We start from the raw sequence: 54,911 nt of genomic DNA on the forward strand, positions 1-54,911 counted from the left end.
GGATTCAAAGCTTGTTTCAGCAAAAGCAGCCTTCCATCGGTTATATTCCATCCAGTTCTGATCCTCAGCGAATCTATGTTGAACATACTCGGCGCTATTATCGTCAGCTCGGTATTGAAGATGTGCAGTATTATGACTTTGATGCCGAGTATGAGGAAGGCAGGATCAATTCTCTTTTCCAATGTGATGCGATTCATTTGTCGGGTGGCAATACGTTTTATTTTCTAAGTTTGCTACAGAAAAGAAATATGCTTGAGCGGCTGCGTTCCTATGTGAACAGCGGTGGCATTCTAATCGGGGTTAGCGCGGGCAGCATTCTGATGACACCATCGATCCGTTTGGCGGGATATGGTGAGGATGCAGATGAGAATTATATCGATTTAACGGATTTACGCGCTCTCGGGCTAGTAAATTTCGAGTTTGCACCACACTGGGACCGTTCGGAAGTCATGCTTCAATCATTCCAAGAATACATACAATTACATCAAACAAAGGTTTACGCTTGTCCGGATGGCGGTGCTGTCATTGTAGAAAATGAATCATTGGAGTTATTCGGCGGTGCGGTTCCGGCTCAATAAAGAGGAGATGATGAACGAATGCGAACTATTCAAGTGTCCCACATTGAAGCTTTTTCTAGCATTCCAGGCAAAGGCAACCCGGCTGGGGTTATTCTGGAGGCGGATCATCTGAGTGAGGCTACGATGCAGCAGATTGCTTATGCCGTTGGTTTTAATGAGACGGTTTTTGTATTGAAGACGAATTTGGCAGATGTGCGGTTACGTTATTTCACACCAGGTCATGAGATTAAACTGTGCGGACATGCGACAATGGCGGCGTTGTATGGGCTGAAGATGAGGGGGCTATTCGAAGGGAAAGACTCCATCACGATTGAAACAAACGTAGGTATACTTCCTGTTCAGTTTGAACAGCATGGCAGTGCATGGTTTATGGAGATGAAGCAGGATCAGCCGCAATTTATACCCTTTCAAGGTGATGTGGAGAAGCTTGCTAAAGCTATAGATTTGACATTGGAGGATTTGGATCTGACCATACCTGTAGTGTATGGAAGTACAGGCACCTGGACCTTGTTAATTCCTGTTCGCCGTTTGAGTGCTTTTGCCAAAATGAAACCGCATTCTTCTCAGTTCCCTAGTATTCTAGCGGAAAATCCCAAGTCATCATTACATCCCTTCTGTCTGGAAACGCGCGATTCAGATGCCATGATGCATGCAAGACATTTCTCTTCACCGTATTCGGGGACAACGGAAGATCCCGTGACAGGCACTGCATCAGGTGTGATGGGAGCCTACTATTTAACTTATGTGAATCGAGAGATTCAAGAAGCTGATTTTGTAGTGGAGCAGGGGCATGAGGTGGGTAGAGATGGAAAGGTTCAGGTAAGTGTTCGCAGAGAGCAACAAGGAATGGATGTTCGAATCCGTGGAACGGCTGTGTATGTTCAGGAGATGTCTGTAGAAATAGACAGTTAAGGGGATGACAGAAGGAGAGACCTATCGTAGAATAGCTGATCAACTACTGCTTCATGAAGCTATGCAAAACTAAGGAGAAATCAATGATGAAAGAGTCAAAGCGAATGAAATGGGAGAAACAGCTTGAAAAAGGAAGGGCGTATCATATTTGGATGCGGGGAGTGCTTGGCTGGGGCTTGCCTCTAGCTTTTCTGTACACTTTGGTCATGACGTCCTGGAGCGGCCAAAACCTCACAATGGATCGTGAGTTTTACGGAAACTTGTTAACTGCCCTGATGCTGTTTCCGGCTGGCGGGATTTGGTATGGAGCCTGGACGTGGAAAATTCTAAAAATGAAAGTAGAGCAAGATAGAAGATAAATCCCTATGCGAACGGAGTGGTACTTATGATAGAGACTCTTCAGGCAGCGCAGGAGCTGGCGGAAAGGGTTGCACGGAAAGCCGGGGACGTAGCCAGAATGAATTTTGACCGAGCTGCCAATGTAATTGAAAAGGATATTTATGGTGATATGGTTACCGATGTTGACCATGAGGCAGAACGAATTATATGTGAGGCAATCTCGGAGGTTTTCCCGAATCATGAGATTCATAGTGAAGAGAGAGGTCATAACGGGAAGAAAAGTGACTGGCTGTGGATGATTGATCCGCTGGACGGGACCAATAATTACGGAATTGGCCTTCCGATATTCTCGGTTTCTATCACACTGATATATCGTTCAGAACCTGTGCTGGGTGTAATTTATGAACCGATGGTAGACCGTCTCTTCGTAGCTTCTCAAGCAAAAGGAGCTAGCTGCAATCTGATTCCAATGCATGTGAAAAGCAAAAAGCAGATACAAAAAGGCACAATTGGCTGGATACAAGGGCATCAAGTCCAAAATGAAGAGAACGCGGTGCATTTGCGGCAGCATCTGGATGTTCATTTTAAAAGAGTAATGAGACTCTGGGCTCCCACATTGCAGTGGTGCATGCTTGCCAAGGGGGACATTGATGGTATCGTGCTGTATAACTCCGAAGGAGACGATTTGTATTCAGGCATACTGATGGTAAAGGAGGCGGGTGCTATTGTGATTGATTTTGAAGGCAATGAATTTAGCGGTATGTGCTCGGAACCTTATCTGATTGCTTGTCATCCTGACCATCGGGAGTATTTCTTAAATGTCGTGCGAGAAGGGCTGAGTCGATGATTACCGAGCTTAGTTTGTCTCAATTCTATCAAGTAAAACATTTAACGGATGCCTATCGAAATATCGAGGTTAAAGCGGTTGTCTCAGGCATGAACCCGGGGCGAATCTATGTGGATGATGCTGATAACATCCAAGCAGCGCTCATATGGGTTCATGGGCAAACCGGTTACCAGCTTGTTGGTGATGCAGAAAGTAAACCCTTTCGAAGTGAATTGCGGACATATATGCAGACACATATCCTGCCCGAGTTGGTGGCATTAAAGATGACCGAGGTAGAGATCGGTGTTGCTGATGATCGCTGGCGAAATGTGCTTGAGCATATGGCTGGTCCGAGTGAGCTTAACTATGACACACAGCATGTGTTCATGCTACATGGAATGGATGACAGAACAGATAGTGATACGTGCTATACCCCTTCTGGAGTGCCGATACTTCCAGCGGAGGGAACCCTGGTTTTGCCCATAGATAAAGGTCTGCTGCAGCAGAGCGGTCTGAACAATCTTTCTTTTGTCACAGATAAGATCAGGCATTTCTGGGGGAAGGCCGATGCTTTTTTAGAGCATGGTTTAGGATATGTTGTCGTTCATGAGGATGAAATAGTGAGCATATGCTTCTCTGCTTTTGTTGAAGGGATCACACATGCCATTGATATTGAGACGCTGGAAGGTCATCGTCAACGCAATTATGCAGCGCTCGCAGCGCAAGCGTACATGAAGCAATGTCATCGCGTGGGTATTCGCCCATATTGGGACTGCATGCCTGATAACACAGGTTCGATCCGTCTGGCACAAAGCGTAGGTTTGTCTCTGGATTTTGATTACTTGGTTTATTGGTACACCATTCTTTAATTGAATTTACAGGAGGATCAACATGGGGTACATTCTGGAATTGCGAAAACTGGTGGGTACAAGGCCCTTGATTATGGCAGGTTCATGTGTGTTGGTGTTTAATGAGCAAGGTCACTTGCTGCTTCAAAGACGAACAGACAGCCTGGATTGGGGCACGCTTGGCGGTTCGCTTGAACCGGGGGAGTCGCTGGAAGAAGCTGCTGCACGTGAACTCTATGAAGAGGCCGGACTGCGGGCAGAGGCCTATAAACTGATCACCGTTTTCTCGGGTCAGGATATGTATTATCGGTATCCGCATGGAGACGAGGTTTATAATGTAATGGCTATTTATGAAGCGGCCGGAATTACAGGCAGTCCAACCGTAATGGACGATGAAGGGTTGGAGCTTCGATACTTTGACTTGACTCAGCCGATTCCTGAACTTAATCCGTTCACAAGGTATGTGCTGACCAAAGCAGGATATATTCAAGGTTAGTGATTTAACAAACGTAAGCAGGCAGATGAACATCAAGTTAATAGATTAAACAGTCGGAGACAAGGAACTTTATATTTTTATACGTAACGTAAGAATATACTGGGAGGAATGAATCATATGTCAAGCATCGGTTATGGTTTCGGGCTTACTTCGCTCTTTTCGATTATTGCAGTTCTGGTGAATTTATTAGTCTATGGACTCGGTGTATATGCATTATTTCTATTTATCAAGCTGGCGAAACGAGGCATTCAGGCGTTAGATATTTATTTACATGAGAAACGCGGGGGGCGTTATTAACCTCTTGTTCCTTCTCCTCTTTAAGTCTCGCACAACATTATCATTTTTCTCTCAGTGATTTACGGATGCTGATTTAGTATGATAATGGTATCATTTTGCAAAGAGAGAGGGTTAGACATGCATACATTTTTGCAGCAGATTAATGAGTTAAACGAGCTTCAGAGAGAGTTGGTCAGCCTGCATCCTTTTTTTGCAGAGCATCACCCTGTTGTTGTAGCGGACGAAGCGTTGTTACATATCTATGATTATTCTTCCAAGACCGGGCAATATGAATGGGCGAAGACTGTACCGGATGATCTGTACATTCCTGATGATTGTCTCGCCGCGATGCCTGTGCATCATCTGAATGACCGGATGTGTGCGATTGTGACAGCTTCGGCGTTCAAAGACCTTGAGCAGAAGGTTTTTCTGTTCCATGAATATGTACACTGTTCTGTGTATGGGAAATATGAGGAGCGGATTGTGGACCGTCTGCAAATTAAACATAAAATGACTCAATTAAAGCGTGTAACCTGGGAGATTGATTACGAATTCCCGTATGAGGATGAGAACATCGCTGAGCGGATTCATTCGCTGCTTTCAGCGTTAAAAAGTGAGGATATTCAGCAAATTCAGGCTGCGCGCACAGCGCTGTTTGAGTCTCTTACTGAAGAGCAGGCCGAATATTGGAGCTGGCTGGAGTGGAATGAGGGTTACGCGCGGTATGTCGAGAATCTGATTCGGGCGAAATATAACCTGAAACTCAATCATTACGGGGATACAGCACCGTATAACCGTCTCGTATTTTACGAGTGCGGCTCGGAATATATTCGTTTGTTAGTCAAAGAGCAGCCAGCGTATCATACAGACCTGGAGCAGTTGTTTGACCGGATGCAGATGGAGAGATTGGCAGGTTTCGTTAGCTAGTGAGAGATGCATGCTTAACCCATTTCTTCGATTGAAAAAAAGGAGATCTGACTATGCCGCTGCCTATGGTACATCTCAGGATAGCTCAACAGCTTGCGGATGCTCTGCCTGAATCGCTGGAACGGGGAGCATTCTATCTTGGCAATATCGCACCCGATGCGATTCACATGCGTGAAGGCACGACAAGGGAGGACAAGCAGCACACCCATTTCGATCCTGAAAAAGAAAACCATTATACCGATCGTCTTCAGAAGTTATACCATGGTTATATTGATGAGCGTACGGACGAAGGGTGGACGTCCTTTGTGAAGGGATACTTCATGCATGTAATGACCGATTATTACTGGTTCCGCAGTGTGCATCCCGAATTCGTGGAACAAGTGCGAGAATACGACAAACGCGAGGGTATCACACGCACCAAGGAAGAGCTATCCCGTCTATATTATCAGGAGACGGGCCAGGTTGACCTTCACCTGTTTCGAACGGCAAGCTGGAGCGCAGACACCTGGTCTATACTGAACGCTGCCTCAGGTTATGACATGAGAGATCGTTTAACGGCAGAGGAGATCAGCCGCTGGAGGGATCACACGTATTCTTTTTTTCATGGTCAGGAGCCGGGCATTATTCCATTGTTTTTGACAGAAGAGATTGTACAAGCCTTTGCTGCTGCAACAGTGCCGCGTTTATTCGAGTTGTTAACTGTCTGGGAGGCGGTTTAAATGAGGCATTTCGGGAAATTGATGATACTCATCCTCGCAGTATTCATGACAGGGTGTGGCGCAAGCGATTCGAATCGTTTGAACGGGAAAGAGGCTCAGCGGCTGGAGCAGGAAGAAGGGGTTCCGTCGTTAATCACGTTATCCTGTAATCGAAAATTGGATTCAAGACCGTGCCGGGATGTGGCGTTTGACCGCTCAGATGAGATTCGGATTGTGACAGAGGCTATACTCAAGGCAGAGCGCATGCAGGGCATACTGGATTATGCGGCTGAATACACAATGAGTATTACCAATGCAGATGGCTCAGTAACCGTGTATGATCTGTCACTGGGCTCAGACCCGAAGATGCAAGGACTGCTTGTAAACCAGAAGGATACCACCATAGGGTATACTATTCCTCTTGTGGAAGCGAATCGACTACGGCAAATCATTCAGCGGCGTATAGATTAATGACGGATGGATGGGCAGGCATAGCTAATGAATGGAGATGTGGAGATATTGGTGAGCATTACACCACTGACAGCAGCAGATGTCGAAGGTGCTTACGGATTGTTTGAGACAACAATTCCGTATGCCTTCAGTCAGGAGGGACTCTGCTCTCTTTTGGAGGACATTCAGCATGAGATCACACATAAGAAATCCAGGGTACAAGCCTTTTTACAGCATGACTTTGATTCCGAAGCAGCAAATGCTCCAATGGTTCTCGTTGCAAGAATCGAGGGCAAGGTGGTGGGCACGATCTCCTATGGACCCTGCGGTGAGGCGATTCGAGACTGCACCAATCATCGTTTGGATCAGATTGGAGAGCTGGGCACACTGTACGTTTTGCCTGAACTGCACGGTCAAGGGATTGCTTCGGCATTGATTACCGCTTTGGTCACCGAGCTTCAGCGGCGAGGGATTACGCAATTTTGTCTGGACAGTGGGTACCGAATTGCTCAGCAGAAGTGGCGGCGGAAGTTCGGAGAGCCGTATGTCGTCGTGAACAATTACTGGGGCGAAGGCGCCGATCATATGGTATGGTTATGTGAAGTGCAGGATTTTGCTGTGAAATAAAACGTTCTGAAAGATGACCCCCTGCACCGGGAACAGGAGTCATCTTTTTTATTGTTATGGCAACGCATCTGGATAAGAAAGGACGAATGATAGGGTGACAGAAACGATGGAAACTGCGGCATCCGAGGAATGGAGCTTACCGCAGCAGAAGCTTTCCCCTCATGCTGTAAGTTTGTGGAGAGTCAGTGCGATCATTTACAACGTTATCGGTTTTGTGGTGTTGGCGATCCTGCTTGTGCTGGACTCCGTCTATGACTGGAGACCGTGGATCGGCTGGATGCTGTGGGGAGTTTCGGTGTTATTTCTTGGTTACGCAGTGTGGGATATTTTTTTGCAGCCAGTATGGCTGTATCGACATTGGTATTATGGCGTGAGTGCAGAGTTTTTGCAGTTGAAGCATGGTGCTCTGAACAAAGTACATCAGGTGATTCCAATGGCGAAGGTACAATCCGTGACGACAAATCAGGGGCCGCTCATGCGAAAATACGGTTTATATTCCGTGTCCGTCGGTACGATGGGTTCTTCGCATGTCATACCGGCTTTGCCAGAAGAAGTGGCGTTTGCGCTGCGGAACCAGATTGCGTCTTATGCCCGGATTAACGAGGTGGATGAATGACGGAGTTAAGACGACATCATGTATTAAGTTTGTTATGGAGTCTCGGTAATCTGATCAAAAGCTCGTTTGCTTTTATTCTGTTTTTGTTCGTGTTTCGAACGGGCACGGTATCGACATGGGTATTCTATGCCAGAATTATTTTTTATATCGGTATCGCTATCTCGCTTGTGTCGATCATCTGGAAGTGGATTACAACACGTTATTCCGCGGATGAGCAGGCTTTCCACATCTACACTGGAGCACTTAGCCGGACCCGCAGAACGATTCCATATACGAAAGTGCAAAATGTGAGCCGGCATACGAGCTTTTTTCATCGCTTGTTCGGAGTGACTTCCATTCGTTTCGAAACGGGAATCAAGGGTGAGGAAGCGACGTTCCAGCTACAGGTCGTTTCGCTCGTTGAAGCAGAACAGCTTGAGAAGCTTGTTGTCGGTTATCAATCGGAAGTACAGGCGCAGGCCGTAATGGAGGGGCATGTCAAACAAGTAGAGCAGCAAGCTGGAGACGATTACAGCGCAAGTGCAGAGCGTATGGGTATGGGAACAGAAAGCAATGGAATTAAAGGTTCAAATGCAGCTAATGCAGCTGTGAGTGAAACTTCAAAAACAGTAACCGAAGCTCTAATTGAAGCTGAAGCACTCAATACAGGTGACCACGAAGATGTAAGCAGTACTCCTGTACCTGCCGCGAAAGCAGCCCGGATCGTGCACTATCGCTCGACTCGCAAAGACGTGCTCAAGGCTTCCTTTACCTCACTCAGCTTTCTGGTGCTGATCCCGATTCTGGGCTCCCTGTATTCAACGGTGAAGGATTTCTTTCCAGATGAAACGGTAACGGAAAGCCTGGTACTATCCTGGCTTCAGTCATGGTGGGTAACAAGTCTTATCATTCTGATGCTCATGTTCTTGTCCATCGGACTGGGCATTGTGTGGACCTTTGTGAAATATGGAGATTTCCAGATCACGTCAGATGAGAAGCGAATATATATTGCCAAGGGCATGCTGGAGAAGACCGTGTTCTCCATTCAAAAAGATCGTGTGCAGGCCGTGAAAGTTACACAGTCACCGATGAAACGGATGCTTGGTCTGGCCGAAGTGGAACTTACTACTGCAGGCAGCCCGGGTGAGTCTGGTCAGGAGATGAATTCACTCTATCCTTTTCTGCCTGTAAGAGAAGCTTACCGGATCATTGAAGAGATTCTGCCTTCTTATCAGGTGTGTGAAGAGATGGAAAAGCTGCCCCATGCAGCATTGTGGCTGCGTCTGCTCAAGCCCAGCTGGGTCTGGATCATAGCCACCAGTGCGCTGCTCTATTTCAAGCCAGTCCTTTTTGGATTTTCACAGGCTTGGTGGATGCTCTCACTGCTGCTTTTGGCAGGCATTGCCGCCGGACGGGTAATCGATTTTTTTCACACAAGATATGTATTGAACGACCAATTCATCCAGCTTCGCTCAGGTGCGCTCACGTCTACACTCTTTGTCTCCAAACGGGAGAAAATGATTGAAATAAAAATAACCCGTCACCCCTTGCAGCGCAGACTAGGCTTGGCTTCTATTCATACGGTGAATCGTGCCAAACCGGTTATGCATCACCATGTTCACGATCTGCCGAATGAAGCGGCAACTGAATTCCAGATGTGGTATATGGGGCGTTCGAGAGAGGTGCAGACCCGATGAGATTGAATACATTATCAGTAGAGGAGGAACCGTTTTGATCAAAGCTGTATTTTTGGATGTGGATGGAACGTTGCTCTCTGAAACAGATCGAAGTCTCTCTCATCGTACGGAAGAGTCGATCCATAAACTGGCTCAAAAAGGGATTCATATCGTGTTAGTTACAGGCAGGCCCTATACCTTATGTGATGAGTTCAGGCATCTCGACATTGGAACGGTTATTTCGGCTAACGGGGCCTTGATTACTTGTAAGGGTGAAATCATTCATAGGTCTATTCTTTCCTCAGTAATGGTCCAGGATTTCAGCGGTTTTGCTGCAAATCAGGGGCATGCAGTCTCCTATTTTACCGAGTCATTTGGCATGAATGGACTGTGTAGAGCAGATTCCCGTGTAACAGAGGCCCTTCGGGAGACCCTTGGGTTAATTGAATACCCTGAGCAAATCATTACGCCGGATGAGGATATGTACTGCATGTGTTTATATGCGGATGAAGAGGAAACGGAGCAGTACCGGGAGCGGTTTCCCGCCTTGCGTTTTGTAAGATTTCATCCATATGTATGCAATGTGCTTGAAACAGCTGAAGTGAGTAAATCTGCAGCGGCACAGATTGTTTTGACATTCCTCAGAATATGTAGAGAAGAAACAATAGCTTTTGGTGATGGAGAGAACGATATTGATTTATTAACATATGCAGGTGTTGGAGTTGCAATGGGAAACGGGGGAGAGCGGATCAAGCAAAGTGCCGACTACGTTACGCTGAAGGCAAGTGATGATGGCATAACTCACGCATTAAAACACTTCAGACTCATCTAAAGGGATGTAAAACTGAAAACAAAGGATATCCAGATTGTGGATTTTTATGTAAAATGAGATGTGATGAACAAAGCCCTAAAGCATAGGGCGTAAATGAAGGGTGCAGGGTTGATGAAAAAAGGTGTAATTATTATGTTATCTCTGATTCTGCTGGTGGGCGTTTCTTCTTCGGCGTATGCACATCCGGGTCGTCTGGACAAAAAGGGCGGACACAATTGTTCTGCGAAATCCATTAAAAAAGGTCTATGCACAGGTTACCACTATCATAAAAAGAAAAAGTGAAGATGTGGCTTCGAACATTTTGGACGCAATAGGAGGACTAGCAGCATGGAGCATATTAAAGCCGTCATCTTTGACTTGGACAACACCATATTAAACCGGACTCTTACGTTTGAAGGCTTCACTCGAAGTATGATTGATACGTACTTTGGTCATTTGGAGTCTACCGGACATATACAGCAGCGAATTATCGAGCTTGATCTGGATGGGTACAAGGATAAAACACTGCTGTTCAACGAATTATTGCAGGAGCTGCCTTGGGAGGAAAAGCCGCCGCATGAAGAGCTCATGGCGTTCTATAGTAAGGAATATGTGCGTAATTCAGTGCTTATGGACGAGGCGCGGGAAGTCGTACAGTATCTGAGAGGCAAGTATTCCGTCGGTTTGATAACCAATGGTCAGACACATATTCAGCATGGAAAAATAGATCAGCTTGGCATTCGGGAGGACTACGATCACATTATTGTATCGGAAGAAGCGGGTGTGAAAAAGCCTGATTCACGTATTTTTCAAATGGCTCTAGATCATTTTGGACTGAAGCCTGAGCAGTGCCTCTACATTGGTGATCATCCGGTAAACGATATACAGGGAGCAGCGAAGGCAGGCATGAGTACGATCTGGATCAAGGTGAATCAGCCTTGGCGTGAGGGGATCGAGGCAGCACCGATACATACGATCCATCAGCTCCACGAATTGAGAAGCCTGTTGTAGATGATCTCTTCCTTTTCGAGCCAGCAGACAGGTTTACAGATCAGCATGCAGCGCTTCAGCTTGTACCACATATTTCTGATGATGGAAGGAAGTGTAGGCTTGGATCAAGCTATATAAGTTGAATTATTCTTTTACACATGAACGGAGAAGACAGAAAAAACCTGAAAAAGCGGAGCGGTCGCCTTTATCACCGGATTTTCTCCTTTGGAAAAGGGAATCAAAAAAATCTGGGGATAACAGCGATTGGAAGGTTATTCTGTCATCGGAGTGGACTGTGTAAAATCTTTAGTTCAACATAGAGATAGACCTATACAGGAGGGCATATGTAATGAACAAGCTACAGAAAGAACTGGCGGAGCTGCTGCCGCTTGCACAACTTGAAGAGATGTCAGGTGAAGAAATCGTAGGTGGCATAGCGATGGATATGTATCGGGCTGAATTTTCAGGGATTCGCGAACGACTCTCTGAGCTGCCGGAAGTGGCGAGGGATATCCTGCTGATCATTGATCTGGACACCGAGCTTTCGATGAATGGCTTAACAGGTTACCTGGAGAATGCGAGTGGGCAGTATTTGGGTCAAACGATTGAAGCATTGGTGCGAATAGGTGATGAGACAGACGCGGCGATTTTGCAAAAGGTACAGCAGCTCCTGTCGAAACATCATGTCACCGTAGACCAGTTAAGAGCCAATGTCGAGAGTCTGTCAGAGCACGATATTACAACAAGCTTGCAGACGCATGGAGCACATATCCATGAGGTGCTGCAGAAAGTGCAGCAGGAAGCGGATTCGCTAAGTTTTCAAACGGATAATGAAGAAAGCTTTGATCTGCTGTATCAGTATGTTGATGAACATAAGGATCGGTTGAGACAGCAGCTGGAACAGTTTCTCACATGAAAAAAGGAGCTGAATGAAAAGCGCATGAACAAACGTTTGGGGATCGAAACGACTGTAGTTACTTTCGTATGGATACTTGTCCTGGTTGGTTGGAATGTAGTACAAGGTATGCTGGCCACATTCAAGCACGAGCCTAAGATAACACAATTGCACCCATCGGGTGCGATATCGCGAGTAGAGTTCGGCAGTGTCACAACTCCCGATGTACTCATGATTACTTTGGGGGCAGTCAGTGCCTTGCTGTTTGCTGTAATCTATTACGCAGCTCGCAGCTGGCAATCGAACAAAAGGAAACACACATTCTGATTCGGTTGGTTGTATTTATCCCGTTAACAAGCTGCTGACCAAAGCAGTTCTTTCCTGAACAGGCTGAGAAAGAACTGCTTGGATCGGGAGTTATTTTACAACCAGGAAGTATTACAGATGTTTGGAGATGACCTCTTCCAGACCTTGTGCGACGGAATGTGCCCCTCGCTCCAGATGACGTTCATACAGGTGCAGTCGCACATACGTTTCATCGGTGCCCATAGCTTCCGATAACATGCCGCTAAGTCCACGAGCACGGCGGTCGATCTGTAACAACAACTCCAGTGAATCGCCCATGGGATAAAAAAGCACTTCCAGTTCGTCCAGATACCCACGGAACTTGCTGGTAGGCACATATTCGAACTCCTGCACAAATGGCAGATTGCCGCCAAGCTTGGGCGCATAGTCGTTGGTCACTTCACGCAGCTTGAATCCGAGCAGATCAATGGCATCCAGAACGATCTGCATCTCACGGGATGGTACCACATGTAATCGGTCCCGATCTGAAGGGTCTACTGCGCTGGAGATATCCAGCCCCGTTTCCACCCATACGTCTGCACGGTGGAGGGTAATTGGCAGATTCTGTGGCAGATCGAATTGAAAGCTCTTCTCGAGCTTGTCACCAGGCTGCAGCGTGAATCCATCTGTAAGCAGATATTTTGCAACGACAGCCGTCTCCTGTATTTTGCGATCGTTGCTTTCCCGAATGTAGTGCGTTTTGATGGACAGATAGATTCGATCCACCTGCTGATCCACGTCCCCGCCTTCAATGTACACAACCCCGGACAGAATACCTCCCGGCATGACCTCTGTTGTATGTAATTCTGTATTTACCTTTGCTGCACCTACACCAACACTAGCCAACATTTTTTTGAAAAATGACATGATAGCAACCTCCAGATTCCATGGTTTTTGAGAGGGAAAGATAGACTTCGAGCTTAATACGGCTGCCAGAATAGATACGTTTCAATTTTTGATAAAACAGGGGAAACGGCATTTTTCTGTCGAATACTGGATAGAACAGAATTGTTAAAATACGTAAAATGGAAACAAAAGAATGGAGGATGGCATGCGGAAAACGATGATATTCGGAGTAATCGGAGTAGTGTTGTTAGTCCTCGTGAGTGTATGGATTTACCGTAATGCTGCACCGAGTCTGACTGCACAGGACGTTACAATGACCGGCACAATAAGGCAGCTGGATTCGGAAACCGTTGAAGTCGAGATGGCGGTTACACGAACCAAGGAGGATCATGAACCACATTTTATCTTCCCTTTAGTTCCTGGTTGGGGAGGGCTTTCGTTCACAGAAGAACAACAGAAAGGGTTGTTCAGGCCTTCGTCCGTAGGAACTTCCTATCATGATCAGGTTATCCTGGAACAGACGGTGAAAACACAGGATCACAACGATAATCAGATCACAAAGCAGGTATTTTCACAAGATCTGACAGGCTTTTCTGTACCTGATGAGGCGGGAACATATAAGATGCGTTTTACGCTTAAATCACTGGATGAAACCGTTCAGCCGCTTCAGAATCCGATGGTATATTATGTTCATAATGAACGGTGGTTGGGTAAAAACCTGAGCTGGGCAGCTGGTCAGAAGCTGGATATCGTGAAGGAGGAGGCGGAATGAACTGCGTATATCAAGCGGGTGAAATCACGGTTCGGTTGCTGGAGACAAGGGATGAGCAAACGCTTGTAAAATGGTTGTCCGACCCGGAGGTGCTGCAATATTACGAGGGCCGGGATCAACCGCATGATCTGGAGCGGGTAAGAACACATTTTTACAACCAGGAGGATGGAGCTAGCCGTTGTATCGTGGAACATAGCGGCCGGCCGATCGGATATATTCAGTTCTATGAAATAGAGGCAGAGGAACGTATGGCATATGGTTATGGTGAGAAGGATGGATTGATCTACGGGACAGACCAGTTTATCGGTGAACCGGATTGCTGGAATAAAGGGCTTGGTACACAATTAGTACAGTCTATGACGTCGTATCTGGTCCACGAGAAACGGGCTCGAAAAGTCGTGATGGACCCGCAAGCTTGGAATAAACGGGCATTGTCCTGTTATGAGAAGTGTGGCTTCAGACGGGTAAAACACCTTCCGCAGCATGAGTGGCATGAAGGACAGAAGAGAGACTGCTGGCTGATGGAATATACCCCTTAGCGTACAGTGCAGACCGTGTTAAGATGAATATTAGATTATTGAAGGGAGATATGAAATGGACTTCAGATATCCAATTGGGAAGTTTGCACATACAGGTGAGGTTACACAGGCTCAAAGGAAGCAGTGGATTCAGGATATTGCCGAACTGCCGCAACAAGCAAGAGAAGCGGTGAAAGGCCTTAGTGAAGAGCGGTTATGTATGCCATACCGGGAAGGCGGCTGGATGCTGAAACAGGTTATTCACCACATGGCAGACAGTCATATGAACAGTGTGATTCGTTTCAAGCTTGCTCTGACAGAAGACACCCCTGCGATTCGGCCTTACGATGAAACACGCTGGGCAGAGCTGAGCGACTCCAGAGAGCTGGATATCGAGGTTTCCTTACAGCTGCTGGAGTCCTTGCATCAACGATGGACGGCATTGCTGAACACCTTGTCTGATGAGGATTATGCCAAACAGTTCTATCATCCTGCGTCGAAGGAAACGATGCGACTCGACTATTGCGTGGGATTGTATGCGTGGCATGGCAAACATCATGTGGCACACATCACTTCGCTTCGAAATCGAAAGGGAATATAAATACGCAGCAAACTTTGGTTGCTGTACAATTGTTTATGAATATGAGGAACAAAAGAACACCAGGAGGATAACAGCGTGAACAGTATACATATTCGTCTTCTGGATAGACAGGACCCTCCGGTTATTGCACAGGCATTTCAGGAGCAGGGATGGTATAAACCTTCGGAATTATATGAGCGTTATTGGGAAGAACAACAGAACGGGGAACGTGTGACGCTGATCGCTGAACTGGACGGGCAATTTGCCGGTTACGTCAATGTGATCTGGACATCGGATTACCCTTCGTTTCTGGAGCAGGGCATTCCGGAGATCAGTGACTTCAATGTGTTGATTAAACACCAACGTAAGGGCATTGGTTCCGCTCTGATGGACCGGGCCGAGCAGGTGGTGAAGGAACGTTCGAATGTGGCTGGTCTTGGTGTGGGAGTCTATGCCGATTATGGCAAAGCCCAGGTATTATATGCCCATCGTGGATATATTCCAGATGGCCGGGGGCTTTACAGGTACGATCATTACCTTCAACCAGGTGAAGAGACGGTTATCGACGACGATGTTGTTCTGTATTTAACCAAAAAGCTGGTTTAACATGTTATACTCAACTGGAATCTGTAGCAAACTGAAGCAGAAGCATATGGAGATGACTTGACTAGAGGAGTGGTGCAGGCATGTTTAGCAAAGTAGGCCAGATTATGCTGTACGTAAATAACCAGGATGAAGCATTGGCATTCTGGACGGAGGTTGCCAGATTCCATATTGTGGACGAGGTTACCCTTGATGGAGGAATGCGCTGGATCGAGATCGCACCGACAAAAGATTCCCAGACAAGCATTATATTGCATGACAAAGAGGTCGTGGCACGGATGTCGGAGGGGGTCAATCTCGGCACACCTTCATTGATGTTTTTCACAGATGATCTGGATCGGTTATATGCGGATTTGTCTGCCAAACATGTAACGGTTGGAGAGATCGTTGAGATGCCAACAGGACGTGTGTTCAATTTTGCTGATAATGAGAAAAATTATTTTGCCGTCATGGAGCGGAAGGGTTAAAAATAGCTGTATAACGGCTAGTTCATCATTATGGTTTCAAGCGGGCGACATGTACTGTCGGCCGCTTTTTCCATGTGGAAAAACAGAGGAAATATCTTGTTAAATATACAAGAAAAATAGAGAATGAATGGTTGAAAATGTTATAATAGAGTGTAGATTGTTATGCTGAATGTATTGATAAATTGTGGTGAAAAACATGGATGTTAAGTGATGAAACGAAAGGGGTTTGGACTTGGAAAAAACGATTAAACGTGTGCAGGATCTCTATGACATGCTCGATGCAGATTTCAGATCGGCAAAGCAATTTTGGGAGCCGTTCTATGAGAATCGGGACAGACCGATTCCTTTTTTTCCAAACAAACCGGATGAAAATTTAGTTGCGAGTGTAGATGCAGGCCTGCTGAGCGGGGGCAAGGCACTCGAACTGGGCTGCGGGCCAGGTCGGAATGCGTTGTATCTGACTCGCCAGGGTTATCAGGTCGATGCGTATGATCTGTCTGAGACTGCGATTGCCTGGGCAAAGGAACGGGCGGCTGAAGAGCAGCTGGATGTACATTTTGAATGTCGTTCAGTGTTTGAACTGGCACCACAGGAGGAATACGATCTTGTCTACGACTCGGGTTGTCTTCATCATCTGCTGCCGCATCAGCGTATTCCTTACATCGAGATGATTCAGCATGCGCTGAAGCCGGGAGCCTATTTTGGCATGACCTGTTTTGCACCGGGATTCGGTGGTCAGGGCGGGCCGGAGCATGTGATGGATGATTGGGATGTATATCGCGAGAAATCGATGCGGGGCGGGCTTGCTTTTACAGAGGAGAAGCTTCGTTATTTACTGGAGGATACGTTCGAGTGTGTAGAGCTGCGCCCCATGAAGGCCATGGGTCAGGAAGAGGCTTATTTTGGCCTGCCTATTCTGTGGGCGACGTTGTGGAGAAAGAAGCAGTAGAAAGGTGGAGAGATGATGGGAAGCAGATACTTGATCATCACAGGTACATCGAGAGGAATTGGCAGACAGCTTGCAGAGCTTTGTTTGGAAAAAGGTGATGTGGTCTATGGTATAGCACGCGGCACATCCGACTTGGGGGATACGTACGAGCGGTATACTCACGTGCAGTTTGATATTGAAGACATCCACAGCATCGATGATCTGATCTCGGGCATATTGGAGCAGATTCCGCTTCCTGATGTGGAATGCATCGGACTAATAAACAATGCAGCTATGCTTGAGCCGTTGAAACCGATCGACCAGTGTCTTGCGGATGAGATTAGCGTTCAGCTGAATATCAGCTTGGTTGCACCGATGATTTTGACATCATCATTTATCCATTATACGAATCATATGACAGCACAGCGCAAAATCATCAATGTAAGTTCTGGATCGGGCAGTTATCCCGCGCCTTCCATGGCAGCCTACTGCACGTCGAAAGCCGGAATCGACATGTTTACAAAGTGTGTAGCCATGGAACAAACCTCGCAGCCCAATCCGGTACATATTATCGCCTTTGATCCGGGCATGGTTGACACGGAATTGCAGGCTGTGGCAAGAGAGAAGGATGCAGAGGAATTTGTCCTCTCCAGTGTATTCCAGGAGGCATACGAGTCAGGTCAGCTGAGATCCCCGCATGATGTGGCGCAGGACATCTTGAGGCTGCTGGAGGAAAGCGGTTATCCGTCCATAAGCAACTAAACAGGAGGAGGAGAAGGAACAGTGAATCTGGCGAATCGGATTACATTGGCAAGAATCGCATTAATTCCGCTGTTTATGCTATGCTTTCTCCATCAGCAGGGTTGGATGATGGCGATGATCATTTTTGCAATAGCTGCAGGTACAGATAAACTGGATGGGTATATCGCGAGAAAGTACAATCAAGTAACCAGGCTGGGTAAACTACTTGATCCACTTGCAGACAAACTTTTGATCTCTGTGGCACTTATTATGATGGTGCAGGAGAATATGATTAGTTCGTGGCCTGTTGTTGTTATTATTGCACGTGAAATTGTGATAACAGCCTTACGAATGGTAGCTGCCGAGCAGGGGATTGCCCTTGCGGCTGACCAATATGGAAAAGTCAAAATGGTTCTTCAAGTCGCTGCCATCCTTGCAGTTTTACTTCATCATGTGTTGTTTCATTCGTTTACAGACATCCGATTGGATATGATATTGTTATGGCTGGCTACAGGTGTTACTCTATTATCCGGTTTGAATTATATCATCGTAAATTATAAGTGGTTGAGATAAAGTACAAATATTTCCTTGTTGGCCCTGCATTTACATGTGCAGGGTTGTTTGTTTTTTTGCAAAAATCGGGTGCGGCAGAGGTGGTCTCCCCTGTATACTTGGAATAGATAAATGTACTTACAACGATTTCTAAAATGTGCACTTCAGTACGGGTTCAGGAGGATTACATGCAGCAAGAAGAAACGGCTGGTTTCCAGGGCGACTGGCTTCAATTTATGATTATGACCAACAAACTGGAACTGCCTCCGCTGCCAGCGGATACGATGGATCGTCCGAGGCTTAGTTCACAATACGCCGAAGTTATTCAGTCCAAACTGACCTTGTTGACTGCCCCCGCCGGCTCAGGGAAATCAACATTATTGGGGAGTTGGCTGAAAAGTGCGGCAGGACATGCCGCCTGTGTCTGCCTGGATGAGAAGGATCAGGATCCCCTTCAGTATTGGCTTTATATCATTCATGCCCTGGAACGCGTGAGGCAGGGATTATGTAGAGATGTTCTGCCTTCGTTTTTGCAGCGATATGCAATTGATCCGAGATCAGCATTAATATTGTTGTTAAATCGTGCTGCTCAGAGCAGTCAGCATGCGTTGCTTATTTTGGATGATTACCATGCCATAACGCGGCCGGAAATTCATGCGCAGATGCAGGAGTTTATCGAACACCTCCCTTTGTCTATTCATCTGGTCATATCAAGTCGCACGTATCCTGCGTTTAAGCTTGAGAAGCTGCGCCTCAGAGGAGAGTTGAAGCAGCTTACACTTCAGGAGCTTGCGTTTACAGCCGAGGAGGGCATTGAATTTTGCCAAAATGTTATGCATATGGAACAGGCCAGCAGGGATGCGCTTGAGTGGGTACAACAGACGGAGGGGTGGGCAGCTGGTCTGAAGCTGCTTGCTTTATCTCACACATTGAGCATAGACCCGGTCAAAAGTTCAATGCCCTTGATCTCTCCAGACCGCTATCTTGCAAATGACGCAGAGACAGGAAACAGAGTCATTTCGGATTATTTGTTAGAAGAGGTATTCCAGCGCCAGTCATCGGAAATGCAGCGCTTTTTGCTTCGAACTTCGATAGCAAGAAGCATGAATAGCCATTTATGTCAGGTTTTAAGCGGTTTGGACGAAGCTCCACAATTGTTAAGACAGCTCGAGAAGGAGCATCTGTTTCTTATCCCGCTTGATCGGGAAGGCGTGTGGTATCGTTACCATCATTTATTTTCGGCATTTCTGAAGCGGGAGCTGCTGCGCAATCATTCAGCAGAGATGAATGATTTACATGGACTTGCCGCTCTGTGGTATGAACAGCAAGGCTCTCCATCTGAAGCGCTTGATCATTATATTCTTGGACAGCATTTCCAGGACGCGGCCAGGCTGCTGGAAGAGCTGTTTGCCCATTTTATTATGGGAGAGTGGTGGACGCTCCGTAAATATTTTGATGTTTTGCCGCTGGAGATTGTGAAGGCTCGTCCCAAGTTATATATGTCTTATCTGTTTCTTGTTGCGCGTGAAATGCCTTACGGAGAAATGGTGAAGCAGCTGGATGAGTTGGAGCAAGTCATCCGCGTGCGTCTTCAAGGGCAGGTTGCACCAGAAGTTATTGAATATTTGCTGCAAGTGATCTGTGTAATGAGGGCCTATATGGCTTATCTTAATCGTGATTTGGAAGGACTATCGTCTTATCTGGTGTCTTATATTGATCAGGGCTACCCGGATGATATCGCTTTTCAGTATATGGACTATGATCGAAGAGAAAGTATGCGGCTGCGCAGCTTTCATGGCGTTCAGGGTTACTTGAGGAGAGCGGAGGCCTGTTTTGGAGCCATTACAAAACGCTGGTTTGCCGAGCCTGCCTATGTAACGTCCTACTATGGTGTTGGATATGGCGAGGTTTTAATGGAACAGGATCAGTTATTTGAAGCTGTGAAGTATGCGGATCGAGCCCTCGAAGTGGCTTTGCAAATCAAGGTGGCTGCGCTGATCGTTCCTGCATATGTTCTGAAAGCCAGAATTGAATTCAATTTGGGCAGACCGGAGGAGAGTGTCAAGCTGCTGCTGCAGGTCGAAAGTCTGTTGTCTGTTAAGGATAAGGATTACTGGCAGCCGACTTTGGAAGCACATCGTAATCGAATAGGGCTTGAACTGAGTCCTGTGGACACCGCCACGCGTATTCTCGCTGGCACTGTAGATGGAGATATTCATTCCTTTGAATTAAGCTGTGACCAGCTCTTTCAGTGCATGGTTCGCATACGTGCAGCAATAATTGTTGAGCGGTATGATTACGCACGAGAGGAACTGAAACGAGTCCGTGAATACGCTGAACAACGTGATCTGTTGACTGAACAGATTGAATGCGGACTGTTAGAGTCCATATTACTGCAAAAACAGGGATTTCCGGACGCTGGTATCACTGCGCTATCCCGTGCCCTGATTTTGGGGGAACCTGAGGGATATATCCGTTCGATTGTTGCTGAAGGAGAACAGCTGAAACAGCTGCTCCAACAATACTTGCTTCTTCGCCGTACCAAGGCTATCCCGGATGATGGAGTTAAAATGACGTATGTGAAACAATTGCTGTCTGCTTTTACCCGAGACCAAAAGGTACGGGGGCGTTCTGCAGCCTACGAAGTGAAGCAGGACCAGAAGGAAGTGGGGTTAAGCCCCATGGAGCAGAAAATATTTGCTCACATCTCGGAAGGCTTGACGAGCAAGCAGATTGCAGCCGAATTCGGGATATCACCTGGCACAGTAAATACACATATTCGCCGTGTGTTTGCCAAGCTGGGAGCAAGCAGCCGTACGCATGCCGTGCAGATTGCTGAGCAGCGGGGCTTATTATAATGTGTGGAACAATGTCTACTTTTTTGTAGACTGTCTGAAAGATGCACTGTCTCCTACAATGAACATAATGAAATAACGCTATGAACCTTCGGTGTCATCAGCGTTAAGATCCTGTAGGAGGTCGTGTATAGAAATGTCTAATCGTATATCCAATCGCAAAGGGGACGCTGAGCATAATAGGAAAAAGGTTTCGCCGTATTTGGCAGCCATGCTATCCTTGACGCTCATTGGAGCTCCAGGAGCAGTGAGTGCGGCTGATGACGCCACAAGCATTCAAGACTTGCAGCAGGCGGCACCATGGGCCAAGGAAGCCATTGAAAGGGCTGCCCAGCAGCAGTTGATTGTTTTAGACGGAACAGGTCGTTTCAACCCAGGCGCATCCATGACAAGAGGGGAACTGGCACATATGCTCGCTCAGCTTCTGGAGATAGACACCTCATCGTCAAACCAACGTCCAGGTCAGTTATTTAAGGATCTGGAGCATACGAGTGCGAACGGGCCTTATATCTATGCTCTCCATTCATCTGGAATTATGAAGGGATATCCGGATGGAACGTTTCGGGCAAATGGTTTAGTGACCAGGGAAGAGCTGGCTGTTACGATGATTCGGACATTACAGAGTATAGGGTATGATGGGGTGTCCAATGAGCAGCGAGCTTTATCATTTAAGGATACAACTGCTATTAGTGCATGGGCTCTTCCCAGTGTGCAGCAGGCCGTTGAATTAGGTATCCTCAAGGGAGAGAATGGGTATTTCGCGCCAAAACGCTCTACGTCCAGACAAGAAATGGCTGTTATTGCGGTCCGTGCAACCGAAGCAATTAAAGTATTGAATGAAGCAGCGGGTTCAGAACAGGGTGGTTCCAACCCCGCGTCCCCAAACCAAGATTCGGGCAAGGTAACAGAAACGCAGGGTACGACATCAGGATCGGGCGGTACAGGAAATGTCTCTGGCAACAACAGCAGTAATGCTGGAGCTACGCCAGGTGGAGGAAGCGGATCAGGATCGGTTAATCCAAGTAACCCTGCTGGCCCCTCGAATCCTTCTAATCCAACTAATCCGTCGAATCCGGGAAGCGGTAACCGTGCGCCTGTTGTTGCTCCGGGAGGTTTGCCTGCTCAGGAATTGACGCTGGATCATCCTTTTAAAGAATGGCAAGCCTCCTCTTATTTCAGCGACCCGGACGGTGGAGCATTGAAGTATGTTGTCTTGTCGGGGGATGAGAATGTTGTATCCTATACTGTGATTGGGCAAGTGATTCGACTTGTACCACGGAATGCCGGTGAGACGAAGCTGACTATTCAAGCCGTGGATGACCAGGGCGCAAGTGTAACGGCACAACTCCAGGTTAAAGTACAAGTGAATACGATTAGCCGTCAATTCCCTGATCCGAACTTGGCTGGAGCTATGGCGTATTGGCTGCAGAAGGATGTGAATGATCCGCTGACCAGAGAGGAACTGGCCGAGGCTCTTGTTCAGACGGATGGCGGATTGTATGCGACCAATGCAGGTATTTCCGATCTTACAGGTGTCGATATATTTAAAGGATTAAATGTCGTTGAAATTGATCTTTCCGGTAATGAAATAAGCAAAGCGGATGCCTCCGGATTTAAACAATTACGTTGGTTGAAACTATCAGGGAATAAGCTGAGTGAAATGAATGTTACAGGACTGGATCAGCTGCAGTATTTGAATCTGTCCAATAACCGCCTTGCAGCGTTGGACGTGAGTGGACTACAAGCATTGCAGACTCTGGATGTGGAAGGGAACGAGCTTGTTCATCTGCCTGTCGGCATTACTGATTTGCCCGAGCTGCAATACTTGAACGTCAGTGACAACCCGATACGTCTTAGAGAAGAGCCCGATTTCACAATGCATCATGCGCTGCTGCAGCGTTTGTCGATGTATGGTTTTGATGACGCTTCACCTGATGTGGTAGAGGCTCCTGCTGGGAATATCGCTTATGTAGGTGAAGGTGAGCTTGAAATCGACCTGTCTTACATGTTTGAAGATGAAGATGACGACAGATCCACGCTTGTACTACAAGCTAAATCGCCTGATGACCAATTGGCAGCTGTCCGAATGGATGGGCAGAAGATGTATGTTACTGCACTTGGAGTGAGCAATCAGCCGGTTCAATTTGAGGTAGAAGCTAAGGACACTTTGGGAAGGCTTGGAATAGGTTACGTATATGTCGATCTGAAAGAAAGAGAATAGAATATTGAAATCAGATTAAAATGATTTACAGCAGACGCACTTTCCTGTCAGGAAGGTGCGTTGTTTCTATTTTGGATCAATTTGTATAAGATGAGGAGGAGTCGTGTTCGAATGCAAACGATGGGAAGCAGCCCTGATTTATAATGAATTACATATCATGACGAAAAGGGGAATAAGAATGTCACTTGCAAACATCACACCAAGCACAGCAGAGGATTCCGCATATGTTCGCCAGCAATTAATTGCGTATAATGCGGGACATGTGGACGAAGCGTTAAGAGATCGATACGAAGAGCTTCATTTCCATATTCGAAATGAAACGGGGCAGATCGTGGCCGGGGTACTCAGCACGCTATGCTGGAACTGGGTTGAGCTGGATATTTTGTGGGTCGATGCGAAAGAAAGACACAAAGGATATGGGACACAGCTGCTTCTGGAGGTTGAGCGTTTGGCCAGGGAGAAGGGCTGTGATTTCATCATGCTGAACACGTTCTCGTATCAGGCTCCGGAATTTTATCGAAAACACGGTTATCAGCTCATGACCATGATTGAAAATGCACCCACGGGACATCAGCATTATTATTTTAAAAAGGACCTTACACCAGAGAATGGGAGTGGTGCATAACAATGATTACGATCAAGCAGATTGAACCACAGGATTTGCCCGGGTTAAACCGGCTGTATCATGAATTGATGGGCACACCGCCCGATGAACAGCAGATGAATGAGCAGCAAATGCAAAAGACGTTTCAATATATGGAGAAGAACGGGCATTACTATGTGCTTGGAGCCTATGATCATGATGAGCTTGTTGGATCGGTCATGGGGATTGAGTGTATGGACTTAATGGGTTCATGCGAGCCATTTATGGTTGTAGAAAACGTCATTGTTTCGGATCGTGTACGCAGGCAGGGCATCGGACAGAAGCTGATGCTTGAGATTGAACAGATTGCCAAGGACCGGGGGTGTGCGTACATTATTCTGGTGTCGGGTGATCAGCGTAAGGAAGCGCATCGATTTTATGAGAAACTGGGCTTTAGGGACGAATTGGTTCAAGGGTATCGCAAACATTTGTAAGACAAGAAATAGGAAGAAGAAAAAGAATACATAGGAGGTTACCGAAACATGCGTATCGTGGATAACATCAAAGTCTGGGGGGAACCGCTGGAGAATGCTGTGAGTCAGGCGGTAACTTGTTCTCAATATGGAGACGTGCTGGGTGTAGCTCTTATGGCCGACCATCACAAGGGATATTCGCAGCCGATTGGCGGGGTTGTTGCTTATCGCAACATGATCAGTCCATCCGGGGTAGGTTATGACATTGCCTGCGGTAACAAAGCTGTGCGCACCAATCTGATGTGGGACGATATTCGAGACCGGATTGCGGTCATTATGGATGATATTCAGACAACGATCTCATTCGGCGTAGGCCGTAACAACCCTACTCCAGTCGAGCATGAGCTGTTCGATGATCCGAGCTGGAAGCTGTTTGATTCGATCGAAAGCGGACTGGAGCAGAAGCTGAAAGTTCTGGCACGTAATCAGCTTGGAACCGTGGGCAGCGGCAATCATTTTGTGGATATTTTCGTCGAGGAGAAGACAGGCAAGGTATGGATTGCCAATCATTTTGGCAGCCGCGGCTTCGGGCATAAAGTGGCGAGCGGGTTCCTCAATCTGGCGGCAGGACGAGAGTTCAGCGGTAAAGCTCCGGGTGAATCGATGGATCAGCCGCCAACCCTGTTTGACCTGGACAGTGAAATGGGTGATATGTATTGGGCGGGTATGACTCTCGCGGGTCGTTACGCATATGCGGGACGAGATTATGTGATTGAACAGGTGCTTGGCATTCTCGGAGCGAGCGCTGAATATGCGGTACATAATCATCATAACTTTGCGTGGAAAGAGCAGCATATGGGCGAGGAAGTCGTCGTTGTTCGTAAAGGAGCCACACCACTGGCGCCAGGGCAGCTTGGTTTTGTCGGTGGGAGCATGGGAGACATGTCCGTCATTGTGGAGGGTATCCAGAGTGAGGAAAATACCGAGTCCTTCCGCAGCACGGTTCACGGGGCCGGGCGCATCATGAGTCGTACCCAGGCGGCTGGCAAAATGAATTATAAGCTCCGCAAACGTATGGGCGGCGAGATTAGTGAAGAACAGATGCAGGCGGCGATTCAGGCTTACGGGGTAGAGCTTCGCGGAGCTGGCACGGATGAAAGCCCGTTCGTCTACAAGAAATTGCAGGATGTACTGACTGCACATGCAAATACGCTCAAAATCAATCATGTGCTGCGCCCGGTAGGCGTGGCGATGGCTGGAAGCAATGAGTTTGACCCATACAAGGATTAATCAAGGTTTAATCAAAGACTGATCGAGGACTCATAATTTTGAAGCAAACTTTGACATAAGAGAGGACGAACGCAATGAGAAATTGTGCAATATACAGCTCCCAGTTTGATCTGGAGCAGCTGTATAAGATCATTCAATCCATCTATCCTGATGCTTCCATTAAGCGAAGAGAAGACCAGACGCATATTCAAGTGATACAGAAAAAGTGGTTCAGCAAAAAAACGAAAGGCTTCAATATCATGACCAGCCAGACCCATCCCGAAGAGTTCAGCACGATGATTCAGGGCATGCTTGGTTTTCTAAGTCAGATCGAGGGGCGTAATGCTGCGCTTCAGGAAAAGGTACTGATCAAGTGCTCCACCCTGAATATGGTGATTGGCATCGAGACCGAGGAAGATATCTCGGAAGAGTTCTTTAACGAGTTATTACAGTTGGCCGAAGCGCTGGATGCCGTCATTTTCTGGGGAGGCGGCTCCCTGCTTAATGCTCAGGGTCAGCTGCTCCTGGATGTGAATGGTGAATCCGAGGTAGAGGATTACACTGTTACCGCACACACCAGTTATCTGGATGACACCCGCCCGCCTGCAGCGGATGCTGTAGAGCGCAAGGCACGTTCAGAGCAGCGACTGACAGAAGAGGGAATTCCGTATAATGTGAATCTGCCAGCACGAGCAGGGGAGAAAGACACAACGATTCAAACGAAGGAAGAGGTGGCGAAGCGTGCCGTTGCTCTCTGCCTGGCTGCACTGAAGGGCGAGTGTCTGGGAGCAGGCGAAAGTGCCGATGACACTGCAGCGCTTGTGCAGGAAGTGATCGATAAATATGATGCATCCACCTTTTTTTCTCCCGATGAAAAGTCATTTCTGGATCAGCATGGAGCAGATCAGCAGGATGTCATTCGTTTCTCCTGGGGATATGAGGCATACCATGTCATGTTATGGGCACTTGGGTACGTAGAGGAATTGGGTGCACCGACAGAGCTGTGTAACGTAAGCCAGGATGTCGGTTATTTACAGCAAAAGGACAGCTTCGCGGAATTTCTGTCAGATGCCACACTGCGCAGCAAAAGCGAAATTTTGGATGAGGCTGACTTGATCTATCGGTACAACTGGGTGTGTGTGAACAGCCGGATTAAAGGGGAAGCTGCGCCTGCCGGGCTTAATCCCGGTGTAGCTTATGAACGGCATCGTGCACTTAACTGGCTCATCTGTTATCTCGATCAGGCTTGGGACGAGGTGCGTACGGATACGTAACAAAAAGCCACGAAACGGATCTTTTCGATCTGCTTCGTGGCTTTTCACGTTAGACGTGTTCATGTTGAACAAGATTGTTATAGAGTGCTATAGAATGTTATGGAGTGATTGAGAGTTATGGCTTAAGAGTAACGTCCATTTCCAGCTCTTTGATATATGTCTTGTCGCCGCTGCTCACGATTTTGTGCTGATCATTCATCTTTTTCCCTACAACGCTCCAATTGTCCGTGTTCACTGTGAATGTGTACGGTTTGATTGTCACTGATTTTGCATTCGGACTGATCGCATCATACAGTTCATCCACTTGATATTCCAGATCGGGAGCCCTGTGGAAGAAGCCAAGCCTCCGTTGATTCAAAACTTTGCCTTGATCGTCTACGATCTCATAGTACATCATGGTCGGAGCATATTTTCCTGTTTGCTCAGAGGAAGCGGGCACCTTTCCCGTGCTTTCGAGAATTAGGCGTGTATTGGTCACGGTAGATTCTATTTTTTGCAATGTGTAACTGAAATTTTCGTGGATTTTTGTCTCATTCGGTTGAATGACAAGTTTGTTGTCACTGATTTTTACGGGTACTTTGAATTCAAAAGGCTCCTCTACCCGAGTTACTTTTGTCCGAACGGTAAGCTCGAATTCATTAGGCAGTGACCCTAGATTCGTATATTCAGCAAATACAGCGTTCGAGTTTCCGATATCATCTCCATAAGAGCGAAAGGACTTCAACTCTTCATTATTAATAAAGGTTACAGGTGCTGTGACATACCCCTTCTGCTGCTGCTGTTCCGGCACCTGGCGAGATTTCTTCCATTCGTTATCTCCCGAAACAACCTCGCTGTCCATAGGAATGTACGGGCTGGTGACTTTCTGCGGGAGATGCTCTCCGGCACGTTCAATCGTGTAGCTCAGACGGGTTCCATCATATAATACGTTTGTCAGTGTTAAGGTCACTCCGTCTTTAGTGATCTGTTTCAGCGGCTGTGTCAGAATACCTTGATCCACTGCTCGTCCAATCTCATCGGAACTCAGCCCGTAGAACACAGAACCGATTCCTGGAATTTGTTTCAATGCACTAGCCATTGTTGGTGATACAAATCCTGCGCCTATAGCACCGGCTCCCATAACTGCAGCTATGGAGGCTGCGGTTAACGTCCGTTTCAGTATTGTAGATCCATTCCGTTGTTTGGTCATGTTTCTTCCTCCAATTTGATTCATAATTTCACTGCTCATACTATGTCGCGGCATGGGTGTGTTGCGTATCCGCTGCTCCAATTCTTCAAGCGGCTGGTCAGGAAAAGGGTTGGGCTGTTTGTCCATGCAGTTGTCCTCCTTTGGTTGTCTGCTCCATCAGCTTACGGCGAAGCCGTTCGTACTTCTTGCGCAGGGTAGCAGACCTGGTATTCATAATGATGGCAATATCCTCAAAGGTGTATTGCTCCACAGCCTTCAACAGCAGAATGTGACGTTCTTCCGGTGTCAAATATTCCATGAGCTCTTCAATGACTGTTGTATAAGGATATTCCTGTACAACAGGTTTGTGGTGTTTGTACTCATCCACCAGCTTCAACCAGCGGCTGTGCTTTTTCTTCAGATTCATCAAATGATTGTAGGCTACTTTATACAGCCACGAGGAGAAACTGACCTTTCTTTTATAACTATTCAGATTCTCGTAGGCCCGAATGAAAATCTCCTGTACAGCATCCTCAGTCTCTTGATGATCTTTAAGAATGTAATAACAATAGGTGTACATCTGACGTTCAAACTCCTGTATGATTAGCTCATAGGCTTTTTTTTCGCCAGTGATCACTCGCTGTACAGCTCGCTCGATTCGTTCATTTTTTTCTTTCTTAGCCTGCATGTCCCCGGGGATGGCGGCCTGCATGGGCTCACCTCCTTGTCTTGATGTTTATATAACAATCTGAAAGAGTTCATCTGTGACATGATTAAAAGTTTTCTTGTGATGTTAATCGAAGTTATTTTTTGATGTTAACTTTCATTTCTAATTCCTTGATGTATGTCTTGGTTCCGGAGCTGATGATTCTCCCCTTTTTGTCCACTTTTTCTCCCACAATGCTCCAATCCGAAGGTTTTACTGTGAAGGTGTAAGGTTTGATTGTGATCGACTTGGTTTGCGGACTGACGGCATCATATAGTTCGTCAATGTGATACGTGGTGCCAGGTTTTTTGGAATAGAAACTTAATTGTTTCTGCTTCAACGTCTTGCCCTGGTCATCTACAATGTCGTAATACATCATGGTTGGTGCATATACACCCGTTTGCTTGGAGGAAGCAGGTACTTTTCCTTTGCTATCCAGCACGAGTTGGGTCTGGGTAGAAGTAATATTTATTTTTTTAACTGTATAACTGAAACCTTTGCTTTCCTTCGTCTGATTCGGTTTGATTTGAATAATTCCGTTTTGTTTCTTAACAGGAATCTTAAACTCGAAGTTCTCCTTAATGCCGCTTACAGGCATTCTTAGAGTCAATTCAAATTGGTCTGGAAGAGAATCGGATTTATATTCCAAAATGGCACTATTTTTTTCTTTTAAATGACTACGCAATCCAAACGTGGCTTTACTGTCTTTTTGACCATTGATTAGAATTTCAGGTGTCTTCAGATGGCCTTTCACGATATTTTTTTGATTATAGGAAGCCATCATTCCCTCAGGCAGACCCTTGCCTTCACGTTTTATCGTTATTTTTAGTGATAAACCATCATACTCTACCTCAGACAACGTAAGTTTAACCCCATCATGAGTTACACTTTTGGCGTTTGCCGTACTTGCTTGAGCTGCTTCTGCAATAGTTGAAAAGTTCCATAATGCTCCTGTTCCTGTCGTTGTTACAGCCGCTGCCATAAAACAAGCCACAGCCACTCTTCTTATTGAAAGGTTCTTCTTCATCTGATCTTTCATGCTTTTCCTCCTGTGTCATATGATTATCCGGATATCTATGTAACAATCCCTGACCATGATATTGTGACATTCATAGAATAAGAGAACTTATATAGGGAGCATGAGTGATGTCTTTTATGTATCAGTTCATCTAAGATACGCTGTAATAGAGAGGGATTATTAAGGAAATAGAAAACGCCGCAGAGCGTTCTCTACGGCGTTCAAAAATATGAGAAGCTCGGCAAACCGATCATTAACTAGCCGAGTGAGTAAGGAGGGTTTTAATTGCGGGATACAAATTCAGGCTGCTCGTAAATAAAATGTATGATTGCTGAGTAGTACGGATCAAAATCCGTTCGGTGGTGCCGTTAACAGGCCCGATCCGAATCGCCGAAGGTTCACTGCCTCCGTATGTATCATCCAGTGTGACAGATGTGATCTGTGCAAAAGGGATTTCAATTTTGGAAAATTGCCAACGGATAACCAGTCGATCCTCTACTTGTTTTGCGCTTACACCAAACATCGAATGACCTCCTTGATCTAAGAAGTTAAAATAGTTGGATGAATAGTTTAGTTTTAGTATATCATTTTTGGTTAAAAATCCCTAATTAATATAGGTGGATTCAGGTATGGAGTGTCTGAAAACTCTGTAGAAAGCAGTTTTTGCCGAATTTTCGTTCCAAGCAAGGTAGTTTCTTGCAGGCGTGCCGGGGTACGTTAAAGGGAAGTGACGTAGCAGGGGGCGAAAAAAAAGGGGGGAGCTGCACTTCAGCAGGTTTCAAGACACGCCCTAGAATCAATTCATGAGGAGGTGAGCTGTATGGATGGCCTGAATGCGTATCATTATTTTGAAAAAGGGAGAGGTCCTTTCTGCAATCTCTCCAGTTTATCCCTGGAAGAGTCAGAGACAATCTTGCAGCAGATTCGGGAGAACGGACGAATTTTTGCCAGTCAGCGGACTGCCGACTATATGGCTGTCAGAAGAGAGCTTGAGCAGATGGCAATTGCGAAGTTTCTGACCAAAGGAGGTCAGCCGGTTCAACCCTACCCGCATTATCTGACCCTTGGTGCATGCCCTTGGCTGGAATCCTGGTACATGGAGCCAAACCATGTCATCATTCCGTGGCATAAGCTGCCCGCAGAAGTTGTGAGCTTCACGTATGGCGATCTCTTTCCAACGATGCGTTATGCCGATGATAAACCTTATCGCAGGCAGGTCTATACCAAACATGAAATCCTTGAACAGATACAGACCTATGGCTTTCCGCAGGAATGGAATCGAACGGGCGAGCAGGGGCCCGAACGATATATTGAGGTCCAGGTCTGGGACAATCGGGTTATTGATGCCTTTCGCTAGATGGGCTGCTTAAGCTGGATTTACTCGAAGAAATAATCCCAGTAAACCAAGGAATGCAAAAGCCATAAAAGCTGTCGTACTGGAAAACACTTCGATGGTATACCCTGCCATGAATGATCCCAGAAATTGTCCAACGCCCAGTGCGAGAAAGGCGAGACTGATTCCAATCGAGACATTGGGTTGGAATAGTCTTGTTGCCCATACGATAAATATACTGGAGAGAAAAATATATGTGCTTCCGAACAGGATGGCGGATACCAGGCTTGCGGTCATCGATGGCAACAGAATAACGCCAAGCGAGATGGATAACAACAGGATGCCTATACGATAAGACCAGCCTAACTCAATTCGTTCAATTATTCGGCCTGCACATCCGCCGAGTATGCCTGTAATCCCCATTACAATCCAGAACAGGACGGCTTCCGAATCGGAGGCCCCTTTCTCGTCCGTAAGGAAGTTACGGGCAAACGTCCAATAGATGGCAGAGCTTGCGCCTGTTAACAAACAAGCCATCAGTAAAGCCGATCCTGGTCTGGTTGGTCTCATGCAAGACCAAATGGACTTGGTGCAAGGAAGCGTCTTGGTTGCAGGAATCGTATGTCGATTCCAGAGCAGCACCGTTATTCCGATCAGGGCGAACAGGACATAACTCAGGCGCCAGTAGTCTGTGCACAGCAAGTAGAGCGGACCAGAGACGATGATGCCAAAGCTGGTTCCTGTATTGATCCAACTGTTGCCTCTGGCGTGCAGATTTGGCGCGAGTTCTGCACTGACAGCATTGCCGAGGGCTGGAGAAGCCCAGCCTGTGCTTAGTCCGGCAAGAAAAACGCCGACTGCAAGCAGCCAAGTATCATGCGCCAGTCCAATACCGATCAAGCCAAGAGTGGCACTGATTCCAGCAAGCTGAATCACGTAATGATGTCCCTTGTGATTAATAATCAGCGGCGCAGTCAGAAGTGCAAGACAATACGCAATATAGGTTGCCGAGTTGATGGCCCCGGATGCCGATTCGGATAATTGCAATGCATCGGAAATTTCCGGCATAAACAGTCCGTAGCTGAAACGCCCAAAAGCATAACATACCGCGATAAGGGCAACGCCAGGAAGGACTATTTTTTTCATTGAATTCCACCGCCTTTTTAGATAGAACGATCATTATATTTCTTCTGAAATAAAAAAGTGAGTTAAAATATGAACTCACCCGTTGTGTTATCATTTGAAACTATTTTGAGTCATGTGAATCAGTTCCCGGCACACGTCTTGTACATTTTCCGTTTCGGCCAGCGCCGTTGAACCCTCCAGCAACAGCATAAATTGCATGACACTCCGGTCATTTGCTTCGGGATCACTTTTTTTTATCAGGGTCATGACATGTTTTTTGTGCGCGTTGACGGTTTGCACGACGACATGATCCGGATCAGCCCCGAACTCTTCCTTCGCTCGCAAAAAAAGACATCCTCTGGACTCATGCTCCATCAGCCAATTGGCATGACCCTCGGCCAGATTGAGGAAGATGGATTGTGCCTTGTTATCGGCATATAAGCGCAGTTGCTCCAGGTAGCGCTGTTCGCGGCGCAGAAGCACCTCGACAATCAGGTCATCCTTGGATGCAAAATGGTTGTATAACGTCATGATGGCAACGTCGGCCTCGGTGATGATGCGTTTCAATCCAATCGCATGAAAACCATGAAGATAGAACAGATGCTCGGATACGTTCAGAAGCATTTCCTTTTTGCTACTCATGGTTGCAGGTACACCCCTTTCGTCATTCGCGATACGCGAGATAGAACGATCACTATATCCAAAATATAGAAAGGGGATTTCATTGTCAATCCTGAATTACCGTTTCAATTTCCATCCTTTGAAGGCTTTCAATCCATTCCGATGGGCAGCCTGAGTCAGTAATGACCATGGATATGTGCTCAACAAGTGCAATCCTGGCAAACGTGGAGCGTCCAAACTTGGTATGGTCCGCCACTAAAATGGCTTCTTCCGCGCGTTCCATCATTTTACGCGAGATCATGGCTTCCTCCAGTACATAATCTGTAATACCATCCGTGAAGGAAACACCCCCTGCCGAGATGAACGCTTTGTTGACCTTGAACTGGTTAAGCATCTCATGTGCCGCAGGTCCAGTAGAGGCTAGCACCGCTGTATGGATTTCACCTCCGGCAAAAATGATCTTACCCGCAAAAGATTCCAAGGCAACGGTCAGAATCGGTACTGAATTCGTGATCACCGTGACATGGGAACGATGCTGCAATTGACGCATGATTTCGAGTGTGGTTGTGCCATTGTCGAGCATAATCGTTTCACCGTCTTCAACGAGCGCAGCTGCAGCGGCGCCAATGGCTTGTTTTTCCTGGAGCTGAAGCTGTGAACGCTTTTGAAAAGGGGCCTCCACCATGCCTGAGCGCACACGTACAGCGCCCCCATACACTTTACGCAGCTCGCCTTCCTTCTCCAGACGATCCAGATCACGCCGAATCGTTTCCGTAGACACCTGAAATAGCTGAGCCAATGTTTGTACCTGAACTTTGCCTTGTGTGGCAAGCTGGGCAAGAATGGTGTGTTTTCGTTCCTCGTATGTTAATGACATCTGGTCCGCCTCCTTATATTCTCAACGTTTAATTGTTGTGGATTGTTGTTGTTTCTTATAGTTTAATTTTGATGACAGTCCGCTGTCAATTTCAAACAGAAAAAGCACCTTATATTCGGGTATAAATATATATTGAAAGATATATTGACAGCTGTATCAAGTAAGAGTAGCATCATATAAAACAACTTAAAACCACATAAAAAAACTAAAAACCACAAAAATAACTTAAAATCACACAAAGGGTTAAGAGTAATCCCGGGGAGGACGAAACATTTGAAACCGCATCTTTCTTTTCGCGAAAATAAAACCTTTACCATCGTACAATTCACCGATCTGCACTGGAAGGACGGACGGCCTGAGGATCTTCGCACCCGGCGGATGATGCAGAGCATCATCGAGCTGGAGCAGCCTGATCTCGTTGTATTTACCGGCGATGTCATCTACACCGGGCCCGTTGAGCCGGGAAACAAGGCATGCGAGCATCCGGAGCAGGCCTTCCGTGATGCCGTCTCGGTTGTAGAGGAGGGCGGAGTACCGTGGGCTTTTGTGTTCGGCAACCATGATGCCGAGCAGCGAATTACCCAGACGGAGCTCATGCAGGTTGTTCAGGAACATGCGTACAGCGTGACGGAAGAGGGACCGCGTGACATTGCAGGGCTTGGCAATTACACGCTGGAGATTGCCGGGGAGGATGGCCTTCCGGCAGCTGTGCTGTACCTGCTCGATTCGGGGAGTTATTCAACCGTGGAATCGATCCCGGGTTATGGCTGGATTCAGCAGAGTCAGCTTCGGTGGCTGATGGATGAATCCATACGCGTCAATCCCGGCCGCAGTCGCGGGGATAAGCTGCCAGCCTTGGCGTTTTTACATATTCCGATCCCGGAATATCAGGCGATGTGGGATACGCAGACCTGTTATGGCCAAAAATTTGAGCCCGTCTGCGCAGCACAAGTTAATTCAGGGTTGTTCGCTGCGCTGCTGGAGATGGGGGATGTGATGGGCACGTTCTGTGGGCATGATCATGTGAATGATTTCCACGGACAGTATCACGGGATTCACCTCTGCTACGGACGTTCCAGCGGTCACAGTACCTATGGAAGAGATGGCATGCTGCGCGGGGGGCGTGTCATTCAATTGCGGGAGGGTGAGCGGACGTTTGATACCTGGCTGCGTCTGGAGGACGGATCGGTAGTGGAGGAGCAGCCGGAGCATCAGCCTGAGATTCATTAGAAGCTGCATGCGTGAGCAAGAGAACAAGAGAGGAATATGAACAGCATGATTTTACCTTTAATTCTGGTGCTTGCTTCGGGGATGGCGCATGCCGTCTGGAGTATGTTTACGAAGCGGAGTTTGAACAAAAGTGTGTTTTTGTGGTCCATTATGATGATTCCAACGGTGCTGCTGCTGCCTGTGCTGGTAATGGAATTGTCTCGTGAGCCGCTGCCGATGCCAGCCTATATGCTGTTAATCGTGTCGATGGGGCTTCAGGCGTTGTATTCGTGGTTGTTGTCCCGAACGTATGAGCTTGGCGATCTGTCCCAAATTTATCCGATTATGCGGGGCACAAGTACGTTGCTGGTGCCCTTGATCGGGGTAGCTTTTCTAGGGGAAAAGCTGTCTGTATACGGCTGGATGGGCATTGCCTGCATGATTGTCGGGTTCACGATTCTCAGCGGCGTAGGGAACTGGAGGCATGCTTCCGGTTCTGGAGCTGGAGTCCAGGGGGCCAAGCCGATACTAATGGCCTTATGTGTTGGGCTTTGTACGACCAGTTACGTCTTTGTAGATAAATTGAATCTGCAGCATATTTCGCCTCTGGCACTGCTGGAAGTAACAAACATCGGCTTTGTGGCGGGGTTAACACCGGCCTTGCTCGCTTCAGGCGGCCTGCGGCGAGAATGGAAGCTGAATCGATCAACCATTATGCTGGGGGCTTTGCTGAACCCGGGCTCGTATCTGCTTTTTCTGTTTGCGCTGGAGCAGGCCCCGATGGCCAGACTGGGTCCGCTGCGGGAAGTAGGAACGGTGTTTGCGGCCTTTCTTGGTATCTGGTTATTAAAAGAACAGCAGGGCATGAAACGTATTCTCTGTTCCATCGTGATTTTTGGCGGCATTCTGCTGATTGGTATGTGGGGGTAAGTTCCTGCAAAGCCAAAATCGGGTTCCACTGGACAGATGAAAGCAAGAAATGACAGGCTTCTGCTCGCTGCATCCTGTAAGATAGGAAGCAAGGAGTGATGTAACGTATGAACTGGATTGAATCCATACAGAAGTCTGTACATTATATAGAACAACATTTGCTGGAGTCTGTGACGGTGGAAAAGGTTGCAGCACAGGCACATATGTCAGCATTTCATTTTCAGCGTATCTTTGCTCTGATGACGGACGTGACCGTGGCCGAATATATCCGGCGCAGAAGGCTGACACTTGCTGCCCATGAATTGCTGCAAGAGGAATACAGAATTGTAGACATAGCACTCAAGTATGGCTATGAGACACCGGAATCCTTTTCCAAAGCATTTCAGAGACAGCATGGCGTTACACCAAGTGAGCTGCGAAAATCCGGTGCACCCGTTCAGTCGTATAATCGTCTGGTTATTCAAGTAAGTTTGCAGGGGGTCGAGCCAATGAAGGTTCAACTTGTTGAGCAAGGGGCCTTTGCCATTACAGGTGTCAGACAAACGTTCTCTTACGTGGACGAACAGCATTTGCAGGGGATTGGAACGATGTGGCAGGAGACATATAAGAGTGGCATGGAGGATCGAATTGGTGCGCTGAATGACGGAGTGATTCCGGGTTTGCTTGGCGTCTGCGTGGATCAGGGTGAGATTCAGGACAAACAGATGGAATACTGGATTGCCACAACTTATACAGGCGAGCAGCAAGAAGGACTATCTGTATTAACACTGCCAGCCAGCAAGTGGGCCGTATTTGAGGTACAGGAGCCCATGCCCCAAGGCATGCAAAAGCTGTGGAAGCGAATTGTAACGGAATGGTTTCCGTCCAACCCTTATGAACATGCCTGGCTGCCGGAGCTTGAGGTTTATCGGGGCATGTATGATGCGCCTCAGATCTGGATACCGATTAAATAAAATGGATTAAATAGATCAATAACAACTCCTCTCAGGAACGGTGGTTTTCAATGTGCATTCGCTGTGGATGTGCTTGGAAATAACAGCTTGATGGGGGTTGTTTATTTTATTTGAGGATTAGAAACATGGTATATTGGAAAATAGCAAAGAAAAGAGAAGTTGATATTCTTTGAGAGAGCAGGCTTGAGTTAGGGAGGGAAAAGCTGTGCAGTACGAGCAACAGCTGGTCAGAACGCTAAGGCAGCAGGAACAGATCATGCAGGATTTGCAACGTGTGCGTGAGCTTCAGCTGCCGGATTGTTATATCGGTGCGGGATATATTCGCAATTACATATGGGATGAGCTCCATGGATATGAGAGACGAGAGCTGCACAGTGATATTGATGTAGTTTATTATGATGCCACGAATCTGTCTGAAGAACGGGATAGCCAGCTTGAGCATGAGCTTCGTGCTGCTACAGGCAATCACAAGTGGTCGGTGAAAAACCAGGCAAGAATGCATCTGCGAAATGGTGACGCACCGTATCAGTCTACAGAGGATGCGCTGCGTTATTGGCCGGAGTGTGTAACAGCCATCGCGGTGCAGCTGGATGCACAGGGTCAAATCAGGATATGTGCTCCTTATGGGCTAGAGGATTTATATATGCTGGTTGTGCGCAAAAGTCCTTCTTTCGCGGATACAGCCTATTATAACAAGCGTGTTCTTCAAAAAAACTGGCACGAACACTGGCCTAAACTGACGATTGTACGTGCATAAGTACAGGAGAAGGAGTGGTACTGTATTGATTTTCAAATTTATACGGGAGAAGGGACACATTGTTGATCTGATTCTGCTGGTGTGTCTGGCGTTTTTTCTGGTATTCTGGGGCTGGAACTTCGCCGTGCAATTTTTTACGTTAATAACTGCAGCATTCATCATATTAAGGCGCATCAATTATGAGAAACATATCTGGCTGAAGCGCATACTGCTGACCGGGTTCGGAATCGTGGCTGTTTCTTTCGTTATTATAGAAGCACTTGTGTTCACCCAGCTGGGGTCGAAGGATACGGAGCAAGCCGATTATGTTATCATTCTGGGCTCGGGGATCAAAGGCACGGAATTGACGTTGACTTTGCAGCAGCGACTTGATGCCAGTCTGGAATATATCCGCAGTCATCCGCAGATCCCGGTAATTGTATCCGGGGGACAAGGGCCTGGTGAATCCATTCCTGAAGCGCTTGCCATGAGAAATTATTTGGTGGATCAGGGCATCGACCCTGCTCGGATCACGATGGAGGACCGCTCGACCACGACACAGGAGAATCTGGCTTTTTCCAAAAAAATATTGGATGCAGCGGGGATTGAACATCCCGAAATTATGATTGTAACGAGTGACTATCATATGTTCAGAGCGAAATATATCGCTGCTAAAAACGGCTACGCTGCTGAATACGGCATATCCGCCCCCTCGCCCGGCTATTTGAAGCCGATCAATATGATTCGTGAATATTTTGGTACGATCAAGGCGCTGCTTTACTTGTTTATTCACTGAACATGTATGCGTGATAATTCATTTATTTACTAACTATATCAAGCAATGTCTGCTGCAAGTGAGCGGAGCATTGCTTTTTTCGTGTTATAATATACGACAATCATACAAGAATAAGGCAGGAGTGAATGATGATTACAGCATATCTATTACCCGCTTTGGCGGAGCAAAAAAAGGTTACGAACGATGAGATGCAGGATATTATACGCATGCTGGCCCATACGCCTTTATTATATGATGACGGGCGGCACATTACGGTTGAGGATTACCTGGGAGGTCTGGAGAACCAACTGAAGCATGATACTCGCCGAGCCGCAATCGAGCTGTATGAACTGGGTGTCAAGGCGTGTCGCCAATTTCAGGATTCCTTTCATTACGAGCAGCTTCAGGATGTACTTGGACTGCAAGCGGAGTTATGGCAGGAAGGGATTCTTGCGCTGCATGACTGGATGAACTGGCTGAAGCTGATTGGTGAGGGGCAACAAAAACTGCCAGAATATGATTTTGCCGCAATGCTGGGTGAACTGCCTGAAGGTTATATGATTCATGATTTTCATGATGAGCTTCAATATCGGCTTGAACAGGATGCAGCAAATGTCTGGGCCAATGATGAGCGACACAAGCTCTATGTTGGGCTTGGTGTGAAGCAAGGTGCTTCATTGTTTGGTTAGATCGCTGAGGAAGTAGCCTGTTTCAAACGTGACTCGGGTGTCTGAATAAAGCTGTAGAGGTGTATGTGTATAGTGGTCCAAGCAATCCAGGAAAAATGTGTGCGCGGCGTCAAACGAAATGCTTTATTGTGTTGTTTAGTCTGGTATACAGGCAAGATAGCATGATTTCTACAGGAAAATTGAAGCAACACCTCTACAGGAATTTTGAAGCAACACCTCTACAGGGAAACGAGGAGATACCGTGAAAAAGGTTGTGCTTGCAGGTGGAACTGGATTTGTTGGTCAGGATTTTGCGCCAAGGTTTGAAAAGCTGGGGTACAGTGTCTATATAATTTCTCGCCAGCCGGGGCATATACCCTGGGCGGATCGAGGAGCGATCGTTGAAGCTCTTGAAGGAGCAGCGCTGCTGATTAATCTGGCTGGCAAGTCGGTGAACTGCCGTTATACAGAGGAGAACCGCAGAATCATTATGGATTCCAGAACGGAAACGACACATATTCTTGGAGAAGCGGTGCTGGCATGTACCCGGCCGCCTGAATTGTGGATTAACTCCAGCACAGCAACGATATACAGACATGCGGAGGATCGTCCGATGACGGAAAAAGATGGGGAGATCGGCTCAGGATTCTCAGTGGAGGTAGCCAAGGCGTGGGAGCGCGCTTTCTTTGAATTTGAGCTGCCATCTACAAGGCAGATTGCGCTGCGTATTGCCATTGTGCTTGGCAAAGGCGGGGTAATGGAGCCCTTGACGAATCTGGTACGTTTTGGACTTGGAGGAGCACAAGGCGCAGGAACCCAGCAATTCAGCTGGATTCATATTGAGGATTTATTCCGCATGGTGTTGTTTTTACAGGAGCAGCGTCAGCTGGAAGGTGTGTTCAATGCTTCATCCCCCCACCCGGTTACCAATCGGGAGCTAATGGCAAGTCTCAGGCAGCAGATGGGAATACGTGTAGGTCTACCTTCTCCACGCTGGATGCTTGAACTGGGAGCTATATTTATTCGCACCGAGACCGAGCTGGTGCTCAAAAGCCGCTGGGTCATCCCTGACCGAATGGAAAGGGAAGGCTTCACTTTTACTTATGGTACACTGGAGGCTGCGCTCGCTGACATTCTACAACCGTCCAGGTAGTGTGTGCTTCACAAAGTACACATATATAATGGCAAAAGTAAAACAAAGATGAATCCAACATGCTGCGCAGAACTGTACTTGTATGGGAGAAGAAGTTGGTTATGTAATACCGGGAGGGCAGAGCAATCTGCCCTTCTGTTGATTCTGACAAACTATAGTATCGAACTTGATTCTGAAGATCTGTGATAGGGAAGAGGTTGGCATATGCAGCTTAGAAGAGTAAGAATTGCAGGTACGGGGAAATACCTGCCTCAGATGAAAGTGACAGATGAGGAGCTGGATGAGCGCCTCCATGTACCGGCAGGATGGGTCAGCAAAGCGACAGGTGTAGGGTTTCGTTATTATGCCTCCGACGAGGAGACTTCTTCGTATATGGGGGCAAGGGCGGCAGAAGTTGCTCTTGCTGATGCAGGGCTGTCCTTTGAAGAGATCGATTGTCTGGTATGTACAAGCGGTACGAAGGAACAGCCGTTGCCAAGTACAGCTGTTTTTATCCAGCAGGCGATGGGGCAGGAGGATTCGGGTGTGCCTGCTTTTGATATGGATGCAACCTGTCTGAGCTTCCTGAATGGATTGGATGTCATCTCTTATATGGTGCATGCGGGACGTTACCGGCGTGTTCTGCTCGTAGCCACCGAGATTGCTTCAGCCGGACTGAATTGGGACGAGCCGGAAAGCGCTGCCTTGTTTGGGGATGGAGCAGCAGCTGTCATTATTGAGCATGCGCCAGAAGGTTCAGGCTCGCAGATTGTACACGCATCATTGCGCACTTTCAGCCGCGGAGCACGTTTATCAGAGATTGCGGGTGGAGGTACCCGGCAGCACGCTGCCAAATATAATAACGAGCAGCCAGCCCCTTATCTCTTTCATATGGACGGACAGGCCATTTTCCGCATGGCGTCCAAGCTGTTACCGGGTTTTATGGAGGAGATGCTTCAAACCTCCGGGAACCGGATGCAGGATTTCAAGCTGGTTATTCCGCATCAGGGCAGTGCAATGGCGATGCGTCTCATTCGGAAGAAGCTGGGCATTCCGGAGGAGCGGTTTATGGATATTACACGGGGGCATGGCAATACCATTGCTGCTTCCATCCCGATGGGACTGCACGAGGCCATTCGCCAGCAGCGTATTCAGCGCGGTGATCGCATACTTATGATAGGAACAGCCGCAGGGCTTTCTCTGGGAGGACTTATTCTTGACTATTAGATCAGGAGAGCGGCAGCCACTGGCATGTACACCAAGCAGAGTGCTGCTTACCGGGGGCAGGGCCCCGGTAACACTGGATCTGGCACGTATGCTGCACCGATTCGGTCATCGGGTGTATATTGCCGAGAGTATGGAACAGCATCTATGCAGAGGGTCCGTTGTAGTGGAGCAGTGTGCCCTTGTGCCATCGCCGCGTCATCAGACAACAGCATATCTGTCTGCACTCGAAGCTTGTGTCAAGAGATGGCAGATTGACCTGCTCATTCCGATGTGTGAGGAAATTTTCTACGTGGCTCAAGGTGCGGAACAGTTAAGGCAGCATTGCCGTGTTCTGATATCCAGCCCGGAGCAGCTGCATGCATTGCATCATAAATATGATTTTATTCAACTAGCGAAGTCGATGGGGCTGTCAGTGCCAGATACATATCTGATTCAAAATTCACAGGAGCAGCTGGAGATTCAGCATGTGCTGAACAAGTCGGGGGAGTGGGTATGGAAGCCGGTGTATTCCCGTTTTGCCGCCAAAGTACGTATGCCAATACAGCATGCGCCGCCGGGTGAAGAGCTAATATCCCGAGGTTCGCCTTGGGTGGCACAGCGATACATCCATGGACGCGGGCTGTGTACCTACAGTGTTGTGCATGAAGGACAGTTGGTTGCTCATGCCGCCTACGAGAGCAAATTTCGTACAGGTGACGTAGGCGCAAGTGTTTTTTTTGAACAGGTGCAGCATGATGGGGCTTATCAATGGGTCAAGCAATTTGTGCAGAAGGCAGCTTTTAGCGGACAGATCGGTTTTGATTTTATTGAAGAGTCGGACGGTCGAGTCTATGCCATCGAATGTAATCCGAGAGCGACCAGCGGTATTCACCTGTTTCATCCTGGCGATGGCCTGGTGCGTGCTTTGCTTGAACCGGAGTCACTATTAAACGAAAAAAAAGAGATTACACCTCAGTCAGGTGATAAGGCGATGCTTGCACTGCCTATGCTGGGAATCGGTATTCGGCAGGCCAATAGCAGATCGAACCTGCGGTCATGGATGACGGCCTGGTACAGGGCAAGAGATGTTGTGTATACGAGGCAGGATAAGCATCCTTTCTTTGCACAAATTGCAGTGGTGCTGGCAGCTTGGCGTATTGCTCGTGCTCAGCGGATCACATTGACCGAGGCGTTGACTCATGACATAGAATGGAACGGTGAACAACAATGAAGAGAGCGTTGGTAACAGGGGCTACGGGCTGTCTTGGCAGACATCTGGCGGTTCGCCTTGCCGAAGAAGGCTGGGACGTCACGGGCCTGGGGCGTCAGCAAGCGATAGGAGATGCGTTAGTTGCGGCAGGAGTCCGTTTTCATCAGGGTGATATAAGGGACCATCAGACCGTGGGTGCAGCTTGCAAGGGTCAGGATGTTGTATTTCATTGTGCCGCGTTGTCCTCTCCATGGGGAAAGTATCGGGATTTCTACAGCAGTAACGTGCAGGGAACACAGATCTTGATTGATAGCGCTACGCGCAGCCAGGTGCAGCGTTTTGTGCATGTCTCGACACCAAGTCTTTATTTTAACTTCAACCCGCGTTATGAAGTGCATGAACATGATGCGCTGTCAGCCAAATCGGCCAATCACTATGCGGCTACCAAGTATCTGGCTGAGCAGATCGTTATGGATGCACATCGTCAAGGCTTGCCATCGATTATGATTCGTCCGCGGGCTATTTTTGGCCCTTATGACCAGACGCTGTTTCCGCGTATTGTGGCAGCGAATGCCAAACGTGGAGTCCCGATGATTGACGGTGGACGGGCACTTATTGATCTGACATGTGTAGATAATGTAGTAGATGCCTTGTTATTGTGCCAACGTGCTTCAGCAGAAGCGCTCGGGAGGGCCTACAACATATCCAACGGGGACCCGCGGCCTTTTGCCGAACTGGTCAGCAAGCTCTTTGACATGCTGGATATGCCGCTGAAGCGATTGAGCATTCCATACAAGGTCGCCTATGGGGCCGCTGCTGTGCTTGAAAATGTGCATCGGTTCATTCCTGCTCTGGGAGAGCCGTTACTTACCCGATACACGGTAGGGTCCCTGGGTGTGCCGCAGACATTAAACATCACCGATGCCAGGGAGCAGCTAGGGTATACACCTCGGGTGTCTATTGAAGCAGGTTTACAGCAATTCGCAGATTGGTGGAGGGCTGAATCATGCTGACTTCAACTCCAGTCCAGTTATATTTGGGTGCGGCGGGGTATTGTACACATCCCGAGGTTCTAACGCTGAGGGGTGGGAGCATCAGACCTGTGCGTTTTCCGGCGGGCTTTGCCTGCATCATTCATCCGGTGCATGGCGCGATGCTGCTGGATACAGGGTATAGTTCCCGCTTTTTCGATGAGACTGCCCGGCTTCCTAATGCACTGTATCGTTACATCACCCCTGTTGTGTATCAGGAGCAAGACAGTGCGGTTCATTTTCTGAAACGGATTGGACTCCGTGCATCAGACATCCGTTATGTCATTCTTTCGCATTTTCACGGGGATCATATCGCAGGTGTGCGGGATTTCCCTCAAGCGCAGTTTATTTACCTGCCGCAAGCGTATGATGCAGTCCGCTCACTTGGCCCATTAGCGGCAGTAAAGGCCGGTTTTCTGTCCGGATTGCTGCCTGATGATTTTACCCAGAGGTCGCTGCCTCTTACTGGACGGCCCAGACAGTGGACTGAAGTGAGAGGAGCGAAGGTGGATGGAGGCACAGGGACAGAAGCAGAGGTGACTGGACGGACACTGACAGGGACAGGAGCTGAAGCGCCGCGTATATTACCTTGGGATGAGGTGTACGATATCTTCGGCGATGGCAGTCTGCTGGGTGTAGATGTGTCAGGGCATGCAGCAGGCATGATGGGTATTTTGCTGCGTACAGAGCAGCATGAATATTTTCTGTGTGCAGATGCGGTATGGTCAAGCCGGGCTTTTCGTGAACAGCGAAGACCTCATGCGCTTGCAGGCATCATTATGTCAGATCGGCGGAAATACAGGTCGAACTTTGATAAGCTGGTGCAGCTCCATCAACAGTTCCCTGCGCTGCGTATCGTGCCGAGTCACTGCGAGGAAGTGCTGAGTGATTGGGGAACAGGAGGTACAACACATGAGTAATGTCTTTCGCATTGCAGCTCATTATACACTTGCACGTGGCCTGAGAAGATGGAGCACACGAGCTCAGCTTGAACGCTGGCAGGAACGCCGAATCATACGGCATGTAGAGCGTGTGCGGGCACAATCTCCATTTTATCGTACATGGTGGGATGGCAGGAGTGCATCGGCGTGGAAACAATTTCCGCAGATTGACAAGTCTATTATGATGCAGAACTTTGATACGCTGAACACCGTAGGAATTTCGAAGGAAGAGGCGTTAATACTGGCAGGAGAGAGTGAAGATACCCGTGACTTCAAGCAGTCTTCCATTCAAGGAATAACTGTGGGGTTATCCTCAGGCACATCCGGCAACCGGGGGATATTTCTGGTGAGTGATCGGGAGCAGGATGCATGGACGGGAACGGTGCTGGCCAAGCTGCTGCCAGGCGGATTGTGGAAGCCGGCCAGGATTGCTTTTTTTCTGCGTGCGAACAGTAATCTGTATGAATCGGTGAAGCGCGGCAAGCTGCAATTTCAATATTTTGATCTGCTGGAGCCTGTGAATGTGCTTGTTGAACGTATGGAGCAATACCAGTCTACGGTGTGGGTGGCGCCGCCCTCCATGCTTCGCATGCTGGCTGAGGCTTTTGAGCAGGGGCATTTAACCCATATGCCGCACAAAATCATATCCGTCGCCGAGGTGCTGGACCCGCTGGATCGGCGTGTGCTGGAGCGTGTTTTCAAGCAGACAATCCATCAGGTGTACCAGTGTACGGAGGGCTTTCTGGGTGCGACGTGTGAGCACGGTACGTTACATCTGAATGAAGACATTGTTTATATTGAAAAAGAATACCTCGATCCTGCCACCCGGCGGTTTGTGCCTGTGATTACAGACTTCTCCAGAACATCACAGCCGATCATCCGATATCGGCTGAATGATATTTTAACCGAGGCGGAAGAACCGTGCGCCTGTGGTTCGCTGTTTACTGCCATTGAGCGGATCGAAGGCCGCTGTGATGATACGCTTTATTTTTCACATCGACATGAGAATCAAGTGGTTACGGTCTTTCCGGATTTCATCAGTCGTGCGGTGATTGCGGCTTCACCGGCCATTGAGCACTATCGTGTAGTACAGCGCGGCAGCGGAAGGCTGGAAGTATCGATGCGAATTCATGAGGAAGCCAGTGAGGAACAGGTAAAGGTCGCTGTAATGCAACAATTGAATACATTAGCAGAGCGATTGCATTGTATGCTGCCAGAGATAGACTTCGTACCGTACACGTTTGAGGCGGGAGTGACAAAACTGCGGCGGGTGGAGAGACGTGCGGATTAACAGGTGAAGAATACATTTGGAGAGCGGTGATGATATGGGCGTGTGGGCTTATAAAATAGGAGAAGATTCGCTGCCAAACAACGCGGATGACCCAGGCACGGCAGGGGATAGAAAGGCAACGGAATCTGAGCATATCGCTGGACCAGCAGAAAAAAGAGCACATAGCCACGGACAACAGCATCCGGTAGCACTAATTACAGGCACATCCAGCGGCTTCGGTATGCTGACCGCGATCACGCTGGCGAAGCAGGGATATCATGTTGCAGCTACGATGCGTGACCTGAGCCGAAAGGGTGAGCTTGCGAGCCGGGCCGAAAAAGAGAATGTTGGCGACCGTCTCCATTATGTTCAGCTCGACGTGACGGATTCAGAATCGGTCCAGATGGCTGTAGATATGGTTATGCAGCAATATGGGCGGATTGACGTGCTGGTGAATAATGCAGGCTTTGCGGTGGGCGGGTTCATTGAGGAAGTGGCGATGGAGGATTGGCGGCGGCAGATGGAGACCAATCTTTTTGGACTTATTGCGGTGACACGCACTGTCCTGCCTGTAATGCGTAAACAGCAGAGCGGCTTGATTATTAATCTTTCCAGCGTAAGTGGTTTGTCGGGTTTTCCCGGGTATGCGCCCTACGCTGCTTCCAAGTTCGCCGTGGAAGGATTCACGGAAAGTCTGCGTCATGAGATGTCTTCCTTCGGTATTCGGGTCGTGCTGGTGGAGCCTGGAGCCTACCGTACACCAATCTGGAACAAAGGTCTGGGTGAGATTCATCGGCATGAGGACTCACCTTATCAGCATAAACTGGACGCAGTCCTGCGGTATTCCCGACAAGCGGGTGAGACTGCACCGGACCCGCAGGAGGTCGCTGATCTGATCGGGCGGATCACCCGGATGCGTTCGCCAAGATTGCGGTATGCGCTGGGCAAGGGCTCGCGCTTGCTTATTATCGGCAAGGCACTGCTTCCGTGGAAGTGGCTGGAGCGGCTGATCGCGCGGGGCCTTCAATAACCTCATGTGAAGGATCTGCGATGTATACAAGACCAAAATGTATCCTTTTCTAAGGAGGGAAAAACGAATGTTTGAGATTGTCGTAATTGCACTGCTGCTGCTCATCACTGGACTTCTTTTACATATCAATAGCAAGCTCCCTGCTCGTGATCGGGTACAGGAAGCTTTGGAACGAGACCGCAATCGGAAGAAAAAGCAGGGAGTGGATGAAACATGAGTATAGATGCTGGGAGAGAGAAGTACATGCTGCGTAATATCGAGCGGGGAGAATCCGACGTATATTGGCCCTTGCGGCTCGAAGCGCTGCGGACCCATCCAGAAGCTTTTGGTGCATCCTACGAGTTGTCCAGTCAGCTGACTGTGAGTGAAGTGAAAGATCGCATACATAACGAGCCGGATGATTATATTCTGGGCGCATTTACACCTGATGGCATACTTGCTGGCATTATGGGGTTCAAAAGGGAATATGGCCCGAAGCTCAGGCATAAAGGATTCATCTGGGGTGTATATGTATCGCCCGCTTATCGGGGGGAGGGACTGGCTTCCCGTTTATTATCGGAAGTGTTGGAACGGGGAAGGCATCTCGAAGGTATTAAGCAGATTAATCTGAGTGTGGTTACTACGAATGCTGCTGCAAGACGGTTATACGAGCGTTACGGGTTTGAACTGTACGGTATAGAGCGAAATGCGCTGGAAGTGGGCGGACAGGGGTACGATGAAGCACACATGACGTATTTTTACAATCAGAGTTCAGACCAGAAGCAATTTAGTAAATAGATATATTAAATAGATAAGGGGTGCTCTGATGGTGCATCAGGTTATTCATGAGATCGACGGCGTTTCGTTCGGGTTAAAAGAAAAGCATGACTTCAGCTGGCTAACGCCCCTGGGCACAGTCTTCCGTGTATTTGACCAACAGGACTCTGGCAATCTTTCTTTTGGATTAGTCAGAGCAGACGGTCGAAAACAGTTTGTGAAGTATGCAGGGGCATGTACCGTCCACGCCAATACAACGGGAAATCCAGCCGCAGCTGTACAGCAGCTGCAGTCTGCTGTCTCGATCTATGAAGACTTGGCACATGACAGCCTGATTCGATTAACGAACCATTTTGCCACAGATGAGGGATACGCTTGTGTATTTGATTGGGTCGAAGGAGAATGTCTGCATTCGCACTGGTCTTTCCCTCCACCAGCTAAATATGAAGATCCACGGTCGCCTTATGTTCAGTTCAGGAAGTTGCCGGTGGAAATGCGCATTCAAGCGATGGAGCGTATTCTGGACTTTCATATCGAGGTGGAGCGCAAGGGTTATGTCGCTGTAGACTTTTACGATGGCAGTCTGATTTACGATTTTACGGCAGCGGATATGAATATCTGTGACATTGATCTGTATCACAAAGGCGCTTTTGTCAATACTATGGGGCGAATGTGGGGTTCATCCCGATTTATGTCTCCTGAGGAATTTCAGCTCGGGGCACCGATTGATGCGATTACGAATGTGTTTAATATGGGAGCTATGGCATTTGCACTGCTTGGCGGAGAACTGGATCGTTCGCGTGAGCGTTGGGATGGCGGACAAGCATTGTATGAGGTGGTCACACGCGCGGTGAATCCCGACCGATCCCAGCGTTACAACGCTGTGGCAGAGTTTGCTTTAGCCTGGAGAGAGGCAGTTGCGCAATGATGCAATAACACATTCGTAACTTTACAGTCAATCCCGTATAATGGAAATGATGAGGAGGTGATGACGATGTGCCGATATGCTATGTCTGGACCTTATAAAGAAATATATGCTTGTTTCAACTGCCGCAAGTCCTTGAAACAGGCTTCACCTTATGATTTGAGCCCGGAAGCGGCTGGAAGTATGGAATATAAGTGCCCGCAATGTGCGGAAGTGATGGTAAATATGGGGCATGATTTTCAGGCTCCGAAGCAAAGGGACATCAAGCAGTGGACAAAAGTCATAACACTGTATCGTCACGGTGTGACCTACCATAATTGCGGATGTGGAGCAGGATATCGTCCGGCTGATCTGCGAGAGGTGCCAGATTTCCTGGAAAAGCAAGCAGTGGGTCAGAGAAGTGAAGGGGAGAAGCTGCTCTACAGATTATTGAATTAGGAGAAAATTACAGCTATGATTCGTTCGTTCATACAAAAAGACCTGCAATATGTCATTGAAGCGCATATCCGTATTTATCGGGACGAGTATAATTATGATGATAGCTTTGCAGTCTTTATCTCTGATGCGTTACAGACCTTTGCCCATACGGGAGATTTTACAAGAGAGATGTTGTGGATCGTGGAGCTGGATCATAGACCTTGTGGGTCCATTGGGCTGACACGTGTAAACGATTCGACTGCTCAGCTGCGTTGGTTCCTGCTTGAACCTAAAGCCCGGGGTGCAGGCTGGGGAAGAAAGCTTATTGAACACGTGATTGCGTATGCGATTCAGCAGGGATACCGTTCTATTTTATTGTGGACCAATCAATCGCTGCTCGGTGCAAGAAAACTATATGAATCTTACGGGTTTGAAGTCAAAGAGGTTCGAACACAACTATTATCCGGCCAGGAATTGACGGAGGAGCGATGGGAGCTTGATCTGAGGCCGGGATAGAGCAATGGCAGAAACTGTGTTTGGAGGTGTGACCATGAAAACAGAGCCTGAGTATGCCAAGAACACAATTGCTTGTGTTTGTTTTCGGGGCATGTGGCGATGGTACGTCACCGAGCGGGAATACTGGTTTTTGAATGTAGAGATGGAAGAACGGTTTGGCATCCAGGTGTTGAACGAGGATACGGCCAATGCTTTTCTGGAGGCGATTCAAGAGAAACAGGTAAGCACGGCAGAGCTGAGAAGTGAGCTGCAGCATTTTCATGGAACGCATCCCGAGGGTGACGAATGGCTCAAATATGTGCCGTCTTTCCTTGTCGATTTTGATCAAAGACTGTTCTTCTCCATGTTCCCTGAACCTGCATCCTATGAGCATTACATGCCTGAGGGCTGGACGGGGAGTTACTCGGATTTTCTGGAGCGGGTTCCGGAGACGGAACGCTATTGGGAGGCACAAGGCAAATCTCTATTTGAAGAAAGTTTTTCTTAACGGGGGTATTTCGATGAAATGTAAATGGCTCATGATGAGCTTACTATCGCTATGTACAGCGTTAGCTTTATCAGCATGTGCAGTCCCGGCAGATCATCGTTCCGAGGCAGATACCATTAAACAGAGCTTGAATGCAATAGTCAGCGAGCCTGCTCTGGCTGCCAGCAGCAACCCGAATGATTATATTGCAGGCAATCGAGAATTATATGATGCAATCCTTCAAACGGGTGAAGGAGGGCTTCAGTTCTTGCTGAATCAGCTTGAGTCCAGTCCGGAAGATGGCCTGAAGGAATGGATTATGGCTCAGGCCAGTGCCGAACTGCTTGGAGAAGACAACCCGGTGCATAGCTGGAATAGTGGTAAAGACTGGATCAGACAATATAAAACGAATACAGATCAGGCTAGTTAACTTCATTGATTTAATCTTCACCTCCAGTCAGCATGAGCAGTAATGGACGGTTCCCGAACCGAAAGAATACGTTATAGAGGTGACATCCTTGACGAAAAAAATTGCTTTTTTTGATTCAGGCATCGGCGGGCTAACGGTACTGCACAAGGCATTACAGCAGTTTCCCGAAGAGTCCTATATATATTATGCAGATACCTTGCATGTACCTTATGGAACGAAGTCTGCGGACGAGGTACATGGTTATATTCTGGGCTGCATTGAGGCTATTGTAAGGCAAAACGCAGAAGCTATCGTAATCGCATGTAATACAGCAACCAGCCTGGCCGTCAGTGAGCTGCGTTCCCGATACGACATCCCCATCATCGGCATGGAGCCAGCTGTGAAGCCCGCTGTAGAGATGAACCGGGATAACGGCAAACGAGTGCTGGTATTTGCTACAGCTCTGACACTGAGCCAGACAAAGTATAACGAGCTGGTATCCCGTGTGGATGATGAGCATCGGGTTGATTCGCTTGCGCTCCCTGAGCTCGTAGAGTGGTGCGAACAGCTGCAGTTTGATCCGGTAACCATTGCAGCGTACTTTCGTTCCAAGCTATCCCATCTGGACATGGAGCAATATGGAACAGTGGTGATGGGCTGTACACATTACCCGTTCTACTCTTCGATTCTGCGCGGGGTGCTGCCAGATCATGTTCAGATTGTAGATGGAAGTGCCGGCACGGTGAATCATTTGAAGCAGCGGCTTGCACTCCAGACTCTTCGGCATGACACAAGCGGGGGAATCGGGAAGCAGGAAGATGTGACCTTTCTCAGTTCATCGGGCCGAATAGAGGATCAGCGTAAAATGCGTATTGCACTCCAGTATCTAAAGGAAAATTCATTGTAGCCGAGACAACCGGAGGTGTTATACATGGAGTCCATTTATCTGATTCGTCACGCCAAAGCCGAAGGACAGGAGCCATATGCCAGTCTGACAGACGAGGGGTACAGGCAAGCAGAGAAGCTGGCAGAGCTGCTGTCCAGTCATGGAATTTCCTATATTGTATCCAGTCCGTGGAAAAGAGCGGTGCAGACGGCCGTCCCTTTAGGAGCAGCCATTCAGCAGCATATTCATACGGACGAACGCTTGCAGGAGCGTGTACTTAGTACCGTGGATCTGCCGGACTGGATGGAGGTGCTGAAACGTACATATGATGATGTCGATTGGGCGGCAGAAGGCGGCGAGTCTTCAAGGATCGCAGCTCGCAGGGGCCTGGCTGTGCTGGAGGAATGCTGGAACAGGCCAGAGCCGCATGGCGCGGTTGTCACACATGGCAACCTGTTATCGTTAATTATTCGTCAGTACGTTCCGTCTTTTGGTTACCCCGAATGGGCCAAGCTGTCCAACCCGGATGTATATGTTTTGAGACGGGAGCAGGAGCATACGGATGAGGGGAAAAGGAAAGAGGCCAACCTTATGTTCAGCATCCGCAGACTCTGGCTGGATTAATGCTCTCAAAAAAAGAGCGTTCGGCTTCAGGTTCGTTCAGCCAGAACACTCTATTTGAATTAGAAGGAAGACCTTACTATATGCATGTGAGGGACGGCCTTTTGCAAGGTTACAATACAGCAAATAACAGTGTGGCCCAACCGGCAAGGAAGGCTACACCACCCAAGGGTGTGACAGCTCCCCACTTGCGTACACCTGTAATGCTAAGGGTATAGAGACTGCCGGAGAAGAGTAGAATTCCTGCAAACAACAGCCAACCTGCGGTGAGCACGAGTGATGAGGAGGGCAGTCGCTCTGCGAACAGTCCAAGCAGAATGATGCCAAGTCCATGGGCAATATGGTACTGCACACCGGTTTCATAGATTTTAATCATATCGGCCGATAACTTGCGTTTGAGCGCGTGTGCCCCGAAGGCACCCAGTGCAACGGCCAGAAACATCATCACACTGCCGAGAATAACGAGAGTTTGCATTTTGTTTCGCTCCTTTTTAATATCTACAGCTTGCGCAATTGAATCTGCTGTATCGAGTGATCGGCTTCTTTTTTCAGAATGAGCCGGGCTCTGCCTTTGGTTGGCAAGATGTTTTCATGCAGGTTTTTGGCATTGATGTCCTGCCAGATTTGATTCGCTGTTTCAACCGTTTCCTCTTCATTAATATTGGCGAATCGCTGATGGAAGAAGGAATCCTTATTCTGGAATGCTGTCTGGCGAAGCAGCTTGAAACGTTCTACGTACCAGTGCCGAATATGCTCTTCTTCTGCATCAATGTAGATGGAGAAGTCAAAGAAATCACTTACCAGTAAAGGGGTCTCCCGTTTCACCTGTAACACGTTGATGCCTTCAATGATCAGGATGTCTGGCTGGCATATCAGCTGCTCTTGTCCCTGGATGACATCGTAAGCCAGATGGGAGTAGACCGGAGCTTTGACTTCCGGCTTGCCGGATTTGACATCTCCCATGAATTGAATGAGTGATTTGATATCATAGCTTTCCGGGAAACCTTTGCGGTTCATGATGCCCTTATCCTGCAGCACCGCGTTTGGATATAAAAAGCCGTCCGTGGTGACGAGATCAACTTTGGGGCTGCTCTTGCCTCTGGCGAGAAGAGCCTGGAGCAAGCGGGCTGCTGTGCTTTTTCCCACGGCAACACTGCCCCCGATCCCGATAATATAGGGGGTGTGAAGGGCTTCCTTTTTCATAAAAGAGGCGGTTAACCGATCAAGCTCTCGCGAAGCTCGGGCATATAACTCAATGAAGTGGGTAAGGGGCAGATAAACTTCCTCCACTTCCTGTATGGACACTTCTTCGTTCAAGCCCTTTAACTGTTCCAGTTCAGCTTCCGTCAGCGGAAGAGTAACCTGATGCTCTTTGAGTCGAGCCCATTCCTTGCGGTTAAACTCGATGTAAGGTGAGTATAAATTCATGAGATCCCGCTTTCTGTATGTAATGTAATCGGTGACACAATCATTAGTGTACCAAATTTCAGGAAACTGACAACACCTTTACAACCTCTGTTTCATTTGGGACGTGATGTATCAGGGGTATAAAGCTGCTTGGAAGAGGGGTAAAAGCGGCTTATAGGAAAGTGTAACCCAATTAATGTAAAAGTCAACGTATACCATGCGGAAGGGTGACAGCAAATGATCGTCTATGAGAGAGAGCATGATTTTGTTTTGACCGCACAGCATGAACATGGAGTGGCTGCTGGAGATATGGCTGCTCGCTGGAAAACGGCGTGGCTTCCACCTGGTTCGCACCGGGATGAACTGATTTTGGCTGCGAAGGAGCATGACCGGGGCTGGATCGAGCTGGACGCTGCGCCATTATGGAATGATTACAGTCAGGTTCCTTACTCTTTCCGTGATTTTCCACTGCGTCCGCGTTTTGTGTTCTATCGCAAAGGGATTGAGGAAGTAAGACAGTACAATGCTTATGCGGGACTGCTGTGCAGCCTGATGTATACAGAGTTGTTTCAGAAAACGCTGGGTGCCAATCCTCAGGATGATGAGGATATTCGGCAGTATCTGCTCGAAGAACAGCAGCAGCAGGATAACTGGAAGCGGGAGCTTGGCGGTGATGCAGCAGCCCTGGAGCAGCGGCTGAAGAATGATGTGGAGACGATGCTGTTCTGTGACCAGCTGAGTCTGTTCCTATGTATGGAGGAGCCGGGTACACCTGCATCACGTTATGATTTTTTCGCAGATGGACTGAGCTGTGCTTTCGACCATTGTAGCAGCCCAACCGTTAAAGCCGAATGGATATCAGGAGAGAAGGTGGGTCTGTCTTTTTTTCCATTTAATGAAGAGTTTGAAGTGACCATGTCTTACAAAGCCGTGCCCAAAGCAAGTATCCGCAAATTCGGAATGCTGCAGGCTTATCGCCGGGCCGATTGGAAAAAACGCCGGGTGGTCATCGCTACGTTAACATAAAAAGAATTTGTCGTTGTATTTGCAATCGGAAGCATATTGAAACGAGGATAACAAGATGTCAAGGCCACCCAGACGGGCTCCGATGTTAACGGGCGTCCGTCTTTCATATGCCTGCATTTGCTGCTGTCTGATGTTCATGTTAAATACGGTTTAACCCAGACTGTATAGCAGGAATACACACATGATCTCCAGAAATCATATGGGAGGTGGAATGCGGTTGGATAAGTAGAGATAAGGAATGCAATTAGATAAGTAGAGGTAAGGATGCGTTTGGATGAGGAGAATGAAAAATGAGCGTTAAGGTCGAGATGTATACGATGTCTATGATATGGAATCCGGATAGCGATCAGGTTCTGTTGATGAATAGACCAGACCGCAAAGGGTTTCCAGGTTATATTGCACCTGGTGGCAAAGTAGAGTTTCCCGAAAGTATTGTGGATGGAGCCATACGTGAAGTTCGAGAAGAGACGGGACTTCAGGTGAAGCAGATCATGTATAAAGGACTGGATGAATTCTGCGACCCGGAGCAGGGATTGAGATATATGGTGTTCAACTACCTGGTTACTTCCTAT

67 protein-coding genes (2 of these 67 cut by a window edge) are annotated in these 54,911 nt (G+C 47.8%); 57 read left to right on the plus strand and 10 right to left on the minus strand.

Going from position 1 to position 54,911, the window contains the following annotated elements:
- The 18 genes from ACQSGY_RS05540 to ACQSGY_RS05625 all read left to right on the plus strand — a co-directional run.
- Nucleotides 1-578, plus strand: the 3' portion of a protein-coding gene (locus ACQSGY_RS05540) for a Type 1 glutamine amidotransferase-like domain-containing protein (protein WP_427051029.1). 67 nt of this gene lie to the left of the window's left edge; only the last 578 of its 645 coding nucleotides appear in the window; its start codon lies off the left edge, out of view; the stop codon is at nucleotides 576-578.
- 18 nt (nucleotides 579-596) lie between these two features.
- Nucleotides 597-1,490 carry a PhzF family phenazine biosynthesis protein gene (locus tag ACQSGY_RS05545; protein WP_427051030.1) on the plus strand — a complete coding sequence of 298 codons (894 nt, stop codon included), beginning with the start codon at nucleotides 597-599 and terminating at the stop codon, nucleotides 1,488-1,490.
- 83 nt (nucleotides 1,491-1,573) lie between these two features.
- A complete protein-coding gene (locus ACQSGY_RS05550) occupies nucleotides 1,574-1,849 on the plus strand; it encodes a hypothetical protein (RefSeq protein WP_145403190.1) in 276 nt (91 codons plus the stop codon).
- Between the two features lie 26 nt (nucleotides 1,850-1,875).
- Complete coding sequence (locus tag ACQSGY_RS05555) at nucleotides 1,876-2,676, plus strand: inositol monophosphatase family protein (protein WP_427051031.1); 801 nt, start codon at nucleotides 1,876-1,878, stop codon at nucleotides 2,674-2,676.
- On the plus strand, nucleotides 2,673-3,524 hold the full coding sequence (locus tag ACQSGY_RS05560) for a GNAT family N-acetyltransferase (protein WP_427051032.1): 852 nt from the start codon (nucleotides 2,673-2,675) through the stop codon (nucleotides 3,522-3,524). Before ACQSGY_RS05555 ends, ACQSGY_RS05560 begins: the two co-directional genes overlap by 4 nt.
- A gap of 22 nt (nucleotides 3,525-3,546) precedes the next feature.
- Nucleotides 3,547-3,999, plus strand: coding sequence for an NUDIX hydrolase (locus tag ACQSGY_RS05565; RefSeq protein WP_427051033.1), 453 nt, complete (start codon nucleotides 3,547-3,549; stop codon nucleotides 3,997-3,999).
- Between the two features lie 117 nt (nucleotides 4,000-4,116).
- Nucleotides 4,117-4,296 carry a hypothetical protein gene (locus tag ACQSGY_RS05570; RefSeq protein ID WP_111272433.1) on the plus strand — a complete coding sequence of 60 codons (180 nt, stop codon included), beginning with the start codon at nucleotides 4,117-4,119 and terminating at the stop codon, nucleotides 4,294-4,296.
- 117 nt (nucleotides 4,297-4,413) lie between these two features.
- Complete coding sequence (locus ACQSGY_RS05575) at nucleotides 4,414-5,202, plus strand: hypothetical protein (protein WP_427051034.1); 789 nt, start codon at nucleotides 4,414-4,416, stop codon at nucleotides 5,200-5,202.
- Nucleotides 5,203-5,255: 53 nt separating this feature from the next.
- Nucleotides 5,256-5,921, plus strand: a complete 666-nt coding sequence (locus tag ACQSGY_RS05580) for a zinc dependent phospholipase C family protein (protein WP_427051035.1) — start codon at nucleotides 5,256-5,258, stop codon at nucleotides 5,919-5,921.
- Nucleotides 5,922-6,371: a hypothetical protein gene (locus ACQSGY_RS05585; protein ID WP_427051036.1), complete on the plus strand. Its 450-nt coding sequence runs from the start codon at nucleotides 5,922-5,924 to the stop codon at nucleotides 6,369-6,371. It abuts the gene before it with no gap.
- Between the two features lie 39 nt (nucleotides 6,372-6,410).
- On the plus strand, nucleotides 6,411-6,977 hold the full coding sequence (locus ACQSGY_RS05590; protein WP_427051037.1) for a GNAT family N-acetyltransferase: 567 nt from the start codon (nucleotides 6,411-6,413) through the stop codon (nucleotides 6,975-6,977).
- Between the two features lie 94 nt (nucleotides 6,978-7,071).
- Nucleotides 7,072-7,593: a PH domain-containing protein gene (locus ACQSGY_RS05595; protein WP_427051038.1), complete on the plus strand. Its 522-nt coding sequence runs from the start codon at nucleotides 7,072-7,074 to the stop codon at nucleotides 7,591-7,593.
- On the plus strand, nucleotides 7,590-9,269 hold the full coding sequence (locus ACQSGY_RS05600) for a PH domain-containing protein (protein ID WP_427051039.1): 1,680 nt from the start codon (nucleotides 7,590-7,592) through the stop codon (nucleotides 9,267-9,269). The genes ACQSGY_RS05595 and ACQSGY_RS05600 overlap by 4 nt, the downstream gene beginning before the upstream one ends.
- 34 nt (nucleotides 9,270-9,303) lie before the next feature.
- Nucleotides 9,304-10,080, plus strand: a complete 777-nt coding sequence (locus tag ACQSGY_RS05605; protein ID WP_427051040.1) for a Cof-type HAD-IIB family hydrolase — start codon at nucleotides 9,304-9,306, stop codon at nucleotides 10,078-10,080.
- Between the two features lie 111 nt (nucleotides 10,081-10,191).
- Nucleotides 10,192-10,362: a YHYH domain-containing protein gene (locus ACQSGY_RS05610; protein ID WP_216520500.1), complete on the plus strand. Its 171-nt coding sequence runs from the start codon at nucleotides 10,192-10,194 to the stop codon at nucleotides 10,360-10,362.
- 45 nt (nucleotides 10,363-10,407) lie between these two features.
- The gene (locus ACQSGY_RS05615) at nucleotides 10,408-11,070 is read left to right on the plus strand and encodes an HAD family hydrolase (RefSeq protein WP_427051041.1); all 663 of its coding nucleotides are present in this window, start codon (nucleotides 10,408-10,410) and stop codon (nucleotides 11,068-11,070) included.
- Nucleotides 11,071-11,398: 328 nt separating this feature from the next.
- Nucleotides 11,399-11,965 carry a DMP19 family protein gene (locus ACQSGY_RS05620; RefSeq protein ID WP_427051042.1) on the plus strand — a complete coding sequence of 189 codons (567 nt, stop codon included), beginning with the start codon at nucleotides 11,399-11,401 and terminating at the stop codon, nucleotides 11,963-11,965.
- A 24-nt stretch (nucleotides 11,966-11,989) separates the two neighbouring features.
- A complete protein-coding gene (locus ACQSGY_RS05625) occupies nucleotides 11,990-12,271 on the plus strand; it encodes a hypothetical protein (protein WP_427051043.1) in 282 nt (93 codons plus the stop codon).
- 111 nt (nucleotides 12,272-12,382) lie between these two features.
- Here the strand turns inward: ACQSGY_RS05625 and ACQSGY_RS05630 are convergent, their stop codons facing one another.
- Nucleotides 12,383-13,156 (minus strand): sporulation protein, encoded by a 774-nt coding sequence (locus ACQSGY_RS05630; protein WP_427051044.1) that lies wholly within the window; start codon nucleotides 13,154-13,156, stop codon nucleotides 12,383-12,385.
- Between the two features lie 184 nt (nucleotides 13,157-13,340).
- Here ACQSGY_RS05630 and ACQSGY_RS05635 point away from each other — a divergent pair, with 184 nt between their 5' ends.
- The 14 genes from ACQSGY_RS05635 to ACQSGY_RS05700 all read left to right on the plus strand — a co-directional run bounded on the left by ACQSGY_RS05635 (nucleotide 13,341) and on the right by ACQSGY_RS05700 (nucleotide 26,971).
- Entirely contained in the window at nucleotides 13,341-13,907 is a 567-nt protein-coding gene (locus tag ACQSGY_RS05635; protein WP_427051045.1) for a hypothetical protein, read from the plus strand.
- Complete coding sequence (locus ACQSGY_RS05640; RefSeq protein ID WP_427051046.1) at nucleotides 13,904-14,446, plus strand: GNAT family N-acetyltransferase; 543 nt, start codon at nucleotides 13,904-13,906, stop codon at nucleotides 14,444-14,446. Before ACQSGY_RS05635 ends, ACQSGY_RS05640 begins: the two co-directional genes overlap by 4 nt.
- Nucleotides 14,447-14,501: 55 nt before the next feature.
- On the plus strand, nucleotides 14,502-15,026 hold the full coding sequence (locus ACQSGY_RS05645) for a YfiT family bacillithiol transferase (protein WP_427051047.1): 525 nt from the start codon (nucleotides 14,502-14,504) through the stop codon (nucleotides 15,024-15,026).
- Between the two features lie 75 nt (nucleotides 15,027-15,101).
- Nucleotides 15,102-15,611, plus strand: a complete 510-nt coding sequence (locus tag ACQSGY_RS05650; protein ID WP_427051048.1) for a GNAT family N-acetyltransferase — start codon at nucleotides 15,102-15,104, stop codon at nucleotides 15,609-15,611.
- A gap of 80 nt (nucleotides 15,612-15,691) precedes the next feature.
- Complete coding sequence (locus tag ACQSGY_RS05655) at nucleotides 15,692-16,075, plus strand: VOC family protein (RefSeq protein ID WP_427051049.1); 384 nt, start codon at nucleotides 15,692-15,694, stop codon at nucleotides 16,073-16,075.
- A gap of 271 nt (nucleotides 16,076-16,346) precedes the next feature.
- Nucleotides 16,347-17,024, plus strand: coding sequence for a class I SAM-dependent methyltransferase (locus ACQSGY_RS05660; protein WP_186323018.1), 678 nt, complete (start codon nucleotides 16,347-16,349; stop codon nucleotides 17,022-17,024).
- A gap of 12 nt (nucleotides 17,025-17,036) precedes the next feature.
- Nucleotides 17,037-17,765 (plus strand): SDR family NAD(P)-dependent oxidoreductase, encoded by a 729-nt coding sequence (locus ACQSGY_RS05665; RefSeq protein ID WP_427051050.1) that lies wholly within the window; start codon nucleotides 17,037-17,039, stop codon nucleotides 17,763-17,765.
- 21 nt (nucleotides 17,766-17,786) lie between these two features.
- Nucleotides 17,787-18,317 carry a CDP-diacylglycerol--glycerol-3-phosphate 3-phosphatidyltransferase gene (pgsA, locus tag ACQSGY_RS05670; protein WP_427051051.1) on the plus strand — a complete coding sequence of 177 codons (531 nt, stop codon included), beginning with the start codon at nucleotides 17,787-17,789 and terminating at the stop codon, nucleotides 18,315-18,317.
- A 167-nt stretch (nucleotides 18,318-18,484) separates the two neighbouring features.
- A complete protein-coding gene (locus tag ACQSGY_RS05675) occupies nucleotides 18,485-21,154 on the plus strand; it encodes a LuxR C-terminal-related transcriptional regulator (RefSeq protein ID WP_427051052.1) in 2,670 nt (889 codons plus the stop codon).
- A 133-nt stretch (nucleotides 21,155-21,287) separates the two neighbouring features.
- Complete coding sequence (locus ACQSGY_RS05680) at nucleotides 21,288-23,372, plus strand: S-layer homology domain-containing protein (protein WP_427051053.1); 2,085 nt, start codon at nucleotides 21,288-21,290, stop codon at nucleotides 23,370-23,372.
- Nucleotides 23,373-23,550: 178 nt separating this feature from the next.
- The gene (locus tag ACQSGY_RS05685; RefSeq protein WP_427051054.1) at nucleotides 23,551-23,997 is read left to right on the plus strand and encodes a GNAT family N-acetyltransferase; all 447 of its coding nucleotides are present in this window, start codon (nucleotides 23,551-23,553) and stop codon (nucleotides 23,995-23,997) included.
- Between the two features lie 2 nt (nucleotides 23,998-23,999).
- A complete protein-coding gene (locus tag ACQSGY_RS05690) occupies nucleotides 24,000-24,449 on the plus strand; it encodes a GNAT family N-acetyltransferase (protein ID WP_427051055.1) in 450 nt (149 codons plus the stop codon).
- 48 nt (nucleotides 24,450-24,497) lie between these two features.
- Nucleotides 24,498-25,718 carry an RtcB family protein gene (locus ACQSGY_RS05695; protein ID WP_427051056.1) on the plus strand — a complete coding sequence of 407 codons (1,221 nt, stop codon included), beginning with the start codon at nucleotides 24,498-24,500 and terminating at the stop codon, nucleotides 25,716-25,718.
- Between the two features lie 74 nt (nucleotides 25,719-25,792).
- Nucleotides 25,793-26,971, plus strand: coding sequence for a DUF4272 domain-containing protein (locus ACQSGY_RS05700; protein ID WP_427051057.1), 1,179 nt, complete (start codon nucleotides 25,793-25,795; stop codon nucleotides 26,969-26,971).
- A 115-nt stretch (nucleotides 26,972-27,086) separates the two neighbouring features.
- Here the strand turns inward: ACQSGY_RS05700 and ACQSGY_RS05705 are convergent, their stop codons facing one another.
- The 4 genes from ACQSGY_RS05705 to ACQSGY_RS05720 form a co-directional block, all read right to left on the minus strand.
- Nucleotides 27,087-28,286 carry a DUF4179 domain-containing protein gene (locus ACQSGY_RS05705; protein ID WP_427051058.1) on the minus strand — a complete coding sequence of 400 codons (1,200 nt, stop codon included), beginning with the start codon at nucleotides 28,284-28,286 and terminating at the stop codon, nucleotides 27,087-27,089.
- On the minus strand, nucleotides 28,258-28,851 hold the full coding sequence (locus ACQSGY_RS05710; protein WP_427051059.1) for an RNA polymerase sigma factor: 594 nt from the start codon (nucleotides 28,849-28,851) through the stop codon (nucleotides 28,258-28,260). The genes ACQSGY_RS05705 and ACQSGY_RS05710 overlap by 29 nt, the downstream gene beginning before the upstream one ends.
- Before the next feature lie 91 nt (nucleotides 28,852-28,942).
- Nucleotides 28,943-29,884 carry a DUF5643 domain-containing protein gene (locus ACQSGY_RS05715; protein ID WP_427051060.1) on the minus strand — a complete coding sequence of 314 codons (942 nt, stop codon included), beginning with the start codon at nucleotides 29,882-29,884 and terminating at the stop codon, nucleotides 28,943-28,945.
- Between the two features lie 232 nt (nucleotides 29,885-30,116).
- On the minus strand, nucleotides 30,117-30,386 hold the full coding sequence (locus ACQSGY_RS05720) for a hypothetical protein (RefSeq protein WP_145403160.1): 270 nt from the start codon (nucleotides 30,384-30,386) through the stop codon (nucleotides 30,117-30,119).
- A 297-nt stretch (nucleotides 30,387-30,683) separates the two neighbouring features.
- Here ACQSGY_RS05720 and ACQSGY_RS05725 point away from each other — a divergent pair, with 297 nt between their 5' ends.
- Nucleotides 30,684-31,220 carry a hypothetical protein gene (locus ACQSGY_RS05725; RefSeq protein ID WP_427051062.1) on the plus strand — a complete coding sequence of 179 codons (537 nt, stop codon included), beginning with the start codon at nucleotides 30,684-30,686 and terminating at the stop codon, nucleotides 31,218-31,220.
- 9 nt (nucleotides 31,221-31,229) lie between these two features.
- On the opposite strand, the gene ACQSGY_RS05730 is transcribed toward ACQSGY_RS05725, so the two are convergent.
- The 3 genes from ACQSGY_RS05730 to ACQSGY_RS05740 form a co-directional block, all read right to left on the minus strand.
- Nucleotides 31,230-32,342 (minus strand): MFS transporter, encoded by a 1,113-nt coding sequence (locus tag ACQSGY_RS05730; protein ID WP_427051063.1) that lies wholly within the window; start codon nucleotides 32,340-32,342, stop codon nucleotides 31,230-31,232.
- Between the two features lie 90 nt (nucleotides 32,343-32,432).
- Nucleotides 32,433-32,963, minus strand: coding sequence for a TetR/AcrR family transcriptional regulator (locus ACQSGY_RS05735; protein ID WP_427051064.1), 531 nt, complete (start codon nucleotides 32,961-32,963; stop codon nucleotides 32,433-32,435).
- 85 nt (nucleotides 32,964-33,048) lie between these two features.
- Nucleotides 33,049-33,819, minus strand: coding sequence for a DeoR/GlpR family DNA-binding transcription regulator (locus tag ACQSGY_RS05740; protein WP_427051065.1), 771 nt, complete (start codon nucleotides 33,817-33,819; stop codon nucleotides 33,049-33,051).
- 273 nt (nucleotides 33,820-34,092) lie between these two features.
- On the opposite strand from ACQSGY_RS05740, the gene ACQSGY_RS05745 reads away from it, so the two are divergent.
- From ACQSGY_RS05745 to ACQSGY_RS05850, 22 genes are all read left to right on the plus strand, one after another.
- Nucleotides 34,093-35,049: a metallophosphoesterase family protein gene (locus ACQSGY_RS05745; protein WP_427051066.1), complete on the plus strand. Its 957-nt coding sequence runs from the start codon at nucleotides 34,093-34,095 to the stop codon at nucleotides 35,047-35,049.
- Between the two features lie 36 nt (nucleotides 35,050-35,085).
- The gene (locus ACQSGY_RS05750) at nucleotides 35,086-35,958 is read left to right on the plus strand and encodes a DMT family transporter (RefSeq protein WP_427051067.1); all 873 of its coding nucleotides are present in this window, start codon (nucleotides 35,086-35,088) and stop codon (nucleotides 35,956-35,958) included.
- Nucleotides 35,959-36,065: 107 nt separating this feature from the next.
- On the plus strand, nucleotides 36,066-36,911 hold the full coding sequence (locus ACQSGY_RS05755; protein WP_427051068.1) for an AraC family transcriptional regulator: 846 nt from the start codon (nucleotides 36,066-36,068) through the stop codon (nucleotides 36,909-36,911).
- A 205-nt stretch (nucleotides 36,912-37,116) separates the two neighbouring features.
- Nucleotides 37,117-37,668 carry a nucleotidyltransferase family protein gene (locus tag ACQSGY_RS05760; RefSeq protein ID WP_427051069.1) on the plus strand — a complete coding sequence of 184 codons (552 nt, stop codon included), beginning with the start codon at nucleotides 37,117-37,119 and terminating at the stop codon, nucleotides 37,666-37,668.
- Nucleotides 37,669-37,693: 25 nt separating this feature from the next.
- Complete coding sequence (locus tag ACQSGY_RS05765) at nucleotides 37,694-38,443, plus strand: YdcF family protein (RefSeq protein WP_145403152.1); 750 nt, start codon at nucleotides 37,694-37,696, stop codon at nucleotides 38,441-38,443.
- A gap of 125 nt (nucleotides 38,444-38,568) precedes the next feature.
- Nucleotides 38,569-39,111 carry a hypothetical protein gene (locus ACQSGY_RS05770; RefSeq protein WP_427051070.1) on the plus strand — a complete coding sequence of 181 codons (543 nt, stop codon included), beginning with the start codon at nucleotides 38,569-38,571 and terminating at the stop codon, nucleotides 39,109-39,111.
- A gap of 241 nt (nucleotides 39,112-39,352) precedes the next feature.
- A complete protein-coding gene (locus ACQSGY_RS05775) occupies nucleotides 39,353-40,243 on the plus strand; it encodes a TIGR01777 family oxidoreductase (RefSeq protein ID WP_427051071.1) in 891 nt (296 codons plus the stop codon).
- A 204-nt stretch (nucleotides 40,244-40,447) separates the two neighbouring features.
- Nucleotides 40,448-41,449: a beta-ketoacyl-ACP synthase III gene (locus ACQSGY_RS05780; protein WP_427051072.1), complete on the plus strand. Its 1,002-nt coding sequence runs from the start codon at nucleotides 40,448-40,450 to the stop codon at nucleotides 41,447-41,449.
- Nucleotides 41,439-42,659: an ATP-grasp domain-containing protein gene (locus tag ACQSGY_RS05785; protein ID WP_427051073.1), complete on the plus strand. Its 1,221-nt coding sequence runs from the start codon at nucleotides 41,439-41,441 to the stop codon at nucleotides 42,657-42,659. The genes ACQSGY_RS05780 and ACQSGY_RS05785 overlap by 11 nt, the downstream gene beginning before the upstream one ends.
- Entirely contained in the window at nucleotides 42,656-43,651 is a 996-nt protein-coding gene (locus ACQSGY_RS05790; protein WP_427051074.1) for an NAD-dependent epimerase/dehydratase family protein, read from the plus strand. Before ACQSGY_RS05785 ends, ACQSGY_RS05790 begins: the two co-directional genes overlap by 4 nt.
- Nucleotides 43,645-44,589 (plus strand): MBL fold metallo-hydrolase, encoded by a 945-nt coding sequence (locus ACQSGY_RS05795; protein ID WP_427051075.1) that lies wholly within the window; start codon nucleotides 43,645-43,647, stop codon nucleotides 44,587-44,589. Before ACQSGY_RS05790 ends, ACQSGY_RS05795 begins: the two co-directional genes overlap by 7 nt.
- Nucleotides 44,582-45,901, plus strand: a complete 1,320-nt coding sequence (locus tag ACQSGY_RS05800) for a F390 synthetase-related protein (RefSeq protein ID WP_427051076.1) — start codon at nucleotides 44,582-44,584, stop codon at nucleotides 45,899-45,901. Before ACQSGY_RS05795 ends, ACQSGY_RS05800 begins: the two co-directional genes overlap by 8 nt.
- Before the next feature lie 16 nt (nucleotides 45,902-45,917).
- A complete protein-coding gene (locus ACQSGY_RS05805; protein WP_427051077.1) occupies nucleotides 45,918-46,910 on the plus strand; it encodes an SDR family oxidoreductase in 993 nt (330 codons plus the stop codon).
- A 67-nt stretch (nucleotides 46,911-46,977) separates the two neighbouring features.
- On the plus strand, nucleotides 46,978-47,127 hold the full coding sequence (locus ACQSGY_RS05810; RefSeq protein WP_188592490.1) for a hypothetical protein: 150 nt from the start codon (nucleotides 46,978-46,980) through the stop codon (nucleotides 47,125-47,127).
- Entirely contained in the window at nucleotides 47,124-47,687 is a 564-nt protein-coding gene (locus ACQSGY_RS05815) for an N-acetyltransferase family protein (RefSeq protein ID WP_427051078.1), read from the plus strand. Before ACQSGY_RS05810 ends, ACQSGY_RS05815 begins: the two co-directional genes overlap by 4 nt.
- Nucleotides 47,688-47,715: 28 nt before the next feature.
- Nucleotides 47,716-48,594 carry a serine/threonine protein kinase gene (locus ACQSGY_RS05820; RefSeq protein WP_427051079.1) on the plus strand — a complete coding sequence of 293 codons (879 nt, stop codon included), beginning with the start codon at nucleotides 47,716-47,718 and terminating at the stop codon, nucleotides 48,592-48,594.
- A gap of 66 nt (nucleotides 48,595-48,660) precedes the next feature.
- Entirely contained in the window at nucleotides 48,661-49,029 is a 369-nt protein-coding gene (locus ACQSGY_RS05825; RefSeq protein WP_427051080.1) for a hypothetical protein, read from the plus strand.
- A gap of 15 nt (nucleotides 49,030-49,044) precedes the next feature.
- Entirely contained in the window at nucleotides 49,045-49,524 is a 480-nt protein-coding gene (locus ACQSGY_RS05830) for a GNAT family N-acetyltransferase (protein ID WP_427051081.1), read from the plus strand.
- 34 nt (nucleotides 49,525-49,558) lie between these two features.
- Nucleotides 49,559-50,011, plus strand: coding sequence for a hypothetical protein (locus ACQSGY_RS05835; RefSeq protein ID WP_427051083.1), 453 nt, complete (start codon nucleotides 49,559-49,561; stop codon nucleotides 50,009-50,011).
- A 13-nt stretch (nucleotides 50,012-50,024) separates the two neighbouring features.
- Complete coding sequence (locus ACQSGY_RS05840; protein ID WP_289374807.1) at nucleotides 50,025-50,420, plus strand: hypothetical protein; 396 nt, start codon at nucleotides 50,025-50,027, stop codon at nucleotides 50,418-50,420.
- A gap of 88 nt (nucleotides 50,421-50,508) precedes the next feature.
- Complete coding sequence (murI, locus tag ACQSGY_RS05845) at nucleotides 50,509-51,306, plus strand: glutamate racemase (RefSeq protein WP_426334373.1); 798 nt, start codon at nucleotides 50,509-50,511, stop codon at nucleotides 51,304-51,306.
- A gap of 24 nt (nucleotides 51,307-51,330) precedes the next feature.
- A complete protein-coding gene (locus ACQSGY_RS05850; protein ID WP_427051085.1) occupies nucleotides 51,331-51,909 on the plus strand; it encodes a histidine phosphatase family protein in 579 nt (192 codons plus the stop codon).
- A 109-nt stretch (nucleotides 51,910-52,018) separates the two neighbouring features.
- Here the strand turns inward: ACQSGY_RS05850 and ACQSGY_RS05855 are convergent, their stop codons facing one another.
- Together ACQSGY_RS05855 and coaA are read right to left on the minus strand one after the other, a co-directional pair.
- Nucleotides 52,019-52,381 carry a DUF423 domain-containing protein gene (locus tag ACQSGY_RS05855; RefSeq protein WP_427051087.1) on the minus strand — a complete coding sequence of 121 codons (363 nt, stop codon included), beginning with the start codon at nucleotides 52,379-52,381 and terminating at the stop codon, nucleotides 52,019-52,021.
- A gap of 23 nt (nucleotides 52,382-52,404) precedes the next feature.
- Nucleotides 52,405-53,334 (minus strand): type I pantothenate kinase, encoded by a 930-nt coding sequence (coaA, locus tag ACQSGY_RS05860; protein ID WP_427051088.1) that lies wholly within the window; start codon nucleotides 53,332-53,334, stop codon nucleotides 52,405-52,407.
- 216 nt (nucleotides 53,335-53,550) lie between these two features.
- Between coaA and ACQSGY_RS05865 the strand changes: the two genes are divergently transcribed.
- Both ACQSGY_RS05865 and ACQSGY_RS05870 read left to right on the plus strand, forming a co-directional pair.
- Nucleotides 53,551-54,339 (plus strand): DUF3891 family protein, encoded by a 789-nt coding sequence (locus tag ACQSGY_RS05865; RefSeq protein WP_427051090.1) that lies wholly within the window; start codon nucleotides 53,551-53,553, stop codon nucleotides 54,337-54,339.
- Between the two features lie 290 nt (nucleotides 54,340-54,629).
- Nucleotides 54,630-54,911 carry the 5' portion of an 8-oxo-dGTP diphosphatase gene (locus ACQSGY_RS05870; RefSeq protein ID WP_427051092.1) on the plus strand. The gene runs 216 nt beyond the window's last position, so only the first 282 of its 498 coding nucleotides appear in the window; the start codon lies at nucleotides 54,630-54,632; its stop codon lies off the right edge, out of view.

This window comes from Paenibacillus sp. TC-CSREp1 (assembly GCF_050171015.1).
In the GTDB taxonomy this organism is placed as follows: Bacteria; Bacillota; Bacilli; order Paenibacillales; family Paenibacillaceae; genus Paenibacillus; species Paenibacillus silvae.

What these genes read in the sequence shown, in the direction of transcription:
- coaA (WP_427051088.1), bottom strand. Translation starts at nt 53,334, where the DNA reads ATGAATTTATACTCACCTTACATCGAGTTTAACCGCAAGGAATGGGCT.
- ACQSGY_RS05755 (WP_427051068.1), top strand. Translation starts at nt 36,066, where the DNA reads ATGAACTGGATTGAATCCATACAGAAGTCTGTACATTATATAGAACAA.
- ACQSGY_RS05580 (WP_427051035.1), top strand. Translation starts at nt 5,256, where the DNA reads ATGCCGCTGCCTATGGTACATCTCAGGATAGCTCAACAGCTTGCGGAT.
- ACQSGY_RS05830 (WP_427051081.1), top strand. Translation starts at nt 49,045, where the DNA reads ATGATTCGTTCGTTCATACAAAAAGACCTGCAATATGTCATTGAAGCG.
- ACQSGY_RS05560 (WP_427051032.1), top strand. Translation starts at nt 2,673, where the DNA reads ATGATTACCGAGCTTAGTTTGTCTCAATTCTATCAAGTAAAACATTTA.
- ACQSGY_RS05835 (WP_427051083.1), top strand. Translation starts at nt 49,559, where the DNA reads ATGAAAACAGAGCCTGAGTATGCCAAGAACACAATTGCTTGTGTTTGT.
- ACQSGY_RS05720 (WP_145403160.1), bottom strand. Translation starts at nt 30,386, where the DNA reads ATGTTTGGTGTAAGCGCAAAACAAGTAGAGGATCGACTGGTTATCCGT.
- ACQSGY_RS05695 (WP_427051056.1), top strand. Translation starts at nt 24,498, where the DNA reads ATGCGTATCGTGGATAACATCAAAGTCTGGGGGGAACCGCTGGAGAAT.
- ACQSGY_RS05705 (WP_427051058.1), bottom strand. Translation starts at nt 28,286, where the DNA reads ATGGACAAACAGCCCAACCCTTTTCCTGACCAGCCGCTTGAAGAATTG.
- ACQSGY_RS05615 (WP_427051041.1), top strand. Translation starts at nt 10,408, where the DNA reads ATGGAGCATATTAAAGCCGTCATCTTTGACTTGGACAACACCATATTA.
- ACQSGY_RS05645 (WP_427051047.1), top strand. Translation starts at nt 14,502, where the DNA reads ATGGACTTCAGATATCCAATTGGGAAGTTTGCACATACAGGTGAGGTT.
- ACQSGY_RS05740 (WP_427051065.1), bottom strand. Translation starts at nt 33,819, where the DNA reads ATGTCATTAACATACGAGGAACGAAAACACACCATTCTTGCCCAGCTT.
- ACQSGY_RS05630 (WP_427051044.1), bottom strand. Translation starts at nt 13,156, where the DNA reads ATGTCATTTTTCAAAAAAATGTTGGCTAGTGTTGGTGTAGGTGCAGCA.
- ACQSGY_RS05620 (WP_427051042.1), top strand. Translation starts at nt 11,399, where the DNA reads ATGAACAAGCTACAGAAAGAACTGGCGGAGCTGCTGCCGCTTGCACAA.
- ACQSGY_RS05665 (WP_427051050.1), top strand. Translation starts at nt 17,037, where the DNA reads ATGATGGGAAGCAGATACTTGATCATCACAGGTACATCGAGAGGAATT.
- ACQSGY_RS05690 (WP_427051055.1), top strand. Translation starts at nt 24,000, where the DNA reads ATGATTACGATCAAGCAGATTGAACCACAGGATTTGCCCGGGTTAAAC.
- ACQSGY_RS05790 (WP_427051074.1), top strand. Translation starts at nt 42,656, where the DNA reads ATGAAGAGAGCGTTGGTAACAGGGGCTACGGGCTGTCTTGGCAGACAT.
- ACQSGY_RS05600 (WP_427051039.1), top strand. Translation starts at nt 7,590, where the DNA reads ATGACGGAGTTAAGACGACATCATGTATTAAGTTTGTTATGGAGTCTC.
- ACQSGY_RS05730 (WP_427051063.1), bottom strand. Translation starts at nt 32,342, where the DNA reads ATGAAAAAAATAGTCCTTCCTGGCGTTGCCCTTATCGCGGTATGTTAT.
- ACQSGY_RS05815 (WP_427051078.1), top strand. Translation starts at nt 47,124, where the DNA reads ATGAGTATAGATGCTGGGAGAGAGAAGTACATGCTGCGTAATATCGAG.
- ACQSGY_RS05795 (WP_427051075.1), top strand. Translation starts at nt 43,645, where the DNA reads ATGCTGACTTCAACTCCAGTCCAGTTATATTTGGGTGCGGCGGGGTAT.
- ACQSGY_RS05655 (WP_427051049.1), top strand. Translation starts at nt 15,692, where the DNA reads ATGTTTAGCAAAGTAGGCCAGATTATGCTGTACGTAAATAACCAGGAT.
- ACQSGY_RS05575 (WP_427051034.1), top strand. Translation starts at nt 4,414, where the DNA reads ATGCATACATTTTTGCAGCAGATTAATGAGTTAAACGAGCTTCAGAGA.
- ACQSGY_RS05840 (WP_289374807.1), top strand. Translation starts at nt 50,025, where the DNA reads ATGAAATGTAAATGGCTCATGATGAGCTTACTATCGCTATGTACAGCG.
- ACQSGY_RS05570 (WP_111272433.1), top strand. Translation starts at nt 4,117, where the DNA reads ATGTCAAGCATCGGTTATGGTTTCGGGCTTACTTCGCTCTTTTCGATT.
- ACQSGY_RS05635 (WP_427051045.1), top strand. Translation starts at nt 13,341, where the DNA reads ATGCGGAAAACGATGATATTCGGAGTAATCGGAGTAGTGTTGTTAGTC.
- ACQSGY_RS05750 (WP_427051067.1), top strand. Translation starts at nt 35,086, where the DNA reads ATGAACAGCATGATTTTACCTTTAATTCTGGTGCTTGCTTCGGGGATG.
- ACQSGY_RS05770 (WP_427051070.1), top strand. Translation starts at nt 38,569, where the DNA reads ATGATGATTACAGCATATCTATTACCCGCTTTGGCGGAGCAAAAAAAG.
- ACQSGY_RS05710 (WP_427051059.1), bottom strand. Translation starts at nt 28,851, where the DNA reads ATGCAGGCCGCCATCCCCGGGGACATGCAGGCTAAGAAAGAAAAAAAT.
- ACQSGY_RS05550 (WP_145403190.1), top strand. Translation starts at nt 1,574, where the DNA reads ATGATGAAAGAGTCAAAGCGAATGAAATGGGAGAAACAGCTTGAAAAA.
- ACQSGY_RS05585 (WP_427051036.1), top strand. Translation starts at nt 5,922, where the DNA reads ATGAGGCATTTCGGGAAATTGATGATACTCATCCTCGCAGTATTCATG.
- ACQSGY_RS05625 (WP_427051043.1), top strand. Translation starts at nt 11,990, where the DNA reads ATGAACAAACGTTTGGGGATCGAAACGACTGTAGTTACTTTCGTATGG.
- ACQSGY_RS05865 (WP_427051090.1), top strand. Translation starts at nt 53,551, where the DNA reads ATGATCGTCTATGAGAGAGAGCATGATTTTGTTTTGACCGCACAGCAT.
- ACQSGY_RS05810 (WP_188592490.1), top strand. Translation starts at nt 46,978, where the DNA reads ATGTTTGAGATTGTCGTAATTGCACTGCTGCTGCTCATCACTGGACTT.
- ACQSGY_RS05850 (WP_427051085.1), top strand. Translation starts at nt 51,331, where the DNA reads ATGGAGTCCATTTATCTGATTCGTCACGCCAAAGCCGAAGGACAGGAG.
- ACQSGY_RS05545 (WP_427051030.1), top strand. Translation starts at nt 597, where the DNA reads ATGCGAACTATTCAAGTGTCCCACATTGAAGCTTTTTCTAGCATTCCA.
- ACQSGY_RS05780 (WP_427051072.1), top strand. Translation starts at nt 40,448, where the DNA reads ATGCAGCTTAGAAGAGTAAGAATTGCAGGTACGGGGAAATACCTGCCT.
- ACQSGY_RS05800 (WP_427051076.1), top strand. Translation starts at nt 44,582, where the DNA reads ATGAGTAATGTCTTTCGCATTGCAGCTCATTATACACTTGCACGTGGC.
- ACQSGY_RS05610 (WP_216520500.1), top strand. Translation starts at nt 10,192, where the DNA reads ATGAAAAAAGGTGTAATTATTATGTTATCTCTGATTCTGCTGGTGGGC.
- ACQSGY_RS05675 (WP_427051052.1), top strand. Translation starts at nt 18,485, where the DNA reads ATGCAGCAAGAAGAAACGGCTGGTTTCCAGGGCGACTGGCTTCAATTT.
- ACQSGY_RS05660 (WP_186323018.1), top strand. Translation starts at nt 16,347, where the DNA reads ATGCTCGATGCAGATTTCAGATCGGCAAAGCAATTTTGGGAGCCGTTC.
- ACQSGY_RS05715 (WP_427051060.1), bottom strand. Translation starts at nt 29,884, where the DNA reads ATGAAAGATCAGATGAAGAAGAACCTTTCAATAAGAAGAGTGGCTGTG.
- ACQSGY_RS05820 (WP_427051079.1), top strand. Translation starts at nt 47,716, where the DNA reads ATGGTGCATCAGGTTATTCATGAGATCGACGGCGTTTCGTTCGGGTTA.
- ACQSGY_RS05680 (WP_427051053.1), top strand. Translation starts at nt 21,288, where the DNA reads ATGTCTAATCGTATATCCAATCGCAAAGGGGACGCTGAGCATAATAGG.
- ACQSGY_RS05735 (WP_427051064.1), bottom strand. Translation starts at nt 32,963, where the DNA reads ATGAGTAGCAAAAAGGAAATGCTTCTGAACGTATCCGAGCATCTGTTC.
- ACQSGY_RS05725 (WP_427051062.1), top strand. Translation starts at nt 30,684, where the DNA reads ATGGATGGCCTGAATGCGTATCATTATTTTGAAAAAGGGAGAGGTCCT.
- ACQSGY_RS05855 (WP_427051087.1), bottom strand. Translation starts at nt 52,381, where the DNA reads ATGCAAACTCTCGTTATTCTCGGCAGTGTGATGATGTTTCTGGCCGTT.
- ACQSGY_RS05685 (WP_427051054.1), top strand. Translation starts at nt 23,551, where the DNA reads ATGTCACTTGCAAACATCACACCAAGCACAGCAGAGGATTCCGCATAT.
- ACQSGY_RS05565 (WP_427051033.1), top strand. Translation starts at nt 3,547, where the DNA reads ATGGGGTACATTCTGGAATTGCGAAAACTGGTGGGTACAAGGCCCTTG.
- ACQSGY_RS05700 (WP_427051057.1), top strand. Translation starts at nt 25,793, where the DNA reads ATGAGAAATTGTGCAATATACAGCTCCCAGTTTGATCTGGAGCAGCTG.
- ACQSGY_RS05825 (WP_427051080.1), top strand. Translation starts at nt 48,661, where the DNA reads ATGTGCCGATATGCTATGTCTGGACCTTATAAAGAAATATATGCTTGT.
- ACQSGY_RS05640 (WP_427051046.1), top strand. Translation starts at nt 13,904, where the DNA reads ATGAACTGCGTATATCAAGCGGGTGAAATCACGGTTCGGTTGCTGGAG.
- ACQSGY_RS05555 (WP_427051031.1), top strand. Translation starts at nt 1,876, where the DNA reads ATGATAGAGACTCTTCAGGCAGCGCAGGAGCTGGCGGAAAGGGTTGCA.